53 protein-coding genes, 1 pseudogene and 1 riboswitch (1 of these 55 only partly in view) are annotated in these 56,322 nt (G+C 64.0%); of the genes and pseudogenes, 34 read left to right on the top strand and 20 right to left on the bottom strand.

Annotated elements, in window-relative coordinates; translation table 11 throughout:
• From cysS to AAG821_RS01710, 6 genes are all read right to left on the bottom strand, one after another.
• Positions 1-342 carry the start of a cysteine--tRNA ligase gene (cysS, locus tag AAG821_RS01735; protein ID WP_341916198.1) on the bottom strand. 1,038 nt of this gene lie to the left of the window's left edge, so 342 of the gene's 1,380 nt are visible here — the first part of the coding sequence; it begins with the start codon at positions 340-342; its stop codon lies beyond the left edge, outside the window.
• Between the two features lie 112 nt (positions 343-454).
• Positions 455-1,507: a flagellin gene (locus AAG821_RS01730; protein ID WP_341915462.1), complete on the bottom strand. Its 1,053-nt coding sequence runs from the start codon at positions 1,505-1,507 to the stop codon at positions 455-457.
• Between the two features lie 3 nt (positions 1,508-1,510).
• A complete protein-coding gene (gene flgK / locus AAG821_RS01725) occupies positions 1,511-2,938 on the bottom strand; it encodes a flagellar hook-associated protein FlgK (protein WP_341915461.1) in 1,428 nt (475 codons plus the stop codon).
• A 66-nt stretch (positions 2,939-3,004) separates the two neighbouring features.
• A complete protein-coding gene (locus AAG821_RS01720) occupies positions 3,005-4,366 on the bottom strand; it encodes a flagellar hook protein FlgE (RefSeq protein ID WP_341915459.1) in 1,362 nt (453 codons plus the stop codon).
• A gap of 203 nt (positions 4,367-4,569) precedes the next feature.
• Positions 4,570-5,148: a cob(I)yrinic acid a,c-diamide adenosyltransferase gene (locus tag AAG821_RS01715; protein ID WP_341915458.1), complete on the bottom strand. Its 579-nt coding sequence runs from the start codon at positions 5,146-5,148 to the stop codon at positions 4,570-4,572.
• A 12-nt stretch (positions 5,149-5,160) separates the two neighbouring features.
• On the bottom strand, positions 5,161-5,358 hold the full coding sequence (locus AAG821_RS01710) for a twin transmembrane helix small protein (protein ID WP_341894689.1): 198 nt from the start codon (positions 5,356-5,358) through the stop codon (positions 5,161-5,163).
• Between the two features lie 201 nt (positions 5,359-5,559).
• Here AAG821_RS01710 and AAG821_RS01705 point away from each other — a divergent pair, with 201 nt between their 5' ends.
• From AAG821_RS01705 to AAG821_RS01690, 4 genes are all read left to right on the top strand, one after another.
• Entirely contained in the window at positions 5,560-6,339 is a 780-nt protein-coding gene (locus tag AAG821_RS01705; protein ID WP_341915456.1) for an AraC family transcriptional regulator, read from the top strand.
• Between the two features lie 114 nt (positions 6,340-6,453).
• Positions 6,454-7,134, top strand: coding sequence for an alanyl-tRNA editing protein (locus AAG821_RS01700; protein WP_341915454.1), 681 nt, complete (start codon positions 6,454-6,456; stop codon positions 7,132-7,134).
• Positions 7,135-8,058 carry a DMT family transporter gene (locus tag AAG821_RS01695; protein WP_341915453.1) on the top strand — a complete coding sequence of 308 codons (924 nt, stop codon included), beginning with the start codon at positions 7,135-7,137 and terminating at the stop codon, positions 8,056-8,058.
• Complete coding sequence (locus AAG821_RS01690) at positions 8,055-8,486, top strand: MarR family transcriptional regulator (protein WP_341915452.1); 432 nt, start codon at positions 8,055-8,057, stop codon at positions 8,484-8,486. The genes AAG821_RS01695 and AAG821_RS01690 overlap by 4 nt, the downstream gene beginning before the upstream one ends.
• Here the strand turns inward: AAG821_RS01690 and AAG821_RS01685 are convergent.
• Positions 8,483-8,794: a winged helix-turn-helix domain-containing protein gene (locus AAG821_RS01685; protein WP_341916196.1), complete on the bottom strand. Its 312-nt coding sequence runs from the start codon at positions 8,792-8,794 to the stop codon at positions 8,483-8,485. The genes AAG821_RS01690 and AAG821_RS01685 overlap by 4 nt on opposite strands.
• 81 nt (positions 8,795-8,875) lie before the next feature.
• On the opposite strand from AAG821_RS01685, the gene AAG821_RS01680 reads away from it, so the two are divergent.
• Complete coding sequence (locus tag AAG821_RS01680) at positions 8,876-9,823, top strand: threonine/serine dehydratase (RefSeq protein WP_341914936.1); 948 nt, start codon at positions 8,876-8,878, stop codon at positions 9,821-9,823.
• Here the strand turns inward: AAG821_RS01680 and AAG821_RS01675 are convergent.
• Positions 9,820-11,520, bottom strand: coding sequence for an acyl-CoA dehydrogenase family protein (locus tag AAG821_RS01675; RefSeq protein WP_341914935.1), 1,701 nt, complete (start codon positions 11,518-11,520; stop codon positions 9,820-9,822). The genes AAG821_RS01680 and AAG821_RS01675 overlap by 4 nt on opposite strands.
• A 91-nt stretch (positions 11,521-11,611) precedes the next feature.
• Positions 11,612-12,952: a crotonyl-CoA carboxylase/reductase gene (ccrA, locus tag AAG821_RS01670; RefSeq protein ID WP_341914933.1), complete on the bottom strand. Its 1,341-nt coding sequence runs from the start codon at positions 12,950-12,952 to the stop codon at positions 11,612-11,614.
• Between the two features lie 254 nt (positions 12,953-13,206).
• Here ccrA and AAG821_RS01665 point away from each other — a divergent pair, with 254 nt between their 5' ends.
• Genes AAG821_RS01665 through AAG821_RS01650 form a run of 4 tightly spaced genes read left to right on the top strand, consistent with a single transcriptional unit; the run spans position 13,207 to position 18,927 of the window.
• Positions 13,207-15,240, top strand: a complete 2,034-nt coding sequence (locus tag AAG821_RS01665) for a methylmalonyl-CoA mutase family protein (protein WP_341914931.1) — start codon at positions 13,207-13,209, stop codon at positions 15,238-15,240.
• A gap of 20 nt (positions 15,241-15,260) precedes the next feature.
• Positions 15,261-15,854 carry a DUF2238 domain-containing protein gene (locus AAG821_RS01660; RefSeq protein ID WP_341914929.1) on the top strand — a complete coding sequence of 198 codons (594 nt, stop codon included), beginning with the start codon at positions 15,261-15,263 and terminating at the stop codon, positions 15,852-15,854.
• 60 nt (positions 15,855-15,914) lie between these two features.
• Positions 15,915-17,801: an AAA family ATPase gene (locus AAG821_RS01655; protein WP_341914927.1), complete on the top strand. Its 1,887-nt coding sequence runs from the start codon at positions 15,915-15,917 to the stop codon at positions 17,799-17,801.
• 43 nt (positions 17,802-17,844) lie between these two features.
• Positions 17,845-18,927, top strand: a complete 1,083-nt coding sequence (locus AAG821_RS01650; protein WP_341914925.1) for an ROK family protein — start codon at positions 17,845-17,847, stop codon at positions 18,925-18,927.
• A gap of 58 nt (positions 18,928-18,985) precedes the next feature.
• On the opposite strand, the gene AAG821_RS01645 is transcribed toward AAG821_RS01650, so the two are convergent.
• On the bottom strand, positions 18,986-19,549 hold the full coding sequence (locus tag AAG821_RS01645; RefSeq protein ID WP_341914923.1) for an EF-hand domain-containing protein: 564 nt from the start codon (positions 19,547-19,549) through the stop codon (positions 18,986-18,988).
• A 466-nt stretch (positions 19,550-20,015) separates the two neighbouring features.
• On the opposite strand from AAG821_RS01645, the gene AAG821_RS01640 reads away from it, so the two are divergent.
• Together AAG821_RS01640 and AAG821_RS01635 are read left to right on the top strand one after the other, a co-directional pair.
• A complete protein-coding gene (locus tag AAG821_RS01640) occupies positions 20,016-20,453 on the top strand; it encodes a DUF4112 domain-containing protein (RefSeq protein ID WP_341914921.1) in 438 nt (145 codons plus the stop codon).
• Complete coding sequence (locus AAG821_RS01635; RefSeq protein WP_341914919.1) at positions 20,450-20,773, top strand: hypothetical protein; 324 nt, start codon at positions 20,450-20,452, stop codon at positions 20,771-20,773. Before AAG821_RS01640 ends, AAG821_RS01635 begins: the two co-directional genes overlap by 4 nt.
• A gap of 24 nt (positions 20,774-20,797) precedes the next feature.
• Here AAG821_RS01635 and gcvPB read toward each other — a convergent pair whose 3' ends face one another.
• From gcvPB to gcvT, 4 genes are read right to left on the bottom strand one after another with little or no spacing between them, the layout of a single operon-like run.
• A complete protein-coding gene (gene gcvPB, locus AAG821_RS01630) occupies positions 20,798-22,366 on the bottom strand; it encodes an aminomethyl-transferring glycine dehydrogenase subunit GcvPB (protein WP_341914918.1) in 1,569 nt (522 codons plus the stop codon).
• A complete protein-coding gene (gcvPA, locus tag AAG821_RS01625) occupies positions 22,366-23,706 on the bottom strand; it encodes an aminomethyl-transferring glycine dehydrogenase subunit GcvPA (RefSeq protein ID WP_341914917.1) in 1,341 nt (446 codons plus the stop codon). Before gcvPA ends, gcvPB begins: the two co-directional genes overlap by 1 nt.
• Before the next feature lie 16 nt (positions 23,707-23,722).
• Positions 23,723-24,094, bottom strand: a complete 372-nt coding sequence (gene gcvH / locus AAG821_RS01620; protein ID WP_341914915.1) for a glycine cleavage system protein GcvH — start codon at positions 24,092-24,094, stop codon at positions 23,723-23,725.
• Between the two features lie 11 nt (positions 24,095-24,105).
• Positions 24,106-25,212 carry a glycine cleavage system aminomethyltransferase GcvT gene (gcvT, locus tag AAG821_RS01615; RefSeq protein ID WP_341914912.1) on the bottom strand — a complete coding sequence of 369 codons (1,107 nt, stop codon included), beginning with the start codon at positions 25,210-25,212 and terminating at the stop codon, positions 24,106-24,108.
• Positions 25,213-25,265: 53 nt separating this feature from the next.
• Positions 25,266-25,374: riboswitch (glycine riboswitch) on the bottom strand.
• A gap of 284 nt (positions 25,375-25,658) precedes the next feature.
• Between gcvT and AAG821_RS01610 the strand changes: the two genes are divergently transcribed.
• From AAG821_RS01610 to glcF, 11 genes are all read left to right on the top strand, one after another.
• Positions 25,659-26,201, top strand: a complete 543-nt coding sequence (locus tag AAG821_RS01610) for an Mpo1-like protein (RefSeq protein ID WP_341914910.1) — start codon at positions 25,659-25,661, stop codon at positions 26,199-26,201.
• Between the two features lie 131 nt (positions 26,202-26,332).
• Positions 26,333-27,376: a cyclase family protein gene (locus AAG821_RS01605; RefSeq protein ID WP_341914908.1), complete on the top strand. Its 1,044-nt coding sequence runs from the start codon at positions 26,333-26,335 to the stop codon at positions 27,374-27,376.
• A 24-nt stretch (positions 27,377-27,400) separates the two neighbouring features.
• A complete protein-coding gene (locus AAG821_RS01600; protein WP_341914907.1) occupies positions 27,401-28,954 on the top strand; it encodes an acetolactate synthase large subunit in 1,554 nt (517 codons plus the stop codon).
• A 336-nt stretch (positions 28,955-29,290) separates the two neighbouring features.
• A complete protein-coding gene (locus tag AAG821_RS01595) occupies positions 29,291-29,812 on the top strand; it encodes a chemotaxis protein CheW (RefSeq protein WP_341898896.1) in 522 nt (173 codons plus the stop codon).
• A gap of 206 nt (positions 29,813-30,018) precedes the next feature.
• Complete coding sequence (locus tag AAG821_RS01590) at positions 30,019-32,289, top strand: methyl-accepting chemotaxis protein (RefSeq protein WP_341914905.1); 2,271 nt, start codon at positions 30,019-30,021, stop codon at positions 32,287-32,289.
• A 220-nt stretch (positions 32,290-32,509) separates the two neighbouring features.
• Positions 32,510-34,606, top strand: a complete 2,097-nt coding sequence (locus tag AAG821_RS01585) for a methyl-accepting chemotaxis protein (protein WP_341914903.1) — start codon at positions 32,510-32,512, stop codon at positions 34,604-34,606.
• A gap of 144 nt (positions 34,607-34,750) precedes the next feature.
• Entirely contained in the window at positions 34,751-34,876 is a 126-nt protein-coding gene (gene ykgO / locus AAG821_RS01580) for a type B 50S ribosomal protein L36 (RefSeq protein ID WP_144066828.1), read from the top strand.
• Positions 34,877-35,010: 134 nt separating this feature from the next.
• On the top strand, positions 35,011-35,757 hold the full coding sequence (locus AAG821_RS01575; protein ID WP_341914901.1) for a FadR/GntR family transcriptional regulator: 747 nt from the start codon (positions 35,011-35,013) through the stop codon (positions 35,755-35,757).
• Between the two features lie 4 nt (positions 35,758-35,761).
• Positions 35,762-37,249, top strand: a complete 1,488-nt coding sequence (locus AAG821_RS01570) for an FAD-linked oxidase C-terminal domain-containing protein (protein ID WP_341914900.1) — start codon at positions 35,762-35,764, stop codon at positions 37,247-37,249.
• A gap of 6 nt (positions 37,250-37,255) precedes the next feature.
• A complete protein-coding gene (gene glcE / locus AAG821_RS01565) occupies positions 37,256-38,494 on the top strand; it encodes a glycolate oxidase subunit GlcE (RefSeq protein ID WP_341914897.1) in 1,239 nt (412 codons plus the stop codon).
• 3 nt (positions 38,495-38,497) lie between these two features.
• Entirely contained in the window at positions 38,498-39,796 is a 1,299-nt protein-coding gene (glcF, locus tag AAG821_RS01560; RefSeq protein WP_341914896.1) for a glycolate oxidase subunit GlcF, read from the top strand.
• 50 nt (positions 39,797-39,846) lie between these two features.
• Here glcF and AAG821_RS01555 read toward each other — a convergent pair whose 3' ends face one another.
• Complete coding sequence (locus AAG821_RS01555) at positions 39,847-40,071, bottom strand: hypothetical protein (protein WP_341914895.1); 225 nt, start codon at positions 40,069-40,071, stop codon at positions 39,847-39,849.
• 98 nt (positions 40,072-40,169) lie between these two features.
• The gene (locus AAG821_RS01550; protein ID WP_341914894.1) at positions 40,170-41,057 is read right to left on the bottom strand and encodes an AraC family transcriptional regulator; all 888 of its coding nucleotides are present in this window, start codon (positions 41,055-41,057) and stop codon (positions 40,170-40,172) included.
• Positions 41,058-41,157: 100 nt separating this feature from the next.
• Here AAG821_RS01550 and AAG821_RS01545 point away from each other — a divergent pair, with 100 nt between their 5' ends.
• Complete coding sequence (locus AAG821_RS01545; RefSeq protein ID WP_341914893.1) at positions 41,158-41,535, top strand: VOC family protein; 378 nt, start codon at positions 41,158-41,160, stop codon at positions 41,533-41,535.
• A 2-nt stretch (positions 41,536-41,537) separates the two neighbouring features.
• Positions 41,538-41,942, top strand: coding sequence for an SRPBCC family protein (locus AAG821_RS01540; RefSeq protein WP_341914891.1), 405 nt, complete (start codon positions 41,538-41,540; stop codon positions 41,940-41,942).
• A 4-nt stretch (positions 41,943-41,946) separates the two neighbouring features.
• On the opposite strand, the gene AAG821_RS01535 is transcribed toward AAG821_RS01540, so the two are convergent.
• Complete coding sequence (locus AAG821_RS01535) at positions 41,947-42,444, bottom strand: low molecular weight protein-tyrosine-phosphatase (protein WP_341914890.1); 498 nt, start codon at positions 42,442-42,444, stop codon at positions 41,947-41,949.
• Between the two features lie 77 nt (positions 42,445-42,521).
• Here AAG821_RS01535 and AAG821_RS01530 point away from each other — a divergent pair, with 77 nt between their 5' ends.
• Positions 42,522-43,007 carry a nuclear transport factor 2 family protein gene (locus AAG821_RS01530; RefSeq protein WP_341914888.1) on the top strand — a complete coding sequence of 162 codons (486 nt, stop codon included), beginning with the start codon at positions 42,522-42,524 and terminating at the stop codon, positions 43,005-43,007.
• On the opposite strand, the gene rlmJ is transcribed toward AAG821_RS01530, so the two are convergent.
• Positions 43,004-43,873 carry a 23S rRNA (adenine(2030)-N(6))-methyltransferase RlmJ gene (gene rlmJ, locus AAG821_RS01525; protein WP_341914886.1) on the bottom strand — a complete coding sequence of 290 codons (870 nt, stop codon included), beginning with the start codon at positions 43,871-43,873 and terminating at the stop codon, positions 43,004-43,006. The two genes, AAG821_RS01530 and rlmJ, sit on opposite strands and share 4 nt — an antisense overlap.
• A gap of 52 nt (positions 43,874-43,925) precedes the next feature.
• Positions 43,926-44,438, bottom strand: a complete 513-nt coding sequence (locus AAG821_RS01520) for a glutathione peroxidase (RefSeq protein ID WP_341914938.1) — start codon at positions 44,436-44,438, stop codon at positions 43,926-43,928.
• A 256-nt stretch (positions 44,439-44,694) separates the two neighbouring features.
• Here AAG821_RS01520 and AAG821_RS01515 point away from each other — a divergent pair, with 256 nt between their 5' ends.
• Positions 44,695-45,849, top strand: coding sequence for an EAL domain-containing protein (locus tag AAG821_RS01515; protein ID WP_341914884.1), 1,155 nt, complete (start codon positions 44,695-44,697; stop codon positions 45,847-45,849).
• Here AAG821_RS01515 and AAG821_RS01510 read toward each other — a convergent pair.
• On the bottom strand, positions 45,846-46,655 hold the full coding sequence (locus tag AAG821_RS01510; RefSeq protein WP_341914882.1) for an HAD-IIB family hydrolase: 810 nt from the start codon (positions 46,653-46,655) through the stop codon (positions 45,846-45,848). The two genes, AAG821_RS01515 and AAG821_RS01510, sit on opposite strands and share 4 nt — an antisense overlap.
• 131 nt (positions 46,656-46,786) lie before the next feature.
• Between AAG821_RS01510 and AAG821_RS01505 the strand changes: the two genes are divergently transcribed.
• The 8 genes and pseudogenes from AAG821_RS01505 to AAG821_RS01470 form a co-directional block, all read left to right on the top strand.
• Entirely contained in the window at positions 46,787-47,224 is a 438-nt protein-coding gene (locus AAG821_RS01505; protein ID WP_341914880.1) for a MaoC family dehydratase, read from the top strand.
• 34 nt (positions 47,225-47,258) lie between these two features.
• Positions 47,259-48,182, top strand: a complete 924-nt coding sequence (locus AAG821_RS01500; protein WP_341914878.1) for a bifunctional riboflavin kinase/FAD synthetase — start codon at positions 47,259-47,261, stop codon at positions 48,180-48,182.
• A gap of 197 nt (positions 48,183-48,379) precedes the next feature.
• The gene (ileS, locus tag AAG821_RS01495) at positions 48,380-51,217 is read left to right on the top strand and encodes an isoleucine--tRNA ligase (protein ID WP_341914876.1); all 2,838 of its coding nucleotides are present in this window, start codon (positions 48,380-48,382) and stop codon (positions 51,215-51,217) included.
• Entirely contained in the window at positions 51,214-51,696 is a 483-nt protein-coding gene (lspA, locus tag AAG821_RS01490) for a signal peptidase II (RefSeq protein WP_341914872.1), read from the top strand. Before ileS ends, lspA begins: the two co-directional genes overlap by 4 nt.
• A 263-nt stretch (positions 51,697-51,959) precedes the next feature.
• Complete coding sequence (locus AAG821_RS01485) at positions 51,960-53,921, top strand: ATP-binding protein (protein ID WP_341914870.1); 1,962 nt, start codon at positions 51,960-51,962, stop codon at positions 53,919-53,921.
• 131 nt (positions 53,922-54,052) lie between these two features.
• Positions 54,053-54,670, top strand: coding sequence for a DUF3035 domain-containing protein (locus AAG821_RS01480; protein ID WP_341914868.1), 618 nt, complete (start codon positions 54,053-54,055; stop codon positions 54,668-54,670).
• A 31-nt stretch (positions 54,671-54,701) separates the two neighbouring features.
• Positions 54,702-56,042 (top strand): pitrilysin family protein, encoded by a 1,341-nt coding sequence (locus tag AAG821_RS01475; RefSeq protein WP_341914866.1) that lies wholly within the window; start codon positions 54,702-54,704, stop codon positions 56,040-56,042.
• Positions 56,042-56,322, top strand: a pseudogene (locus AAG821_RS01470) (insulinase family protein); the annotation flags it as partial. The gene AAG821_RS01475 and the pseudogene AAG821_RS01470, both read left to right, overlap by 1 nt.

Here is a 56,322-nt window from a genome sequence, read left to right as displayed (position 1 = left end):
CTTCGGTTCGATGGTCGGCGGCAGCACGCCTAGCGCGCCCATGTCGGCATGATAGGCAGCCAGATAGCGATCGGTGATCACACTGATCGGCACGCCCTGGTCCTTGGCCGACTGGTTGATCCTGTCGTCCACGTCCGTGACGTTGCGGGCATAGACCACGGCCGGGAAGTTGCGCTGCATCAGGCGATACAGGGTGTCGAACACCACGGCCGGTCTGGCGTTGCCGATATGGGCATAGTTGTAGACCGTGGGGCCGCAGACATACATGGTCACCCGCTGCGGATCGAGCGGCCGGAAGACTTCCTTCTGGCGGGTGAGCGTATTGTAGAGGTGAATGTCCATGTTCCGGAGCCTGTGTTATGGTCCGGAATATAGGCAATAGTGGCGGAATCGCAACCGGCGGGCCGGCCCGCCACAGCGTCTGAACGCCGGAAAATCGCCCTGAAAGCGCGAACTAGCGCAGGTAGTTGACCAGCGAAAGCTGCAGGCTGTCGCGGGTGATCACGTAGCTGGCTTCCAGCGTGGTCTGCAGGTTTTTGATATTCACCGAGACCTCGCCGATATCGATATTCTCGATGCCGCCGATGCGCACCTTGACGACGTCCAGCGAACGGTCGTGGCGCTCCTGCACTTCCTGCAGTTGCTGCTGCTTGTAGCCGTTGCGCGAGGCAATCGTCTTAAGCTGGGTGATGGCGGTGTTCAACTGGTCGCGCGCATCATCGACGCGGGCCTGGTAGTTGTTCGGATCGGTCGCGATGTCCTGGGTGGCGTCGCGGAAACGGATGATCGAGTCGATCAGGGTCTGGAAGCCGTCTTCGGCGGCCGAGACACCATAGCTCAGCTGCTCGTTGTCATCCGAGTACAGGGTCGTGCCGGCGGCGTCATAATAGTCGTCATAGGTGCCGGGCGCCGTGGCGGTCGGATTAATGTAGAAGTCGGCAGCCGAAGCGTAGTTCGTGGTGCCCGGGAAAGCCGCCGGCACCGTGAAGGGAACGAAAGTGTTGAAGCCCACACCGGGAACCGCACCGGCCGGATAGACGGTGGCCAGGCCAGAGATCGAGCCGTTGATCGGGTTTTCGGTATAATTGGTGCCGGCGAACAGGAAGCGGTCGCCATCCTTGGTCTGCAGCAGGCCGCCGATGCGGTCGAGCAGCACATTGGCCTGCACATTCGGCGCCGCGGTTGAGGCGAAGAAGGGGTCGCGGTTCTTGATCATCGTATCCTGCGCCTCGGTGGCGATATCGATGATCTCTTCGATGGTCAGTGCGTAAAGGTCGGTACGGTTCTGCGCCGTCTGCACCGCGCTCTTGTAATTGTTGATCGTGCCGACTTCCGACTTCAGCGAGCCGAGCTCCTGGGCACGCTGCGACACGCCGATCAGGCCGTCGGCATAGCGGCCGTCGGCCAGCTGCTGGTTCTGCTTGCTCAGCTGCAGGTTCAGCAGCCGGATGTTGCGGGTGACATCGAGCTGGGTGGCGTACTGGGTGGTTCCTACGAGCGCAACCATGATTTACCTCCCGATGTTGACGAGGGTGTCAAACATCTGCGTGACCGTGTTCATCACATTGGCCAGCGCGGCATAATTGTTCTGCAGAACCTGAAGCTGCGCAAGCTCGTCGTCGATGTTGACGCCCGTCAAGTTGCGGTATTTCTGGTCCAGGGTGTTTTCCAGGCGTTCTGCCGAGTCACGCTGGATTTCGTTGTCGGCAGCGGCGCGGGCATGGTAGGCCAGAATGCTGTTGGCGACACCGAAAATATTGACATTGGCGATCACCAGGCCGTTCGGATCGGTCGTCCGATTGATCTGCGCATTGGTCCGCGTGGTGTTGCGCATGGCCTGCTGTACCGTACCGGCGACGCTGGCATCCAGAGTGCTCGGGTCGGCCATTACACCTGCTTCAACCATGATGCGGCCAGCTTCATCCGGCGGCGTCGCCACAGTGCCATTGTAGTCGAAGAATACGCCGCCGTAGGCAGTGTTGACCACATCAGAAAGGTTCGAGGCAAAAGCATCGAGCTGGTTGAAGAACTTCGCCAGCACAGCGACGTTGGGGTCGGTTGAGGCGAGGCCGGTTGTCGTGCTGTCGAGATAGTCGATCGAGGCGCGGGTCGTACCATTCAGGAAGCCGGCCGTTACGTCGGCACCCGAGCTTTGCAGGTAGATACCGGGCTGTGGATAGGTCGGAGGATTGGCGACGGAAATATAGTCGAACTGCTGGGAGACGGTTCCGACCAGCTGAACGCCGCCTTCGGTGTAAACGAACAGCTCGCCGCGATCGTTCTTGATGGTGCGGATGCCAACCTTGTCCGACAGTGCTGCAATTTCCGCGTCACGCAGATCTTCGAGATCGCCGATCGGCGCGCCGGCGGCAGCCTGAGAGGCGATCTTGCCATTCAGTTCGGCGATCTTGTTCGTCGATTCGTTAAGCGAGTCAATCTGGCTGCGCAGGTTCTCCTGCGCGCGGCTCTGCAATTCAGACTGCAGGCCGTTGAGACGTCGAATTTCCGTGGCCAGCTCGTTGCCGCGCTGCACGACCAGGTTTTTCAGATCGTTGTTTTCGGGCGTAGCTTCCAGCTGCTTCCAGGCATCCTCGAAGCGCGTCAGCATCGCCAGCATAGTGGGCTGGTCACCCGTGGTATTGGTAGCGTCCAGCGTTTCCGCCAGTTCCTTGGTATAGGTGAGCTGCTGCTGCAGACGGCCGAAATCGGCATTCGCCCTGTACAGATCCTGCTGGATTTCCGGCGCGGCAACGCGAGTGATGCTGGAGATCAGCGCGGCAGAGGGCAGACCTTCCGCAACCGGCGTAGTGAGGGTGGCAACCTTGCGGGTGTAATTCGGATTCTGCGCGTTGGAGACGTTGCCCGCCGCCAGGCGCGTCTGGCTCTGCAGGGTCTGCAGGCCGATCACGGCGGTGTTGAGGGCAGCGCTCAGAGACATGACGCAAAATCCTTTCTGGCGGGGTGGAGGATGACCGCCGGGCGGGTGCCCGGCGGTCAGTCAGCGTTAGCGGCGGATATTGATGGTTTCCTGCAGCAATTCGTCGGCGGCGGTAATCAGCCGGGCATTGGCCGAGTAGGTGCGCTGGGCGACGATCAGCTTGGAGAACTCTTCCGCGATGTCGACGTTCGAGCCTTCGATGGCGGCCGAGACATAGTCACCGGCACCGCTCGCACCGGACTGCGAGAGAACCGCGGCACCCGAGCTGGGGGTTTCCACGAAGGCGTTGCCGGCGACGCGGTCCAGTTCGGTTGGATCGCGGAATTTCGCCACCGGGATCTGGTAGAACTGTTTGACGTTGCCGTTGTCGAAGGTGACCGAGACGAAGCCGTCCTGGTCGATGGCGAGGTTCTTGAAGTTACCCTGCGGCACACCGTTCTGCTGGAAATTGTTCAGCGTCAGTGTATCGCCGGCATACTGCGTGGTGCCGATCGAGTTGCCATAGGAACCGAGGTCGAGACGGATCTGCTGGCCGCCCGAACCGTAGTCGAGGCTGAAGCTCAGCGAGGCATCGTCGTTGGTCGCGGTGGCATTCGAGCCGACCAGACCGCCGGAGGGCGTGGTGCCATCGGCGGCGCCCAGGCTGGAGATCGTGCCGGGGCCTGCCACAGTGGTGGTCGCGCCGATCGAGGCGCCGAACACCACCGTCACCGGACCAAAGGCCGACACGGTCGCGCCGGTCGCCGTCACGTCCAGCGTCCAGGTATTGTTGCCGGTGCGGGTCCAGGTCAGGTCGAGCGTGCGGGCATTGCCCAGCGCGTCGAAGATCTGGATTGAACTGGCCGGCAGGGTGGCGGGCAGGGCGCCCGAGGTGTTGAGTGCGTTGGACGGCAGGTTGGCGGCATATTCCACCACGCTGGTCGCAACCGGCGCGTCGAGCAGGTTGGACACGCGCACTTCCTCGGTGGCCGAGCTGTCGACCACGCCGGTGACCGGGTCGATTGGCCAGCCGCGAAGGTAGTAGCCCGACGAGTTCACGAGGAAGCCGTCGTTATTCTGGTTGAAGTCGCCGACGCGGGTGAAGTAGCTGGTGGTTTCGAAAGTCGGCAGGCCGGTCGTCTGATCCTGGCCGTTCTTTTTCGAGACCGGCATGAAGCCGCCGCCGACCAGGGCGATCGAGGTGGTGGATGACACCTGCTGGATCGCGCCTTGTGAATTGTTGGCGAAGAACGGCTGATTGATCACACCGCCCGGAGAATGCGTGTTTGCCTGGGCGCTGGACTGCGTCACCAGCGTCTGGAAGCGCGATTCCACCTTCTTGTAACCGATGGTGCTCGCGTTCGCGACGTTGTCCGAAATGAAGCCGATGGCGGATGACTGGCCATTCAGGCCGGTAATCGAAGTCTGTAAAGCGCCACTAATTGACATAACACTGCCTCCTGGCTGGAAACCGATTTGGCAGTACAGGAGCAAGCGGCGTGCCAGTTTTGGCGGGCCTGGCTAATGTCTTATTATTTCAGGGCTTTTTATAATATTTCGGGACTAGGTAAACGCGGCAGCTTCTGCCGTGTCACATCATTGCAGGGGGTGGTCCGGCAGAATTTGCCGGGCTCTTTCCGGCCCGGCCCGGGTCAGCCGCGGTTGAGGCCGGGCACCCAGAGCACATCCGCAGCGCCATCCCGGTTGGCGTGGCGGGCGGCTACAAACAGGTGGTCGGACAGCCGGTTGATATAGCTGAGTGCCGCCGGATTGACCCGTTCCGCATCCTGCAGGGCGGTGACCAGCCGCTCGGCGCGGCGGACCACGGTGCGGGCCAGATGCAGATAGGCCGCTGCCGGGCTGCCGCCGGGCAGTATAAAAGATGTCAGCGGGCTGAGCCGGCTGTTCATGGCGTCGATCTCGGCTTCCAGCCGGTCGACCTGCACCTGGTCGACCCGCAGGGCGGGGCGGCGGCGCGGATCGCTCTCTTCGTCTTCCGGGGTCGACAGGTCGGCGCCCAGGTCGAACAGGTCATTCTGGATGCGCGACAGCATGGCATCCAGATCGGTCTCTGCCGTATGCAGCCGCGCCATGCCGATGGTGGCATTGGCCTCGTCCACCGCGCCATAGGCCTCGACCCGCAGATCGTGCTTGGGGACGCGCTCGCCGTTCCCCAGCGAGGTCATGCCCTTGTCGCCGCCGCGCGTATAGATCCGGTCGAGTTTCACCATGGCGAAGCGGCCTTAGTTGCGGAAGGCAAAACTGGCAATGCCAATCAGGATAATGGCAATGAACTGCAGCAGGATGCGCCAGCGCATCAGCAGGTTGGAATAGGAGCGGTTGAAGCGGCCACCCCGGAACAGGGCAAAGATGCCCACGCACAGCACCAGGAAGGTGGCGACGGCAAAGGCCGGGATCAGCATGTTGACGACTGTCTGCATGACCGGAGGATATAGTGTCAGACGGGGGCAATCCAACGGCCTGATGGGGTCTGGCGGTGATCCGGGGCGCGGCGCAAGGCCGCAGGCAGGACACAATCCGGTGGCTCTGGGCCCGGCCGGCTTCTATTCTGTTTCCGGACTGGAGGCCATGCCGTGCAGGCAAGCGCGAAGAATTTGGTGCGATACTGGGAGAACCGGCATATGCCGGGGCTCAGTCTGCTGCATGCCGATTTCACCCGCCACGATTATGCCCCGCACAGTCATGACGCTCTGGTGGTGGCCGTCACCGAGGCCGGCGGGGCCGAATTCACGAGCCGCGGCCATACCGAGGAAGCCCGCGAGGATGTCCTCCTGGTCTTCAATCCCGATGAGCCGCATTCGGGCCGCATGGCCCGCAGCCTGCGCTGGCGCTACCGCTCTATATATCTGGACGGACAGGCCATCGCCGAGTCGGCCCGTTTGGCCGATCTGCCCCGGCCGGCCTATTTCACGGCCAACCTGTTTCGCGATCCGGAACTGGTGAGCCTGTTTCACAGCCTGCATTGCGTGCTTGAACAGGCCGATGATCCTCTGCACCAGCAGGAATTGCTGGCGCAGGGCTTTGCAATGCTCGCGGGCCGCTATGGCAGCCAGCAGCGCCCGGCCGCAGAAGCCGCCAGGGGGCGGCATCCGATGCGGCAACTGCTGGCAGTGATGGAGGAGCGCCATCCTGAGCGCCTGATGCTGGACGATCTCAGCGATCCGCTGGGTCTCAGTTCGTTTCAGCTGATCCGGCTGTTCCGCCAGGCCACCGGGCTGACCCCGCATGCCTACCTCACCCAGATCCGGCTGAAGGCCGCCCTGCGTCATCTGCGGGACGGCATGCCGATTGCCGAGGCGGCGCTGGCCGCCGGCTTTTTCGACCAGAGTGCCCTCAACCGGCATTTCCGCCGGGTCTACGGCATTACGCCCCGGCAGTTTGTCGCTGCCCAGGTTGCCTGACCGACCGCATCGCGCAATTTTTGCCAAGAAGCTGATCCTTCGCCTGCCTACCGTCCGCCTTTGGACGATGAGGAAGCGATGTCACGGTATTTCTGTCACCTGAATCCCGAAGTCATGACCCTGCGCAGTACGGTGCTGGCCAGCCGGCCCGGCCTGGTCCGCCTGGCCGAGATGCCTTTCTATCCGGGTGGTGGCGGTCAGTTGCCTGATCTGGGAGTACTGGCCTGGAGCGGCGGCACGGTTGCAGTGGAAGGCTTTGAGAGTATCGATTGCCAGCTCTGGATCAGGCTGCAGCACCCGGTTGAACTGACCGGAGAGGTGGAGGCGCAGGTCGATCCGGCATTTCGCCAGACCATGCGTGAACTGCACACCGATCTGCATATCCTCAATGCCCTGGTCTTCCAGGCCTTCGATGGGGCGCTGGTCACCGGCGTGCAGATGAATGCCGACGCCACGGCACGGATCGACTTCGATCTGCCCGATGCCGATAACGATCGCCTGCGGGCCCTGGAGCCGGCGATCAACGATGCGATCCGCCAGGATCTGCCGGTGAGGGAAACCTATCTTCCGCTCGACGATGCCTATGACGAGAAGGGTCTGTTGCGGTCACGCTCGGTGACGCCGCCGCCCACCACCGATGGCCTGATCCGCATCATCGAAATCGCCGGGCTTGACCGTCAGGCCTGTGGTGGCACCCACCTGGTCTCGACCGGCGCATCGCGACCGGTCCGCATTCTCAAGATCGATAACAAGGGTCGGCATAACCGGCGCATGCGCATCGGCCTTGCGGGCTGAATGATGGCCCACTGGCTGAATGCGATCTGGCAGCGGCCATATCTGCTGCTCTGGCTGCCTCCGGCTTTCTGGGCCGGTAACCTGGTGCTTGGACGCAGCCTGGCTGACACCATGCCGCCGGTGACGCTGGCAGTCGGGCGCTGGGTGGTGGCGCTGGCTGTGTTGCTGCCTTTCGTATTGCGAATGCTGTGGCGCCAGCGCGCGCTGCTGTGGCAGCAACGCTGGCTGATTCTGCTCTGCGGTACATTCGGGATCGCCGGCTACAACGCATTGGCCTATGTCGCCTTGCGTACGGTGCCGGCGGTGAATGTTGCTTTTCTCAATTCCACCTTGCCGCTGATGATTCCGGTCGCCGCCTTCGTGCTGACCCGTGAAACCGTGCCCTATCGCACGGCGCTCGGCATCGCGGTTTCCTTCCTGGGGATCAGCTGGATTGTCTCGCGCGGCGAGATGCAGGCATTGCTGACCCTGCGGTTTGAGCGTGCCGACCTGCTGGTGCTGTTGGCCATTCTGAATTATGCGCTCTATTCGGTTCTGCTACGGCGCCGGCCGGCAGCACTCGACCCTTTGGCGTTTCTGGCCGCCACCATGATAGCCGGCCTGCTGGTATTGTTGCCCTTCTGGCTCTGGGAACTGGCCGATGGTGCGGTGCTTCCCTTTGATGCGGCTTCGCTATCGGCTGTGCTCTATATCGGCATCTTTGCCTCCCTGCTGGCCTTCATCCTGTGGAACCGTTGTGTGGCCATGTTGGGGGCGGCGGTGACCGGCGTTTCGTTTCACCTTGTGGCCGTTTTCACAGCCATTCTCGCTTTTGCCCTGCTGGGTGAACCAGTGCATGGCTTCCATGCTGTCGGTATTGCGCTGATCCTCGCCGGCTTTGGCCTGGCCACCCTTCCGGCGCGGAAGATGCGCAGAGTGTCATGACCATCCGGGCGGCCGAACGCATCGCTGCGGTGCGGCGGTTCAACCGCTTCTACACGCAATATGTTGGCGCGCTGGACGACAGCCTGCTGCGCAGCGCCTTCTCGCTCACCGAGGTACGGGTGCTGTTCGAACTGGCCCATGGACCAGCCACCACGGCACGCGCGCTAGGCCATCGGCTAGGTCTGGATGCCGGTTACCTCAGTCGTATCCTGCAGCGTTTCCGTCGCGACGGCCTGCTGACACGTGACGCCAGTCCGCAAGACAGGCGCGAATACTGGCTGCGCCTGACACCGGCGGGCCGGGCGGCTTTTGCGCCGCTGGATCGTGCCGCCAGTCGTGAGGTCGCCCGGATGCTGAGATCGCTCAGCCAGGACAATCAGCACAGGCTGCTGGCTGCAATGCAGACCATCCAGCGTCTGCTGGATTAAAGCGCGCGCAGGGCCTGCTTCAGTTTGGCGATGGCCGCTTCATCGCGGCGATAGAAGGTCCACTGCCTGATGCGCTTGCCCTGCAGCAGACCGGCCTGCTGCAGGATCTTCAGGTGTTCGCTGGCGGTGGGTTGGCTGACCCCCAGCTTCTCGGCGATCAGCAGGCCGCAGACGCCATCCTTCACCAGGTCGCCATCCACCTGCGGACGGAAATGCGCCTTCGGATCGCGCAGCCAGTCCAGGATGGCGAGGCGTCGGTCGCTGGCCAGCGCCCGGAAGGCGGCGAGAGATGTTTCTTTGGAAGACATATTGCCAATTAGCCATTTTCCTAATTATAGTCAAGCTGGTTTCCACGCCTCTGTCCTTCACCTCACCATCCCCCGAGCCCCATGACCCAGCCTGTCGTTGATCGCGCCGCCATTGCCGCCAATTATCCGCGCATCGCGCCCTATATCCGGCGCACGCCTGTAATGGCAGTGAGTGGTGCCGATTTCGGCCTGCCGGTCCCGGATGTGAATCTCAAGCTGGAACTGCTGCAGCATTCCGGCTCATTCAAGCCGCGCGGCGCTTTCAGCAGCCTGCTGGCGCGAGAGGTGCCGAGGGCGGGTGTGGTGGCCGCATCCGGCGGCAACCACGGCGCGGCGGTCGCCTATGCTGCGATGATGCTGAAAGTGCCGGCCAAGATTTTCGTACCCAGCATCGCGGCGCCGATGAAGATCGCGCGTATTCGCGGCTATGGTGCCGACCTGGTGGTGGGCGGCGACCGCTATGCCGATGCGTTGGCGGCCAGCGAGGCCTGGCTGGCACAAAGCGGTGCCATGGCAATCCACGCCTATGACCAGCCGGAAACGCTGATCGGCCAAGGCAGCGTTGGACTGGAACTGGAGCAGCAGCTGCCGGAGATCGACACCCTTTTGGTCGCCGTCGGCGGCGGTGGCCTGATCGGGGGTATTGCCGCTTGGTATGTGGGCAAGGTGAAGGTTGTTGCCGTGGAACCCGAAGCGGCGCCGACCCTGCATATGGCACTCAAGGCGGGCCATCCGGTGGACGCGCCGGCCGGCGGCGTGGCGGCGGACTCGCTGGCACCGAAGCAGGTCGGCAGCCTGATGTTTCCGATTGCGCAGAAGGGTGTGGCAGAATCCGTGCTGGTGACCGACGACGCGATCCGCGACGCGCAGAAGGCATTGTGGGACAAACTGCGGCTGGTGGCCGAGCCGGGCGGTGCGGCGGCTTTCGCGGCGCTGCTGTCAGGCCGCTACGTGCCGAAGGCCGGTGAGAAAGTCGCCGTGCTGATCTGCGGCAGCAACCCGACCAGCATGGACTTTATCGGCGGCTAGCCGTTGCGGGTTTCCAGCAGGCGGCGGGCGATCACCTGCGCCTGAATCTCGGCGGCACCCTCGAAGATGTTGAGGATACGCGCGTCGCACAGCACGCGGCTTATCGGATATTCCTCGGCATAGCCGTTGCCGCCATGCACCTGCAGGGCATTGTCGGCATTGGCCCAGGCGATGCGGGCGGCCAGCAGCTTGGCCATGCCGGCTTCCAGGTCGCAGCGGCGGCCCTGGTCCTTTTCGCGCGCGGCGAAATAGCACAGCTGCCGCGCCAGCATGGTTTCGACCGCCATCCAGGCGATCTTGCCATGCACGCGCGGGAAGCTGTAGATCGGCTTGCCGAACTGGATGCGCTCATTGGCATATTTCAGGCCCAGCTCCATCGCGCATTGTGCCACACCAAGCGCGCGTGCACCGGTCTGGATGCGGGCTGATTCGAAAGTCTCCATCAGCTGCTTGAAGCCCTGACCTTCGCGCTGGCCCAGCAGATTCTCGGCTTTCACCTCGAAGCCGTCGAATCCGATCTCGTATTCCTTCATGCCGCGATAGCCCAGCACCTCGATCTCGCCGCCGGTCATACCTTCGGCGGGGAAGGGGTTGGCGTCGTCGCCGCGCGGCTTCTCGGCCAGGAACATGGACAGGCCGCGATAACCCTTTTCATTGGGGTCGGTGCGCGCCAGCAGGGTCATCAGGTCGGTGCGGGCAGCGTGGGTGATCCAGGTCTTGTTGCCGGTCACCTTGTAGACATCGCCATCTTTCACGGCGCGGGTGCGCAAGGAACCCAGATCGGAGCCGGTATTCGGTTCGGTGAAAACGGCGGTGGGCAGGATCTCGCCGGACGCCAGCTTGGGCAGCCACTGCTTGCGCTGGTCTTCCGTGCCACCGCGCAGGATCAGTTCAGCGGCGATCTCGGCGCGGGTACCGAGGCTGCCGACACCGATATAGCAGCGGCTCAGTTCTTCCGAGACGACGCACATCGCCGTCTTGCCCAGGCCATGACCGCCGTATTCTTCCGGAATGGTAAGGCCGAAGACGCCGAGTTCGGCCATCTCCTCCACCACGCTCATCGGAATGAATTCATCCTTGCGGTGCCAGTCATGCGCGAAGGGGATGACCTTGTCCTGGCCGAAGCGGCGGAACTGTTCACGCACCATGGCCATGGTCTCGTCGAGGCCCAGCTCGCCGAAATCGCCGGTATCGAGGCCGTCCTTGATCAGCTCGGCAATACGGCTGCGCACCGGCGGGATGTTGCCGCCGGCGATCAGGGCCTTCACCGCCGGCACCAGCAGGGCCTGCTGTGCTTCCGGAGCGACACCAAGATCGGAGAGGCGGCAGATTTCCACCTGGCTCATGCTGATACCGCCCAGCATCTGGGCCAGGTATTCACCAAAGCCCGCCTGCAGGATCAGTTGCTCCAGTTCGCGCAGTTTGCCATCGTCCCGCAAACGTTCGGCCCAGTGCAGGCTTTCCTTCAGCGTCGCCACATAGGTGGCCAGCCAGGCCAGCCCATGGGTGGCAAACTGCTCATCCTCCAGCTTGACGGCATCGATGCTGCCATCGGCACCGCGCACACGCTGCGCTACGGCCGCCGTGGCGTGACCCAGCAACTGCTCGGCCGCTTCCAGGGCCTTGGCGCAGGTCGGCAGCAGGTCGCTGATCAGCAGGGTATCGGCAACGGGAGCGGGTTTCAGTACGGCAGACATGCGGGGCTCGCTGGGAAATCGGAATAAGACATCAGATCGGGAAAGTCGGCTGGCGAGGTTGCCCCCGCCAGCCGGTCAGCATCGAGAGGGATTATGAATTCCCTGCTTCGATCGCATCCTCAATGGTACGCAGGCCCGGAATCTTGGCGCTGACCAGCACCGCCATGTTGCCGGGCTTGTGCTGGTTCTTCCACATCTTGGTATGGGCGCGTGGGATATCGGCCCAGCTGAACACTTCCGACATACAGGGATCGAGGCGGCGTTCGATCACCAGCTGGTTGGCCTGGCTGGCCTGCAGCAGGTTGGCGAAATGGCTGCCCTGGATGCGCTTCTGTCGCATCCACACGAAGCGTGCGTCGAAGGTGAGGTTGAAACCGGTCGTGCCGGCGCAGAACACCACCATGCCGCCGCGCTTCACCACGAAGCAGGAGACCGGGAAGGTCTGCTCGCCCGGATGTTCGAACACGAAGTCGACATCGTTGCCCTTGCCGGTGATTTCCCAGATGCCCTTACCGAACTCGCGGCACTTCTTCATGTAGGAGCCGTATTTTTCGGTATCCATGACCGGCGGCAGCTGCCCCCAGCAGTCGTAGCCATTGCGGTTGACCACGCCCTTGGCGCCCAGGCTCATGACGAAATCGCGTTTCGATTCATCGGAAATCACGCCGATGGCATTGGCACCGGAAATCGCGATCAGCTGGATCGCCATCGAGCCCAGCCCGCCGGCAGCGCCCCAGACCAGCACATTGTGGCCCGGCCGCAGGATATGCGGGCGATGGCCGAACAGCATGCGATAGGCGGTGGCGAGCGTCAGCGTGTAGCAGGCGCTTTCCTCCCAGGTCAGGTGCTTGGGACGCGGCATCAGCTGGCGCGATTGCACGCGGGCAAACTGCGCGAAGCTGCCGTCCGGCGTCTCATAGCCCCAGATGCGCTGGGTCGGCGAATTCATCGGATCGCCGCCATTGCACTCCTCGTCGTCGCCGTCATCCTGGTTGCAGTGGACGATGACCTCGTCGCCGACTTTCCAGCGCTTCACGCGGCGGCCGACGGCATAGACGATGCCCGAGGCATCGGAGCCGGCAATATGGAAGGGGGCCTTGTGCACATCGAAGGGCGAGATCGGCACGCCGAGCCCGGCCCAGACGCCGTTGTAATTCACGCCTGCAGCCATCACGAGGATCAGCACCTCGTCGGCATCGATCTCGGGCGTCGGCAGCACTTCCAGCTGCATCGACTGCTCCGGCGGGCCGTGGCGCTCGCGGCGGATTGCCCAGCCATACATCTGTTTCGGCACATGGCCGAGGGGGGGGATCTCGCCCACCTCATAAAGATCCTTCAGCGCGCCGGCTGCGCCCTGCGCCTTGGCGGCGGTTTGGGCTGCCTGGGCCTGGGCGGTCGGCAAAGCGACCACGGATCCACCCGCATTCGACATGGCGAAACTCCTCCTGTGCTATCCCTGTTACGGCACCCGTTAACGGGTGCAGGTTTCTGCTTGTTGGGCCGGTTCGGCCGGGATTAGCCTTACCGGGCCCGTGAGATGGTGCACTGCAAAGCGGCTACCATCTTTTTGCAGAAGCGAAAAAATGGCAAGATCGTTTTGCAATGCAGCAGACGTTATGATATTTCCCATCATCGGCGCAACGAGAAATTAAATGACCTTAGGTTAACTTGACACGGAATAAAATTATGTCCGCGACTCGTCCTGACAAAGATGGCCTTCGCACCCGCGAAAAGGGGCCTGACAGTAACCGGGAAAAGCCCTGGTTGTTCCGCACTTATTCAGGCCACAGCTCGGCCACGGCCTCAAATGAGCTGTACCGGACCAACCTGGGCCGCGGGCAGACCGGCCTGTCGGTGGCTTTCGATCTGCCGACCCAGACCGGCTATGACAGCGATCATGTGCTGGCGCGCGGCGAGGTGGGCAAGGTGGGCGTGCCGATCAGCCATCTGGGCGACATGCGGGTGCTGTTCGACCAGATCCCACTGGCGCAGATGAACACCTCGATGACCATCAATGCCCCCGCCGCCTGGCTGCTGGCGCTCTATATCGCCGTCGCCGAAGAGCAGGGCGCCAAGCGCGCCGACCTGAACGGCACGGTGCAGAACGATATCATCAAGGAATACCTCTCGCGCGGCACCTATATCTTTCCGCCGGCAGCGTCGATGCGGCTGATCACCGATGTGATCGCCTTCACCTATCGCGACCTGCCGAAATGGAATCCGACCAACGTTTGCAGCTATCACCTGCAGGAAGCCGGTGCCACGCCGGTGCAGGAACTGGCCTACGCATTGGCAACGGCCATCGCGGTTCTCGATGCCGTGCGCGACAGCGGCCAGGTGCCGCCGGAGGATTTTGCCCAGGCCTTTGGCCGCATCAGCTTCTTCGTCAATGCCGGCATCCGGTTCGTCACCGAAATCTGCAAGATGCGCGCTTTTGTCGATCTCTGGGAGGAGATCGGCCGCGAGCGGTATGGCGTCACTGACCCCAAGGCGCTGATGTTCCGCTACGGCGTGCAGGTCAATTCGCTCGGCCTCACCGAACCGCAGCCGGAAAACAACGTCTACCGTATCCTGCTGGAGATGCTGGCCGTGGTGCTGTCGAAAAAGGCGCGCGCCCGTGCCGTGCAGCTGCCGGCCTGGAACGAGGCGCTGGGCCTGCCACGGCCCTGGGACCAGCAATGGTCGCTGCGCCTGCAGCAGATCGTCGCCTATGAAACCGACCTGCTGGAATACGGCGACCTGTTCGATGGCAATCCGGCCATCGAGGCCAAGGTCGAGGAACTCAAGCAGGCGGCGCGTGCCGAACTGAAGCGCATTGCCGACATGGGCGGTGCCATCACGGCTGTGGAAAGCGGTTACCTTAAGCAGGCATTGGTGGAGAGCAACACCGCCCGCGTGCGCGGCATCGAAACCGGCAGCATCACCGTGGTTGGCGTCAACAAGTTCACCGAAAGCGCACCGTCGCCGCTGGTCGCCACCGAAGGCGGCGCGATCATGACGGTCGATCCGGCCGCTGAATCCGAGCAGATCGAACGGCTGAAATCCTGGCGTGCCAGCCGCGACCAGAAAGCTGTCGATGCGGCCCTGAAGGATATTGAGGCCGCCGCCCGCGATGGCCGCAACATCATGGAGCCCAGCATCGCTGCCGCCAAGGCCGGTGTCACCACCGGCGAATGGGCGGCCACGCTGCGCAAGGTGTTTGGCGAATACCGTGCGCCGACCGGGGTTTCGGCCGCCAGTGGCGCGCTCAGCAATGACGGCATGGACGAGCTGCGCGATGAGGTAAAGGCGGTGGCCAAGCGGCTCGGCCGGCCGCTGAAGCTGCTGGTCGGTAAACCGGGATTGGATGGTCATTCCAACGGTGCTGAGCAGATTGCCGTGAAGGCCCGCGATTGCGGCATGGAAGTGGTTTACGAAGGCATTCGTCTGACGCCGGAGCAGATCGTTGCCGCCGCCCTGGAAGAGGGCGTGCATCTGGTCGGCCTGTCGATCCTGTCAGGGAGCCATGTCGAACTGGCCACCGAGGTGATCCAGCGCATGCGCTCGGAAGGCATCGGGGGCGTGCCGGTGGTGGTCGGCGGCATCATTCCGCCCGATGACGAAGCGCGGCTGAAGGCCTCGGGCATCGCCGGGGTGTTCACGCCGAAGGATTACGATCTCACCGCGATCATGCGCGCCATCGTCGCGCTGGTTGACCGCACCTGGTCCAAGGCCGCATAACTCAATACATGCTTCCTGGCATGTTCTGGCTCCTGACGGCAGCCTGGGCCATTGGCCTGGTGCTCAGTGGTATTGCGCCTTACGACCGCGCCACCTGGCTGATGGAGGTTCTCCCCGCCATCATCGCCTGGCCCATCCTGTTTTTCACGCGGCAGCGCTTCCGGTTCAGCGATCTGGCCATGGCCCTGATCGCCCTGCATGGCCTGATCCTGATGCTGGGCGGTGCCTATACCTATGCCCGCACGCCGCTCGGTTTCTGGTTGCAGGACTGGCTGCAGCTGGAGCGCAATCCATACGACCGCATCGGGCATCTGGCGCAGGGGTTCGTGCCGGCGATTGTTGCACGCGAACTGCTGCTGCGGATTTTCCGGCTGAAGAATGACAAGCTGCTTGGTTTCCTGGTCGTGTGCATCTGTCTGGCGATCAGTGCCAGCTATGAACTGGTTGAATGGGCGGCGGCTCTGATCATGGGCGAGGGGGCCGACGAATTCCTCGGCACCCAGGGCGACCAGTGGGACACACAGTCCGATATGTTCATGGCCCTGATCGGCGCAATGGCGGCATTGCTGCTCAGCCGCTGGCATGACCGGCAGATGGCCCGTGTAAGCAGATAAATCGCCGCCGCTTTGAGCCTGGTCAAATTTTCGCCATCGCCGCTGCGCTAGACTGGCACTATGACCGAGCCCAATCCGGCCGATATCACGAATCTGTTTGCCACGCCGCCCGAGCGCGTGATCGAAACGCATATCTCGCGGGTGTTTCTCTGCGGCGACCGCGCCTGGAAACTGAAAAAGGCCGTCACGCTGCCCTATGTCGATTTCGGCAGCCTGCAGCAGCGTCGCATCGCCTGCGAACGCGAACTGGCGCTCAATCGCCGCACCGCGCCGGACCTCTATCTCGGCTGCCGCGCGGTCTATCGTGACGATGTGGGCGCCGTGAGCTTTTCCTGTCATGGCGAACCAGTGGAATGGCTGGTGGAAATGCGTCGTTTTCCCTCCGGCTCAACCCTCGATGAACTGGCGGCCAGGGATGGCCTGACGCCTTCGCTGATTGAGGCCCTGGCCGATGCGGTCGCGGATTTCCACAGCCGCGCCACGCGGGTGGATGTCGACCCTGTCGCTACTGTCACCCGCACGCTGCACCTGAACCGGGAAGCGGTAGCGCGGCTTGCGCCCGATGCCCTGCCGGCAGGGGCGTGGAGTGACTTTGAAGCCGCGTTGACTGCAGAGGTCGAGCGCCAGCGTGACGTGCTCTTGCAACGCAAGGCGGACGGACGCATGCGCCACGGCCATGGCGACCTGCATCTGCGCAATATCGCCCTGATCGATGGCCGGCCGGTGTTGTTCGACTGCCTGGAATTTGACGACGGACTGGCCGAGACCGATACGCTCTACGACTTCGCGTTCCTGCTGATGGATATGCTGCAGCATGGCTGCCACGATCTCGCCAACCGGGCGCTCAACCGCTATCTCGATCGGACCGGCGACTATGCCGGCCTCAGTCTGCTGCCGCTCTATGTCGCCCTGCGTGCGGCGATCCGCTGCCATATCGCCGCCATGACGCCGGCGGGCCAGGCCGAGGCGGGTCGTTACCTGGATCTCGCACGGCACTCTCTGCAAGGCGGAGACTTGCGACTGATGGCCGTGGGCGGATTCTCCGGCACCGGCAAGACCACGGTGGCGCGCTCGCTCGCGGCCGAACTCCGGCACCGCCCCTGGGGCGGGGTGCTGCTGCGCAGCGATGTACTGCGCAAGCAGATGCATGGCGTGGCGCTGACCCAGACATTGCCGCGCGAAAGCTACACGGCCGAGGACAGTCGCCGGGTCTATGCCGCGCTGCTGGAGTGGGGCCGGATTGTGCTGCAGGGCGGCAACACGGTGGTGCTCGATGCCGTGTTCGGCCGTGCCGATGAACGCGCGGCGGCTGGTGCGCTGGCCAAACACTGCAATGCGGCATTCACCGGCCTGTGGCTGACGGCGCCGCTTGCGGTTCTGGTCGATCGGGTCTCGGGGCGGCAGGGCGATGCATCGGATGCCACGGCTGCCGTGGTGGCCCGGCAATACCAGACACTGCAGCCGCCGCTGGGTGAACCGGGGTGGAGCAGCCTCGATGCAGGCGGCAGCGCCGAAAACACGATCGCCCTGGCGTGCGGCCGGATCGGCCCTGCCGCTGGCATCCCGGCGCCCGGCCTGCTATCGAAGGCCAACCAGACGGAAACAGCAGTTCTCGGGGAGACAGGTGTGCTGTCGCGTTTATCCAGCCTGATCCGGCCACGTAGCATGGCCGGCCGCATCATCACCAGCCTGATCGCCGGCCTCGGCCTGCCGGTCGTGCTGTATGCCGTTCTGATGCTGCGCACCCATGGCTACGAACCGATTGGCCTGTGTCATCCTACGCCGCATGGCGGCCTGATCCCGATCGACATGAGCCGGGGCAGCGGCATTCCCACCGGCTGCGGCGTCGACTGGGGCTTTGTCGCCAGCAACATCCTGCTGCCCGGCCTCGGCTTTGCGCTGCTGGCCTATATCCTGATGGCACTGCTGGCCCGCGCCGAACGTTGAATCGGACGGGTGCCCTCGGGCACCGCGGATTCACGAGGGCGATGTGACAGCAAAGACTGCAAGGAAGCCACGCACGCATAACGGTCACGATCCTGAGCCGGTTGCACTGCCGTATCACGGTGCTGCCGATCTGCCGGCCGTGCATGTCGACAGTTACAATCTCGAACTGCGTGATGCTGAAGGTTTTATTGGCGACAAGGCCAGTGGCCGGGCGTTTCGTGCTCTGCTCGACACATTACGGCAGGATGCCGGCGATCTGGCCGGCAGCGACCTGAGCCCCGGCCGTGATATTTCGAAGCAGGAAATGGACGCGATCCTCACCGGCGATGATCTGGGCGCTGCCGCTGTCCTGCATGGCGCCATCGAGGAGTTCGCGCAGAATCTCTCGGCCGTGGCCCAGCGTTTCCTGCGGCAGCAGGCCTGGAAGGGTGTGGAGCGCATCGTTGTCGGCGGCGGATTGCGGCGCAGCCGGGTGGGCGAGATCGCCATCCTCCGTGCCGCACTGCTGTTGCGGCAGGCGGAGATCGATATCGAGATGGTGCCCCTCAGCCATCACCCCGACGAGGCAGGCCTGCTCGGCGGCCTGCAACTGCTGGCACCCGATGTGATGCGCGATCATGATGGCTTCATCGCCATCGATATCGGCGGCACCAATCTGCGCTGCGGAATTGTTACCCTCAAGCCCAGGGACAGGCTGGGCAATACGGCCGAAGTTGTGCGCCTGCTGCATTGGCGCCATCGCGATGAACGGCCGGGGCGCGAGGAGGCGCTCGATCATCTTGGCGGCATGATGCGGGAACTGGCGGCGCGTGCCGCCCGGCGAAAATGGCAACTGGCGCCGGTGGTGGCGGTCGGTTGTCCCGGCCTGATCGCGGGTGATGGCTGGATCAAGCGCGGGGCGCAGAACCTGCCGGGAAACTGGGAGGGCGAGGACTTCAACCTGACCGAGGCCCTGCGCGAGCGCCTGCCCCGTATCGATGGCCAAAGCATCAGCATCGCCCTGCATAACGATGCCGTGGTGCAGGGTCTCAGCGAGGTGTGGCGTATGCGCGACGTCAGATGCTGGGCAGCCTTGACCATTGGCACGGGGCTTGGCAATGCCAGCTACACCAATATGGAGGCATAGCGAAACCGCCCAGGCCTTCTGTCCGGGCGGCTGAACGCTAATGCATTGTCGATGCCTTTCAGGCCGACAGGGAAACGCCGTTGCCGGACTGCGACTGGTAGCCCTGCGTTCTGGCATAGGTCTCCAGCTGGCTGAGGAAGGTCTGCAGCAGGCTATCCGTCGTGTTGGCCGCATTGCTCGACGCAGTCTCCTCGGTATCCTCGCTGCTGTAGCTTTGCAGTAGTTCCAGCAGATCCGATACGGTGGTGCTGTCGTCATCCTCGTCCTCATCGGAGGATGAACCTGCCATACTGGGCGGCGGGCCTGGCGGAGGGGAAGGCATCTGGCCGCTCTCCTGCAGGGCGATCATGGTGCTCTGCATGTCCTCGGCCAGCTTCTTGAAGCCGGCGTCGAATTCCGAACCGGAAACGGCGCCGTCACCATCGGCATCAAAAGTAGAAACAACACTGTCCGATGTCAGGCTGCTGTCAGACGAACTGGTCTGCAGCGTGTCGAGCAGCGAACTGATCTCGCTGGTCTCCAGCTTGCCGTCGGTATTGGCATCGCTTTTGGAAAACAGCTGGCGCATGGCCTGCTGTAGTGGGTTGTAGCCGGATGTACCGATACTCTCGATGCTACTCATGTGGATCTCCTTCGCAGTCGTTGTGGATCGGAAGGCGGCCCGCGGTCGATCACCGGGGCAGACTTCCGCTGAATCGCGCTTCACGCCGCATGCCATCGGGCCGCGGCACTAAGCTGCTGACTCTGCGAAGAGATGTTGTTTCAGGAGATTGCGGCGGCGGATGCTCCGGCCCGCCCGGCAAATCCGCATCGGCAGCTCTTGCCGGATTTGCGTCCGGCGGTTGCCTGTAACAGTCTGCAATGATGTTTCAGAAGGAGAATGCGTGTAATTCAGCCCGCAGCCGTGGCAGGGCATGGGCCTGCCGCAGGATGACTTTTCGCGCGCCCATGACCCCTTGAAATCGGATCGCCGTGTTCCGATCTAGCTGCTCTACGGGGTCCGGGCCCCTCTGGCAGCCTTCCCAGGCTGCGATGTCGGACTCTTCCACCTGACGAGCGGTCATGCGCTCTGATCTTGGGAGGCGTCCATGCCATTGTCTGCCGCATCATATTCTGCGGAATTCGATCCGCTTCATGGTTCATCTGGTCGCCGGATTGCCGACACCCGCCGTCGCCTTGAGGCGCTGGCCCGCCTGCTTGATAGTGCAGTTCGTGTGCCCGGCACTGATATCCATATCGGTCTTGATGCAGTTCTCAATCTTGTGCCGGGGATTGGCACCCTGACGGCCAAGGGCTTGGCGGGATATCTGATTTGGGAGGCCCGCGGCCTTGGCGCACCGCCGAGCGTGCTCCTGCGCATGGCCGGCAATGTCGGTGTCGATCTGCTGCTCAGTGTGATTCCAGTGGTCGGGTGGTTCGGCGATATCTTCTACCGCGCCAACCAGAGGAATATCTCCCTGTTGCATGCATATCTTGACGCCGCAGAGCATAACATTGCCCGGGCCTCGGCGGAGCGACAGTCATGACACGGCTGATATGGATCGTTGCGGGATGCGCACTGCTTGTGTGGTCAGGCTTTGCCTGGCTCGGTCACGGCCTGGTGGAATGGATTGCTGCCTTCGCCGGCAACAATGCCGGTGAATTGACCGTGGGGCCCGATCTGGCTGCGCTGCTGGTGTGGTTGGCGAATCTTCTCGCAGCGGCCGGCAGCGTCGTGGTTGTGTTGATCTGGCTGATCGGCTGCGCGGCCATCATGATATTGGCGGCTATCGCATCACGGCTGCTGGCCAGGCGTACACCTGGGTTAAAACGATCAGCATATCGTCTCCCGCCCGGTCGGCATTGACCGGGCGGGAGAGCGGCCTGCGGTTTACTCCGCCGCGGCCTTGTCGATCGGCGCTCCGTTGCTGCCCGGTTTCCAGCGCAGCACCGGCGCCCGGGCGGCGCGGGTTTCATCCAGGCGCCGGCGCGGTGTGAGGCGCGGTGCGCCCTGGAACCATTCGACCTGATCGCCCTGTTTCGCTTTTTCGGCCAGACCGCGCAGGGTGCTTACGAAGGCATCGACACTGTCCTTGCTCTCGCTTTCGGTCGGCTCGATCAGCATGGCGCCATGCACGACGAGCGGGAAATACACCGTCATCGGATGGTAGCCCTCGTCGATCATCGCCTTGGCGAAATCCAGCGTGGTGACGCCGGTATCCTTCAGGAAGCGGTCGTCGAACAGCGCCTCATGCATGCAGGGGCCCTCGAAGCTCGGGGTCATCACATCCTTGAGGCTGGCCATCACGTAGTTGGCCGACAGCACGCTGTCTTCCGCCACCCGCTTCAGGCCATCGGCGCCATGGCTCATCATGTAGGCCAGTGCGCGGATGAACATGCCCATCTGGCCGTTGAAGGCCTTCATGCGGCCAAAGCTTTTCGCATCGCCGCTTTCGACCAGCCTGTAGCCATTGCTGTCATGCACCACATAGGGCACCGGCACGAAATCCTTCAGGGCATCCGACAGCACCACGGGGCCCGAACCGGGGCCGCCGCCGCCATGGGGCGTGGAGAAGGTCTTGTGCAGGTTGATATGCATGGCGTCGATGCCGAGATCGCCCGGCCGCACCTTGCCGACGATGGCATTGAAGTTGGCGCCATCGCAGTAGAAGAAGGCGCCAGCGGCATGAACCATATCGGCGACCTTCTTGATGTCGCGTTCGAACAGGCCGCAGGTATTCGGATTGGTCAGCATGATGGCCGCCACATCCGGGCCCAGCTTGGCCTGCAGGGCATCGAGATCGACGCGGCCCTCGGCGGTGGCCGGGATCGGATCGACGGTATAGCCGCAGAGTGCCGCCGTTGCCGGGTTGGTGCCATGGGCGGATTCAGGCGCCAGGATGCGCTTACGCACATCGCCGCGGGCCTTCAATGCCGCGCGGATCGCCATAAGGCCGCAGAGTTCGCCATGGGCGCCGGCAGCAGGCGACATCGCCACCGCCGGCATGCCGGTCAGCGTCTTGAGCCAGCCGGCCAGCTGGTCGATCAGTTCCAATGCGCCCTGCACGGTGGAAGCCGGCTGCAGCGGATGGATATCGCCCAGGCCGGGCAGACGGGCCATCTTCTCATTGAGGCGCGGATTGTGCTTCATCGTGCAGGAGCCGAGCGGATACAGGCCAGCATCGATGGAATAGTTCTTCTGGCTCAGGCGCACGAAATGGCGCACCACCTGCGGCTCGCTCAGGCCCGGCAGGCCGATCTTGCCCTGGCGCTTCAGGCCGCCGAGACGGTCCTTCACCTTGGGCGCATCTGGCAGATCAACGCCGGTGCGGCCCTCTTCGCCGATCTCGAAGATCAGCGCCTCTTCCATCTGCAGGCCGCGATTGCCGGTGATGGTGCCGGTAACGGCGCTGTTGGCGGCCGCATGCGGCGTGGTCGGGCGTCCCTGACGGTTCAGCATCACAGCACCTCCTTCAGGGCGGCGGCAAGTTTGTCCATGTCGCCTTCGGTATTGGTTTCAGTCACGGCGATCAGCAGCACGTTGGCCAGGCTCTTGTCGCCCGGGAACAGGCGCGAGGCCGGCACGCCGCCGAGGATTTTCTTCTCCACCAGCTTCTCCACCACATCTGCCGCCGGCTTGGGCAGGGTGATGGCGAATTCGTTGTAGAAGGCCTGCGGCACGATGGCGACGCCCTTCATCTGGCTCAGCTTCTCGGCCAGTTGCACGGCCTTGCCATGGTTGATCTCGGCCAGGCGGGTAAGCCCGGCTTCGCCCAGCAGGCTCATATGGATGGTGAAAGCCAGCGCGCAGAGACCCGAATTGGTGCAGATATTCGAGGTCGCCTTCTCGCGGCGGATATGCTGCTCGCGGGCCGACAGCGTCAGCACGAAGCCGCGCCGGCCATCCTGGTCGACGGTCTCGCCGCACAGACGGCCCGGCATCTGGCGCACATATTTTTCGCGCGTGGCGAACAGGCCCACATACGGCCCGCCAAAGCTGAGCGGCACGCCGATGCTCTGGCCTTCCGCCACCACGATATCGGCGCCCATGGCACCCGGCGGGGTGACCAGGCCGAGCGAGGTGATCTCGGTAACGGCGACGATCAGCAAGGCGCCCTTGGCCTGACAGGCCTTGGCCAGGCCCGACAGGTCGCGCAGATGACCGAACACATTCGGATTCTGCACCACCACGCAGGCGGTCTGCTCGTCGATCAATGTTGCCAGGTCTTCATTGCCGGCCAGATCGACCGGGGCCGCCACATGCGGCTGGTCGGTCTGGTCCATCAGGGTGGCGACGGTGTCGCGGTAATGCGGATGCAGGCCGCCCGACAGCACCGCCTTGCTGCGCTTGGTGATGCGCTGGGCCATCAGCACGGCCTCGGCCGCCGAGGTGGCCCCGTCATACATCGAGGCATTGGCCACTTCCATGCCGGTGATCATGCTCACCTGGGTCTGGAATTCGAACAGATACTGCAGCGTGCCCTGGCTGATCTCCGGCTGGTAGGGCGTGTAGGAGGTGAGGAATTCCGAGCGCTGGATCAGATGATCCACCGATGCCGGGATGTGATGACGATAGGCGCCGGCGCCGAGGAAGAACGGCACCTCCATCGGCGAGACATTCTTCTTCGCCATGGCGGCAAAGGCACGTTCGACTTCCAGTTCACCTTGGTGCGGCGGCAGGTCGAGCTGCGGGTTCAATGCGCCGGCAGGCACATCCTTGAACAGGGCATCAATGCCGCCGGCACCGATGGTGTTCAGCATCTCGCCGCGATCGGCTTCGGTCAGACCGAGATAGCGCATGGGGAGGCGCTCCTGATTAGAGGGTCTTGAGATAGGCTTCGTAGGCGGCCTGATCCATCAGGGCGTCCAGTTCGGCCTTGTTGCTGAGCTTGAGCTTGACGAACCAGCCCTCGGTCTGCGCCGCGCGGTTCACCAGCGCGGGGTCATCGACGATGGCCTGGTTGCCTTCCACCACTTCGCCGCTGGCCGGGGCATAGACCTCGCTGGCAGCCTTCACCGATTCAACCACGGCAACTTCGGCGCCGGCATCCACCTTTTTGCCCGGAGCCGGCAGGTCGACGAACACAACGTCGCCAAGCTGGCTCTGGGCGTAATCGGAAATGCCGATGGTGGCGACATCGCCCTCGAGACGGATCCACTCATGGTCCTTGGTATAGCGGGTGGTCATGGATCGTCTCCTTACTTGGCGTAGCGTTTGGTGATGAAGGGAAGGGTGGCAACCTTGGCCGGCAAGGCCTTGCCGCGCACCATCAGCGTGAGCGGCGTGCCGGGCTTGGCATAGTCGGTGGCGACATAGCCCATGGCGACCGGCGCATCGACACTTGGGCCGAAACCGCCCGAGGTGATCACGCCGATCTTCTCGTTTTTCTCGTTGAAGACTTCGGTGCCTTCGCGGGCTGGCGCACGGCCTTCGGGCTGGATGCCGACACGCTTGCGCGTCACGCCGTCCTTGAGCTGTTTCTGCACAGTAGCCGCGCCCGGGAAACCACCTTCTTCGCGGCGGCGCTTGGAGATCGTCCAGTTCAGGCCGGCCTCGATGGGCGAGGTGGTGGTGTCGATGTCGTGGCCGTAGAGGCAGAGCCCGGCTTCCAGGCGCAAACTGTCGCGTGCACCCAGGCCGATCGGCTTCACTTCCGGCTGGCTCAGGAGCCAGCGGGCGAAGTCTTCCGCCTCATCGGCTTTCAGTGAAATCTCGAAGCCGTCCTCGCCGGTGTAGCCCGAGCGTGTGACGAAAGCCTCGTATTTGCCGAGCGCCAGCGTGGCACCCATGCCGAAGCTCATCGCCGGCATCACCGAATTCAGCCGCGACAGCACAGCGACGGCGGCCGGGCCCTGCAGGGCCAGCAATGCGCGGTCTTCCAGGTATTCGACCTCGACGTCCTTCAGATGGGCACGCATATGGGCGATATCCTGCTCCTTGCAGGCGGCATTGACGATCACGAACAGGTCGCGGTCGCGCTTGTTCACCATCAGGTCATCGAGGATGCCTGCGCTGTCGTTGGTGAAGACCGTGTAGCGCATCTTGCCGACATCGAGGGCGACGAGATCGCCGGGCACCAGAGCTTCCAGTGCCCTGGCCGGATCGGCGCCGGTCAGTCGCACCTGGCCCATATGCGAGACGTCGAACAGGCCGGCGGCGGCGCGGGTATGCTTGTGCTCGGTCAGGATGCCGGCCGGATACTGCACCGGCATTTCATAGCCGGCGAAGGGCACCATGCGGGCGCCCAGCTCTTTGTGCAGGGCATTGAGAGGCGTGATTTTGAGAGTTTCGGCCGTATCGCCCAAGCGAGGTTCCCTTGCAGACAGAGTCAGAGTCGAAGCGGCGGATGGTTTCGCCGTTCGCCCCCTCTGTCCGGGAACCTGAGAGATTCGGAAGGAAACGATCCTTCCTTACTCCTTCGGTGGGACCGGGGTTGGACTCCCGATCCGCTTTCCAGAGTGTCGCCAGTCCGGTCGGTCCGTTGGCCTGAGAGTTTCCGGGGCGGTTGCTCCTTCGGCGCGTCCTGCCCGTATGAAACCCGGGCTAGACGGCTCTCCCGCCAGACTGCTTGCGACGCCGCGAGAATAGGCGGCGCTATATATTAGTCAATGATATTCCCGGTGACCTTGCGGAAGCTCGAAAACACCACGATTGACAATGCTTTAGGGGTGGTTAGGGTTATCCACAGCAAAGGGGTTTTCCGGGCGCGGAGCGCGACTCGGCGACTCGATAAAAAATGGAGGAAACCGCCATGAACCCGTTCTTCGTCGAGCAGATGGCGATGTATTCGGCCTATCACCGCGATGCGCGCAATCGCGCCACGCATTTTGTCGGCATTCCTTCCATCGTGTTTGCCCTGTTCATTCCGCTGCACTGGGTGACGCTGTTCACGCTCTGGGGCGGTGAAACCGTGATCACGCTGGCGACTCTGCTGTGGTTCGGCACCGGCATGTTTTACATCTGGCTGGACCGTCGCATCGGCAGCCTGATGATGCTGCTGTCCTTCGGGCTGCTGCAGCTGGCTGAACAGGTCTCCATGATGGACGTCACCACCGGCTGGATTGCCTTCGCCGGCTTTTTTGTCGGCGGCTGGGTGTTCCAGCTGGTTGGCCATGTCTTCGAGGGCCGCCGCCCGGCGCTGGCCGACAATCTGCTGCAGGCGCTGATCGGTCCGATGTTCCTGGTGGCCGAAACCGTCTTCGCGCTGGGTCAGCAGAAAGACCTGCATGATGCGGTTGAAGCGCGCTGGAAGAATTACTCGGTCGGCGCAATGCGCGAGCGCGCGGCGGCATAAGCTGCTGCGGTCTTCGCCATGAAGACAGCGTGAAGCCGGCGATGACACTATCTTTTTGACGGCAATTTTCCTTCAATCATGGCCGGCTTGGATTCTGTCCTGGCCGGCCATCCACATTTAAGGGCCTTGGCATGACGCAACGCTGGAAGAACCGGCCCGAAGGGTCGAACTGGGGCGAGTTTGGCGCTGATGACCGCATCGGCCGCGTCAACTGGATCACGGCGGAGAAGGTGAAGCAGGGGATCGCCGAAGTGCGCGATGGCCGCACCTTCTGTCTATCGCTGCCGCTGGAATATCCCGGCGGCAATCTGCTCAATCCGCGCCGGTTCCCGCCCCAGCTGTTTGCCGTGGTGCGCGAGGGCAAGCCAAACATGGCGCTGCCCCTGTCGCTGTACGATCCGAAAGTGACTGATGTTTCGAGCGACGATGCCGCCCTGCTGTATCTGCAGTATTCCACGCAATGGGACAGTTTTGCCCATATCGGCTCGATGTTCGATGCCGATGGCGATGGCCAGCCCGAGCGTGTGTTCTACAACGGCTGGCGCGGCGGCAGCGATGTGCCGGATGTCGAGGATCGTGGTGTCGGCGAACCGCGGCTGGAGCGTTTCCCGTCGAAGGGCACTGAAGCGCTGGGCATCCATAATTTCGCCAAGCACGGCCTGCAGGGCCGTGGCGTGCTGGTCAACCTGAAGGACGAGGTTGGCGAGACGCGCACCTGGATCGGTTATGATCTGCTCATGACCGCAATGGAAAAGCAGAAGGTCAGTGTCGAGCAGGGCGACATGCTCTGCTTCTACACCGGCTTTGGCGATGTGCTGCTGTCCATGGGGCGCAAGCCCGATCATCACCGGCTGGAGAATTCCTGCGCCGTACTGGATGGCCGCGATGCAAGGTTACGCAACTGGATCACCGATTCAAAAGTCAGTTGTCTGATTGCGGACAACTATGCGGTCGAAGGCCTGCCGGCCAAAGCGGTGGAAGGCAGCCATGCCATGCTGCCACTGCATGAGCATTGTCTGTTCAAGCTCGGCGTGCCGCTAGGCGAACTGTGGTATCTCTCCGAACTCGCCGCCTATCTGAAGGAGCACAAGCGCAATCGCTTCCTGCTCACCGCGCCGCCGCTGCGCCTGACCGGTGCGGTCGGTTCGCCGGCCTCTCCCATCGCCACTGTTTAACCGCTTTATCCTCAGGAGTTTTCCATGAACGGCGCCGAAAGCCTGGTCCGAACGCTTGTCTCTTCCGGCGTTGATGTCTGTTTTGCCAATCCCGGCACCTCGGAAATGCATTTCGTCGCCGCCCTGGATCGCGTGCCGGGGGTGCGTTGTGTACTCGGCTTGTTTGAAGGCGTGGTGACCGGTGCCGCCGACGGCTACTGGCGCCTGTCGGGTAATCCGGCGGCGACATTGCTGCATCTTGGTCCCGGCCTCGCCAATGGCGTTGCCAATCTGCACAACGCGCGCAAGGCCAGCTCGGGCGTGGTCAACGTGATCGGCGAGCATGCCACCCATCACCTGCAATATGATGCACCGCTCACCGCCGATATCGAGGGCATCGCCCGTCCGGTCTCGCATTGGATCGGCCGCGCCAATACCGCCGGCGAGGTTGCCGGTCTCGGCGCCCAGGCCGTGGCCGCAGCGCGCAGCAACAATGGCCAGATCGCCAGCCTGATCCTGCCGGCCGATACCGCCTGGAACGATGCGCCGCAGGGCGAGGCCAAGCCGGTCGCAGTAGCGGCCCGGGCCAGAGCGGACGAGGCGCAGGTCAAGGCTGCGGCGGCAGCACTTAAAAAAGCCGGCCCGAAGGGGATGCTGATCCTGGGCGGTATCGCGTTGCACCGGCAGGGCCTGCAACTGGCGTCGCGCATTGCGGCTGCTACTGGCTGCCGCCTGTCGAATAACGGTTTCAGCGCCCGCATCGAGCGCGGTGGCGGGCTGCCCAGCGTGGGCCGCATTCCCTTCGTGGTCGATCTGGCACTCAAATATCTGGCCGATGTGCAGGAGATCGCGCTGGTGGGCGCCAAGCGGCCGGTGGCCTTCTTCGCCTATCCGGGCAAGCCCAGCATCCTGACGCCCGATGGCTGCAACATCACCTCCGTGCTCGATGTCGAAGGCGATCTGATCGATGCGCTGGAGCGGCTGGCCGATGCGGTCGGTGCGCCAAAAAGCGTGCTGGCCTACAATTCCGGCCTCGCGCGGCCCGCCCTGCCAGAGGGCGCGCCGAATTTCGAAAAGATTGCCGCCGCAGTTTCTGCCCTGCTGCCCGACAACGCTGTGGTGGTGGATGAGTCCGTCACTTCGGGCCGTGGCATCTTTGCTGCAGCCGAAGCCTGCGGGCCGCATGACTGGCTCAACAACATGGGTGGTTCAATCGGCTACAGCCTGCCGGTAGCGGTCGGCGCGGCGATTGCGGCACCCGATCGCAAGATCGTCGCCCTGACTGGTGATGGCAGCGCCTTCTATACCCTGCAGGCGCTGTGGACCATGGCGCGCGAGCAGCTCAACGTGACCATGGTGATCTTTGCCAACCGGTCTTATGCCATCCTGCGCAACGAGCTGGCCAATGTCGGTGCCGCCAATCCGGGCCCGCGGGCGATCGACATGCTGACGCTGGATCGCCCGGATCCGGATTGGGTCGCCCTGGCCAAGGGCCATGGCGTTCCGGCCGTTCGGGTCGATGAAATGGGCGACTTCAGCCGCGCTTTTGCCGCCGCGCTTGAGACTCGGGGGCCACAACTCGTTGAGCTGGTGTTCTGATTGCACCACTAGCTTTAGTAGAGGTACCCTGACCAAGTGCTAAAGTCTTGATAACACTTGGCGGTTTTTCGCGATTCCGTTTGCAGCTTAGCTGGAAATTTGACAATCATTATGTGCGATATCCCTGAAGCAGCGGGCGGGTCAGGTCCGCTGCCGGTCCCGATCACCGAAGGGATATGCCTTGCTTAAGCCCCCCCACCGGGCAGGCGCCGTCCTTTGTTACCGGGGACGGCGTTTTAACCAGATGAATTCAGCCGCTGCCGCAGAACGACAGCAGCCAAAGCACAGATTAGGTGTGACAGCCGAGTTCGTGCGACAACAGAAAGTGTGAGCGCCATGTCCATGCCAGCCACCGTTTCCGCGTCTTCCGTGCCCGCGACCACCGACAAGGCGGGCGCGATTGCCGGCGGTAGCCAGGAAGTGCTGACCTTCACCATCGGCGACCAGAATTACGGCCTCGATCTGCTCAGCGTGCGCGAAATCCGCGCCTGGACCGATGTGACGCCATTGCCCAATACGCCCCCCTTCGTGCGCGGCGTGATCAATCTGCGCGGTGCCGTGGTGCCGATCTTCGACCTGCGCGTTCGCCTCGGCGGCGGAGTCACCCAGCCGACCAGCGCCAATGTCGTGATCGTTGTCGAGATCGGCAGCGAGTCTGTGGGCCTGCTGGTCGATACCGTGTCGGATATTCTGGCTCTGGATGCCTCAGCGCTGCAGCCGGTGCCGGCTACGGCAGCCGATGAGGAGCATACCTTCCTCAGTGCGCTGGCCACCCATGAAGAGCGCATGGTAGCCCTGATCGACGTCAATCGATTGTTCAACCGCGGCGTACCCGCTCTGCCGGCTGCCGCGGCTTGATCGGCAGCTGAATTATCAGGTCATCGCACCCTTCGGAGGAAATGCCGAAGGGTGTTTTTGTTTTGGTGGAAACACAGTCGAAGGTTGATATCGCGATGTTTAAATCCTTGCGACTTCAAGGTCGCTTGATTGTTTGCGCTGCAGCTGTCGCAATTTTGGCCGTTATTGCATCGGTGGTTCCATCTCTACTTGTGATGGATGGCTTGGTGGACCGCGCTGAGAGACGCGAGTTGCAGAGCTATTATGAAAACGTCATGGCCTCGGTGCATGCGGAGGCTGCCAAGGCCACCGCGCTCAGCACGCTTGTGGCCAACATCCCCGATGCCCAGGCCGCCATGGCGCAAGGTGACCGCGACCGTCTGGCCAAGCTCTTTGTACCCGCCTTCCAGCCTCTCAAGGACCACCATGGCGCGGTGCAGATGCAGTTCCACACCCCGCCGGCAACGTCCTTCCTTCGCGTACATCGGCCGGATCGCTTCGGCGACGATCTCTCGTCTTTCCGCCACACTGTTGTTGCCACCAATAATGCTCGCAAGCCCACGCAGGGGCTCGAATTCGGCCTTGATGGCCTCGGCGTGCGCGGCATCGTGCCGGTGATGCATGAAGGCAAGCATATTGGCTCCTTCGAGCTAGGCATGTCGTTTGGTCAGTTCTTCTTCGACAGTTTCAAAAAGCGTTATGGTGCCGATGTCGCCCTGTTCGTGCAGGACAAGGACGGCATGAAACGCTTTGCCGGCACATTCGAGGACGCTGCGCTGACGCAGCCCGACGATCTCCAGGCTGCTCTGAAAGGCGAAACCGTGGTGCGACGCGCCAACACTGCTGCGGGGCCGCGCACGGTGCTGGTTGGCGCCGTACGGGATTATTCTGACAAGCCATTCGGTTCGGTCGTAATCGCCATAGACAGCAGCGACTATGTCTCGACGGTCAACCGTGCCCAGTTGATTGCCTTCGGCGCGGGTGTTGTTGCTCTGCTGATCGGCATTCTCATGGCATGGCTGATCGGTCGTAATATTTCACGTCCGATCGATACCATCACCGGCATGATGAACCGCCTGTCTGGTGGCGACCTGTCTGTGGCGTTGCCGTATCAGGAGCGGCATGATGAAGTCGGAGAGATGGCGCGTGCTGTTGCGGTGTTCAAGCGCAATGCCGAAGAGAAGATCGTCCTTGAGCGCCAGCAAGATGAGGAAAGGGCGCGCTTCGCCGTCGAGCGGGAAGCCCAGGAGCAGCGTTTCGAGCAGGCGATCGGCCAAGTCGTGGCTGCCGCAGCCGAAGGCGATCTGTCGCGCCGTGTTGAACTGAACGGGCTTAGCGGCGTGATGCAGCGCGTCGGTCAGTCCGTCAATGATATGATTGCCCGCACGAATGCCGTGACCGGCCAATTGGCTGAGGTGACCGGGGCATTGAGTGGCGGTGATCTGACCAAGCGGGTCGGCGGCGATTATCATGGTGTGTTCGGCCGTTTGAAGGATAGTGCCAACGGCATGGCCGAACGCCTGCGCGACTTCGCCATGCGACTGGCCGAGAATGCCGAAGCGGTGAAAACTGCTTCGGCCGAGATCTCCAGCGGCAGCCAGGATCTGGCCAGCCGCACGGAATCGCAGGCGGCTTCGATCGAGGAAACCGCAGCCTCGATGCATGAGATCACCACTACGGTGCGGCACAATGCCGACAATGCCCAGGCCGCCAACCAGCTGGCGACCGCTGCCAGGGACACGGCAGAGAAGGGCGGTGCCGTGGTGGGCGATGCCGTGGCCGCGGTCACCCAGATCGAGGAAAGCGCCCAGAAGATCAGCGACATTGTTGGCCTGATCGACGAGATCGCCTTCCAGACCAACCTGCTGGCCCTGAATGCCAGTGTCGAGGCTGCCCGGGCCGGCGATGCCGGCAAGGGCTTTGCGGTGGTGGCGCAGGAGGTGCGTGCGCTGGCGCAACGTTCGGCCAACGCTTCGAAGGATATCAAGGCGCTGATCAGTGCCTCCAATGCCCAGGTCAAAACCGGTGCGGCGCTGGTCAACCAGACCGGCGCCTCGCTCAGCGAGATCGTCAGTGCGATCAAGAAGGTGTCGGATATCGTCGCCGAGATCGCCGCCGCATCCCGTGAGCAGGCCACCGGGCTGGACCAGGTCAACACCGCCGTGGGCAGCATGGATGAAATGACCCAGCGCAATGGTGCGCTGGTGGAGCAGACATCTGCCTCGGCCCAGGCGCTCGCCAACCAGGCGTCGGAACTGGCCACGCTGGTGCGCTTCTTCAAGCTCGGCAACCAGCCGGCGGTGGCCGTAAAGCCTATGCCGGCAGTTCCAGTGGCCCCCAAACCCGCTGCCGCAGCGCCAACTGTTGTTGCGGCGCCAAAGCCTGTCAGGGCTGCCGCGCCCAAGCCGTCGGGGGTGAAACTGGAATCCAAGCCGGCGGCGCCCGCCCCCAAGCCTGCACCGGCTAAGCCGTCGGATGACGACTGGCAGGAGTTCTGACGTCGTCCGTATGCGGCGGGCCGCCGGAATCAGGCTTTGAACAGATTATCAGTATGCAATTAAACTAAAACGTGTACGACGCAAGTTGTACGCGGTGGTAAAATCGCTGCGTGCTGCCAGACTTCCCACAGGTGTATGATTGGTAACCTGAGCAAGATCAATCTGTTGTGTATGAATGCAACAGTTGGTCACGGCAAGCTTAGGTTCATGGGAGGGCAGAATGTCATTTGCATCCACTCTGAAAATCGGGCCGCGGGTACTCGCGGTCGTTGCACTGCTGGCCATCGCCGCCGCGGCGATCGGGACCATGGGCGTGGTCTCACTCGACCGCTTCGAACGCCAGACTGAAGTGATGGAGAACATCGCCAAGCAGACCCAGTATGGCGAGCGACTGAATGCACTGGTCTATGCCGTGGTGATGGACTCGCGCGGTGTCTACATGTCGGCCGACACCAACGCCGCAAAGCCCTTTGCCGCTGGCATCATGCGGTTCACCGCCGAAATTGAAACTGTGTTGAAGGACTGGACGGCGTTGATCGGGCCGCAGGCGGCCGCAGGCGACGAAGCCAAGCAGTTCATCGCCCAGGTCAACCAGTTCGTCCAGTTCCGTCGCGAGCTGGCGCGGCTTGGCAGTGATGTGGATACCAAGCAGGCGCGCGAATATGGCGATAACGACGCCAACCGCTCCAACCGCCAGGCGGTCAACCGTCTGATCGACGGCGTTACCAAGCGCAATGCCGAGCGCGTGATTGAGGTCAGCAACGGTCTGACCGAGTATTACAACGCCCAACGCCCCCTGCTGATCACCACCACGGTGGCAGCCATCACCATTTCGGTGCTGTTGGCGCTCTATATCGTCATCGCTACCCTGACCCGGCCGATCAGCCGCATCACCGGCGTGATGAACACGCTGGCCACCGGCAATACCGGCATCGCCATCACCGGCAGCGAACGCCGCGACGAGATCGGCGAGATGGCCAAGGCGGTGCAGGTCTTTAAGGACAGCATGATTGCCCGCGAAGAGGCGGAGGCCCAGATCGCCGAACAGCGTGAAGAGGCCGAACGGCGCCGGGCCGAACGCGAGATACGCGAAAAGGCGGCGGGCGAGGAAATCGCCGCCCTGGTCAACAAGGTCGCCGGTGGCGATCTGACGGGCCGCATCAACGAAAGCGGCAAGGATGGCTTCTTCCTCTCCACCAGCCAGGAACTGAACCGGCTGGCGGCAACGCTGCAGACCATGGCCGGTGAACTGGCTGAGGTGATGGGTGCCATGGCCGAAGGCGATGTGACCCGCAGTGTGCGCGGCGAATATCACGGCGTGTTCGGCCAGCTCAAATCCAGTGCCAATGGCATGGCCGAGCGGCTGCGCGAATTTGCCGGCCGACTGACCACGACCACCCTTTCGGTCAAGACAGCCGCTGGCGAGATCACCGACAGCAGTCAGGATCTGGCGCAGCGGACCGAAGCACAGGCGGCCGCCATCGAGGAGACTGCCGCCTCGATGCATGAAGTCACCACCACCGTGAAGCAGAATGCCGATAATGCCCAGGCCGCCAACCAGCTGGCCGTCGCGGCACGCGACACGGCGGAGAAGGGCGGCAGCGTCGTGGCCGATGCGGTGGCTGCGGTCAGCCGGATCGAAGGCAGCGCGCAGAAGATTTCCGACATCGTCGGCCTGATCGACGAGATTGCCTTCCAGACCAACCTGCTGGCCCTGAACGCGAGCGTCGAGGCCGCGAGAGCGGGCGAGGCTGGCAAGGGTTTCGCCGTGGTGGCGCAGGAAGTGCGTGCGCTGGCGCAGCGCTCGGCCAATGCCTCAAAAGACATCAAGGCGCTGATCACGGACTCGAATGCGCAGGTCAAGACCGGCGCGGCACTGGTGAACCAGACCGGTGGTTCACTCACCGAGATCGTCTCCGCGATCAAGAAGGTGAGCGATATCGTGGCCGAGATCGCGGCTGCCAGCCGCGAGCAGGCCACCGGCCTCGACCAGATCAACACCGCCGTCGGCAGCATGGACGAAATGACCCAGCGCAATGCCGCCCTGGTGGAAGAAAGCACGGCGGCGGCGCAGACCCTGAACAACCAGGCGGTCCAGCTCGCCGAACTGGTTGGCTTCTTCAAGGTCGAGGGCGGTTCGGTCTCGATGGCTGCAGCATCCTCGCCCGCTGCGGCACCGCGTCCGCAGGCGCCATCACGCCCGGCACCGGCTGCGGCGAAGGCCCCGCCACCCCGGCCCAAGGCCGCGGCTGCGCCGGCGCCCAAACCGGCGCCTGCTGCTGCGGCCTCGAACGATCAGGATTGGCAGGAATTCTAGAGGCTTAGGGCCTGCCACAAGGGCCGGATTTCCGGCGGGTTTTACGGTTGACAGGCCGCAGACCCGCCGGTATGGTCCGGCCCACTTTTCCGCCGGGCGGGTTAAGGCTGCGTCCGGTTTTTTATTGCTCCTGAGGTCAGTGTCATGAAGGTCGTGAATTCCCTGAAGTCGGCCAAGGGCCGTCATCGCGATTGCCGCGTCGTGCGCCGCAAGGGCCGCGTCTACGTGATCAACAAGACCAACCCGCGCTTCAAGGCGCGCCAGGGTTAAGCAGATCGAGGGCTAAGGCCTTCGCATTGCTAGGTTTTAAACGGCCCGGTTGCTCTGCAGCCGGGCCGTTTTCTTTGATCTTGACGACGACGGCGATTTGCGGGATTTGTCAGACAAGCTGACAAATAAGAGCCATGCCGAGTCCCATCCCGCCCCTCGATCCCACCCTGACCGAACTGCCGCGCGCCACCGGCCTCAGCGCCATGCTGGCCGGCCGCCTCGCAGCTTCGATTCGGGCCGGTGAGTTCCAGCCCGGCGACCGGCTGCCGACCGAGAAGCAGCTGGTCGAACGCTACGCCGTCAGCCGCGCCGTGGTGCGCGAGGCGATTGCCCGGCTCAAGACCGATGGCTTCGTCGAGACCCGCCAGGGCGCCGGCGCCTTCGTGGCGCTGAAGCCCGGCCTCGCCAATTTCCGCATCGCTGAGCCCGGCCTGCTGGATGCTGCCGATCTGGCCCATGTCTTCGAGCTGCGCGGCGTGGTCGAGGTCGGCATGGCCGAACTGGCGGCGGAGCGGCGTTCGGCGGCTGACCTCGCCGCGCTGAACGCTGCCTTCGCCCGCATGGAGCAGGCGCTGCAGAGCGATGAGAACGGTGCCGCCGCCGATGACAGCTTCCATGCCGCGGTGGCGACGGCGGCGCATAATCCCTATCTGGCGCAATTCGCCGCGTTCCTCGCGCAGCATTTCTCCGCCACCCGTGCGCTGACCTGGCAGCCGGCGGCGCGCCGCAGCGGCGGAACGGCAGCCGCCCAGGCCGAACACCGCGCCCTGCTGGATGCCATCACCCGCGGCGATGCCCAGGCCGCCGGCGCTGCCGCGCGCCGCCATATTGCCCAGGCCGCCGGCCGCTATCGCGCCGCCGACTGCAAACCCAAAGGATGACGCCATGCTGATGCCGGCGCCGGAACAGGACATCATCGCCCAGCGGCTCGACCTGATCGCCGCCCTGCGTGCCATCGTGCCGGGCGAGGGCGTGATCGCCGACGAGACCAGCTTGCGCGCGTTTGAATGCGACGGCCTCACGGCCTATCGCCAGCTGCCGCTGGTCGCCGTGCTGCCCAGCACCGTGCAGCAGGTGTCAGACGTCATGAAGCTGTGCAACGAACGCGGCGTGAAGATCGTGCCGCGCGGCGCCGGAACTTCGCTGTCGGGTGGCGCATTGCCGCTGGCCGACGGCGTGCTGCTGGGGCTGGGGAAGTTCAACAAGGTGCTCGACATCGACTGGGACAACCGCTGCGCCGTGGTGCAGCCCGGTGTCACCAATCTCGGCATCACCCGCGCGGTCGAGCATCGCGGCTTCTACTATGCGCCTGATCCTTCCAGCCAGATCGCCTGCACCATCGGCGGCAATGTGGCGGAGAATTCCGGCGGCGTGCATTGCCTGAAATACGGCCTCACCACCAACAACATTCTCGGCGTCGAGATGGTGCTAATGAACGGCGATGTTGTGCGGCTCGGCGGCAAGCATCTGGATGCCGAGGGCTATGACCTGATGGGCATCATCTGCGGTTCGGAAGGTCTGCTCGGCGTCATCACCGAAGTCACCGTGCGCATCCTGCCCAAACCGACCACCCAGCGCGCTGTGCTGGCCGGCTTCCCAACCTCTGAATCAGCCGGCGACTGCGTGGCGAAAATCATCGCCGCCGGCATCATTCCGGGCGGCATGGAAATGATGGACCGGCCGGCGATCCATGCGGCGGAAGACTTCGTCCATGCCGGCTATCCGCGCGACGTCGAGGCGCTGCTCATCATCGAGCTGGATGGTCCGCCGGCCGAGGTTGACGATCTGCTCGCCCGGGTGAAGGTGATCGCGGAGCAGTGTGGATCGGTATCGCTGCGCGTGTCGCAGAGTGAAGACGAGCGCCTCAGCTTCTGGGCCGGGCGCAAGGCGGCGTTTCCCGCCGTTGGCCGCATCTCGCCGGATTACCTCTGCATGGACGGCACCATTCCGCGCAAGACCCTGCCGCTGGTGCTCACCCGCATGGGCCAGCTATCGGAAAAATACGGCCTGCGCGTCGCCAATGTTTTCCATGCCGGTGATGGCAACCTGCATCCGCTGATCCTCTACGATGCCAACAATCCGGGAGAGCTGGAGCGTGCCGAGGAATTCGGCGCCGATATCCTGCGGCTCTGCGTCGAGGTCGGCGGCGTGCTGACCGGCGAGCATGGCGTCGGCGTCGAAAAACGCGACCTGATGCCGGCGATGTTCACCGAGGCCGACCTGGCGCAGCAGATGCGCGTCAAATGCGCCTTCGACCCCAATCACCGCCTCAACCCGGGCAAGGTGTTCCCCGTGCTGCATCGCTGCGCCGAACTCGGCCGCATGCATGTGCACAAGGGCCAGCTCGCTTTCCCCGACCTGCCGCGATTCTGAGACACCATGCCTGAGACCTTCATCCCATCCGGCACCACCGATGTGGCCGACCTGATCAAATGGGCGGCGGCCGAGACCCGGCCGCTCAGCCTGCATGGCCACCGCAGTAAGGCGGGCCTTGGGCGCCCGGCGCAGACCGAATACGCGCTGGACATGAGCCGGCTCAGCGGCATCCTCGATTACGAACCGGCCGAGCTGGTGCTGACCTTGCGGCCCGGCACGCTGGTCAGCGATGTGGAAAAGCTGCTCGGCGCGCGCAATCAGATGCTGGCCTTTGAGCCGCCGGATTACGGCCCGCTCTGGGGCCATGCGGCGGCGCGCGGCACCATCGGTGGCGCCATTGGTTGCAATCTCGCCGGGCCGCGCCGCTTCAAGGCCGGTGCGGTGCGCGATCATCTGCTCGGCTTCACGGCGGTGTCGGGTCGTGGCGAAATCTTCAAGGCCGGCGCCAAGGTGGTGAAGAATGTCACCGGCTACGACCTGCCCAAGCTGGTCTGCGGCGCCTATGGCACGCTGGCGGCGCTCACCGAGGTGACGCTGAAAGTCCTGCCGGCGCCGGAAAAGACCCGCACCGTGCTGGTTTTCGGCCTGGATGATGCCCGCGCCATCCAGGCGCTTGCTGCCGCGGCTGCCTCGCCGCATGAAGTGGCGGGCCTGGCGCATCTGCCGGCGGCTGTCGCGGCGCTGTCCGGCGTGGCCTATGTCGCCAAGGCCGGCACCGGCGTCACCGCTGTGCGCATCGAGGGCACGGATATTTCCGTGAAGGCGCGTTGCGAGGCGCTGCGCGATCTGCTCGGCAGCTTTGGGGCGCCGCTGGAGGAACTGCATTCGATGAATTCGGCCTGGCTGTGGCGCGAGATCCGCGATGCCGCTGCCTTTGCCCTGCCGCAGGACCGCGTGCTGTGGCGCCTCTCGACGGCGCCCTTGAGCGGCCCGGCGGTGACGGCGGCGATTGTCGCCGCCCAGCCCGAGGCACGCTTCTTCTACGACTGGGCCGGCGGCCTGGTCTGGCTGACCTTGCCGCCGGCGCAGGATGCCCATGCGGCCCTGGTGCGCGGTGCGATTGCCGCATATGGCGGCGGCCATGCCACCCTGATCCGCGCTGATCTCGCCACCCGCGCTGCCGTGCCGGTGTTCCAGCCGCAGCCGGAAGCACTGGCGGCCCTGTCGCGCCGGGTGAAAGACAGCTTCGATCCGATCAATATCCTCAATCCGGGCCGCATGGCGCCCAGCGCAGGAAACTGAGCCATGCAGACCTCTTTCACCCTCGCACAGCTCGCCGATCCGGGCATCGCCGCGTCCAACGATATCCTGCGCAAATGCGTGCATTGCGGCTTCTGCACCGCCACCTGCCCAACCTATGTGCTGCTCGGCGATGAGCGCGACTCACCGCGCGGGCGCATATATCTGATCAAACAGATGCTGGAAGGCGGCCAGGCTGCCACGGAAGAAACCGTGCGCCATGTCGATCGCTGCCTCAGTTGCCTGAGCTGCATGACCACCTGCCCGAGCAGCGTGCATTACATGCATCTGGTCGATCATGCCCGCGCCCATATCGAAGACACCTATCAGCGCCCACTGATGGATCGCCTGCTGCGCAATGTGCTGGCGCGCGTGCTGCCCAATCCGGGCCTGTTCCGCTTCAGCCTGCGGCTGGCAAGGATTGGCAAGCTGTTCCGTTTCCTGCTGCCGGCCAAACTCAAGGCGATGGTGGCGCTGGCGCCGCGCCATCTGCCGCCGGCCTCCGATCTCGACCGGCCGCAGGTGTTCCGCGCCGAGGGCGAGCGCCGCATGCGGGTGGCGATGCTCACCGGCTGCGCCCAGCGCGTGCTTGATCCCGACATCAATGCCGCCACCATCCGGCTGCTGACGCGGCATGGCTGCGAGGTTGTGGTGGCCCAAGGTGCGGGTTGCTGCGGCGCGCTGACCCATCATATGGGCAAGGAAGCCGATGCCCATGCCAAGGCGAAGGCCAATATTGCCGCCTGGCATGCTGAGCTGGCCGGCGAGGGGCTGGATGCGGTGGTGATCAATGCCTCGGGCTGCGGCACCACGGTGAAGGATTATGGTTTCATGCTGCGCAGCGATGCGGCCTGGGCGGAAAAGGCCGCGCAGGTCAGCGCACTGGCGAAAGACATCACGGAGGTGATGCGTGATCTCGGGCTGCGGCCTGTCGCCGGCCATGCCGACGCGATCAGTGTCGCCTATCACAGCGCCTGTTCGCTGCAGCATGGCCAGAAGATCACGGCTTTGCCCAAGCAGCTGCTGAGCCAGGCCGGTTTCGCGGTGAAGGATGTGCCCGATGCCCATCTATGCTGTGGCTCGGCCGGCACCTACAATCTGTTGCAGCCTGAATTATCCGCGCAGTTGCGCGACCGGAAGGTGACGGCGATTGCCTCCACCAATGCTGATGCGGTGGCGGCAGGCAATATCGGTTGTCTGGTCCAGATCAGCAGTGGGATGGATAAACCGGTGCTGCATACGGTGCAGCTGCTCGACTGGGCGACCGGCGGGCCGCGACCAAAGGGGCTGGGGCCGGCGCGATAAAGCTGTCAGGCGCCGGGCATCAACGAAGCCCTGCCGCCTGATGCGTTGCATTACTTCCGGGGGGCGCTCGCGTCGGCGCGGGCGCGGCACTGTTCCTCGGCCACCATGCGCTGCTGTTCGGTCAGCTTCTGGCCGGCCTTCAGGGCGCTGCGGATTTCCTTCATGCAGGCTTCGATGGCGGCGGCATTGCTGCTCTGTGCCCGGACGGCTGCGGCCGGCAGCATGATGCTGGCGGCGGTGAGCAGCAGGGCGAAAGTGTATACGAGGCGACGCATGGCGGTGATCCTGAGCGGGTCGATAACAGGGCAGACATGTACGGGAAAATGCCCCTGAAAAGAAAGTAACTTTTCGATCACGGCACGGATCGCTGGGCTCAGGCCACCATCAATTTACTGTGGGCGCGGCGGAAACTACCCGGGCTGGTACCGAACTGGGCCCGAAAGTTCGCGTTGAAGGTGGAAAGGTCGCCGAAGCCGGTGTCGAAGGCGATGCTGCTGACCGGCTCCGTTGAGCTGAGCAGGCGACGGGCGGCCAGCCGCAGGCGCAGGCCGAGCAGATACTGGTGCGGCGTCACGCCGACACTCCGGCGGAAGCTGCGCAGAAAGTGGTATTTGCTCATGCAGGCGATCCCGGCCAGTTGGGCGAGATCGAGCGGCTCGGTGGCATGGGCCGCAATATGGTGCAGCACGCGGCTGATCCGTCGCGCATCGGCGTGTGAGGGCGCCTGCGACATGCCGCTGCCCCCGGCGACGGCATCGATCACGGTTTCTGCCACCTGGAAGGCGAGTTCCTCCACCGCGCTGCCGCCTTCGGCCGCCATGGCTTCGAGCCGCGCCACCGGCGGGATCAACGGTTTCAGGGCTGGCAGCATGGCGCTGGTGAAGCGGAAGCGATGCGAGCCGGCGGCGCTGGCCGCGATCTCCTCGAACAGCGCCGGCGTGAACTGCAGGCTGACGCAGCGGTCGCCGGTGCTGTGGTCATGGCCGCATTCGAAACAGCCGCCGGGATTGCCCAGCAGGAAAGCGCCGGGATAGAGCAGGGCCCTGCCGCTGTCGCAGCGATACTGGAACGATCCCTCCACCACGGCGGCGATGGCGGCGAAGTCATGCTGCTCCTCGAAGGGGCGATCCTGCGGCCCGGAGCGACAGACGAACTCGCTGAGCGTCCAGTCGGCGCCGCGCGCAATGACGCGGGCGGTCGGCAGCCGGGCGGCCGGGTCGTCCGGCACCTGATTGGCCGGGTTCGGAGCAGTTTGTGCCATGGCCCCAGAATAGCAATTTTCCCCAAGCGCGAAAACCGGCGCGGGCGGCATGGTGCGGCTGTCGGCGCGGGATGCTGCCGGAAATTTGCAGGAGAAGACGATGCTGAATCACGTATCCATTGGCGTTCGCGACGTGGCGAAGACCAAGACATTCTACGATGCCGCGCTCAAGCCGCTGGGTTATACCTGCCTGAGTGCCAGCGAAGGCTCGCTCGGCTATGGCGACACGGCGGTGGTGCTGTGGATCAGCCAGACCGACAAGCCGGTGCCGGCCGACAAGGCTTCGGGCCTGCATTTCTGCTTCGATGCACCCAGCCGCAAGAGCGTCGATGATTTCCATGCCGCGGCACTCGCGCAGGGTGGCAAGGATAACGGCAAGCCCGGCCTGCGACCCGATTACGATGCCAACTACTATGCCGCCTTCGCCATCGACCCCGATGGCTATCGCATCGAGGCCTATTGCGGCAAGGCAGGCTGACCATGGCGACCATCCGCAAGGAAATGGCCGTTGCCACCAGCCCGGAAGCCGCCTGGGCCGCCTTCCGCGATGTCGGTGCCGTGCATCGGCTGGCGCCGGGCTTTGTCACCGACTGCCATCTGGTGGAGGATGGTGCGGCCCGCATCGTCACCTTCGCCAATGGCATGGTGGCGCGCGAGGTGATTGTCGATGTCGATGATGCCGGGCGGCGGCTCGCCTATGCCGTGGTCGGCGGCCGCCTGACCCATCACAATGCTTCCTTCGAGGTGATTGCGGACGGGCCTGGCCGCTGCCGCGTGGTCTGGCGCGCCGATCTGCTGCCGGCGGAACTGAAACCGGCCATCGACGGCATGATGGCGCAGGGCATGCTGGCGATGCAGCGCCGGCTGGAAAGCCGCGCGGCCTGAAGCGTTAGCCGAGGCGGCTGCGGATCTCGGCCACCAGCGCTTCGGTCACCGTCTCGCACATGCGCCAGACCTCGTCGAAGCCATCGGTGCCGCCATAATAGGGGTCGGGCACGTCGCGGCCGAATTGTGGCGCATAGGAAAGGTACATTTTCAGCCGGTCGCGATGGACGGGCGGGCAGAGTCGCTGCAGCTGGCGGAAATGGCCGTCATCCATTGCCAGCACTAGGTCGAAACGGGTGAAGTCCTTGGCCGTCACTTGGCGCGCCCGCAGGGGGCTGAGATCGACGCCATGGCGCCGCGCGGTGGCGATGCTGCGTCGGTCGGGCGGGTCGCCGATATGGTAATCCTGCGTGCCGGCGGAATCGACCTCCACCCGGTCGGTCAGGCCGTGGCGCTGCAGCGCATGGCGCAGCAGGCCGTCGGCGGTGGGCGAGCGGCAGATGTTGCCGGTGCAGACCATCAGCACGGCGAAAGCGGGTTTGGCGGCGGCAGGTGCGGGCATGGCCGGCAGGGAAGCATTGCGGCTTCCGTGGCGCAAGGCACTACACAGGGGCCGCGACGCATTCTACAGTGGTGGCGATGCCAACGCCGCCACCCGATGACGAAACCGCCCTGCTGGACGCCAATGCGGCCTTCTACCGGGCTTTTGCCAATCGCGACATCGACGCGATGAGAGAACTCTGGGCCAAGCAGGCGCCCGTGGTCTGCATCCATCCCGGCTGGCCGCCGCTGATGGGGCGCGACGCGGTGCTGGAGGGCTGGCGTCGCATCCTGGCCAATCCGTCGCAGCCGATGCTGCAGATGATGGCGCCGCGCGTCACGCTGTGGGGCGATGTGGCGCTGGTGCTGTGCTTCGAAAAGGTCGAGGACCAGTATCTGATCGCGTCAAATCTCTTTGTGCGCGAGGGCAAGGCCTGGCGGCTCAGCCATCACCAGGCCGGGCCGGTGGCCACGCCGCCGCCGGGCAGCGCCAGCAATGACGACCCGGAACCCGACGACGATGAGGATGACGACGAGGATGATGATGACGACGATTTCGATCCGTCGTCGGGCACCATCCACTAGCCGGCTTTCACCAGTGTGGTGATGCGGGTGCCGCCGCCGGTCTCGCGGATCAGCCGGCTTTTCAGGAACTCCAGCATCGGTGTCAGGGCTTCCTTCAGCTGCCAGGGCGGATTGATCACCAGCAGGCCGCTGCCGCTCATCTGCCTAGCATCCTTGGCCGGCCGCACCGTCAGTTCGATGCACAGCGTCTCGGATTTCAGCGTCTTCGCCAGGCCTGACTTCCAGCCTTCGATGCTTTTCTGATCCTTGATCGGATACCACACCGCCAGCTGGCCGGTGGCCCAGCGCTGCTGTGCGGCCAGCACCGCCTTGCTCAAGATTTCGAATTCATCCTTGGCCTCGAAGGCCGGATCGATCAGGGCGAGGCCACGGCGCGGCGTCGGCGGCATCAGCGCCTTGATCGCCTCGAAGCCGTCGCGGTGATGGATCGCCATGGCGGAATCGCGGCCGAACTCGGCGGCCAGATTGCGTTTCAGCGCCTCGGCATCCTGCGGGTGCAGCTCGCAGAGCGTCAGCCGGTCATCGGGACGCAGGCTGTCGGCCAGCAGCCAGGGCGAGCCGGGATAGCGCCGCAGCCCGCTGCCGCCCGGCTTCAGCTCGGGGTTCAGCCGTTTCAGCGCGGCGACATAGCGCGGCAGCTGTTTCTCGGCGGCCATGTCGGCCAGCACGGCGCCGACGCCAAAGCGGTATTCGCCGCTGCGCTGCGCCTCGTCGCCGGCCAGGTCGTAAAGCCCGATGCCGGCATGGGTATCGAGCAGATGCACCGGGCTCGGCTTGCGATGCAGGGCATCCAGCAGTTCAAGCAGTACGACATGCTTCAGCACGTCGCCGAAATTGCCGGCATGGAAGGCGTGACGGTAGTTCATGCCGCAAGGTTTACGGCATTGCCGGCGGCGGCGTAAGCATCGCGCCCAGGATTCAGGCCTTGGCCTTCAGCAGCGCCATCTCGATGGCGCGGGTCACCTTGCCGTCGGTCGGCTTCACCGGGGTGGCGAAACCCTCGATCAGCCGGCCATCGGCGCCGATCAGGTATTTGTGGAAATTCCATTTCGGCAGCGCGTCCTCGCCCAGCTCGGCGGCGATCCAGCGATACAGCGGATGGGCCTTGGCGCCGGTCACCACCTGCTTGTCGGCGAGCGGGAAGTCGATGTCGAAATTCACCTCGCAGAATTCCTTGATCTGCGCCGCGGTGCCCGGCTCCTGGCCACCAAAGTCGTTCGACGGCACGCCCAGCACCACCAGCCCCTTGTCGCGATACTGGCGCCAGACCTTCTGCAGATCGGCATATTGCGGGGTGAAGCCGCATTGCGAGGCGGTGTTGACCAGCAGCACCACCTTGCCCTGGAACTGTTTCAGCGGCATCGGCGTGCCGTCGATGGCGGTGAGTTCGAACTGATGGGCGGTCATGCCGGTGCTTCCTCTCTTGCTCATCTGCTGGGCCTGCACATTGCTGCCAAACGGTCCGAGCGCGATCAGGCCGGCGGCAATCAGCGGCAGGGAGGCGATGGCGCCCACCAGCCGGCGCCGCAGCGAGGGCATGGGCAGCGGCGTAACCGCTTGATTCGGTGAGTTCTTATCCTGGCCGGCCATCGATTCAGGCTCCATTAACACTACCCGGACTTAACTATAGCGTTGTCATCCCGGCGGACCAGCCTGATCTGGCCGCCTTCTGCCGAGGCGCTTGCCCATGCCGACCTTGCCCGGACTGCTCACCTTTGCCGCTCTGTCGCTGATCGCGCTGGTGGCGGGTGTCTCGCTGACCCGCCTGGTGCCGGGACTCGCGCTGCAGCATCCCGGCCTCCTGGCGCTGGGCCTGCTGATGATGTTTTGGGCTTTGCGCGAGATGCTGCTACGCCGCCGCGTGCAGAACCGCCTGATCGCCGAGATCGAACAGCTGGCCGAGGAAGTGCTGCGTCTGCGCGGCGCGGAGCCGGCTGCCGGCAGCGCCGCCATCGATGTGCCGGCCGAGGAGATCGTGACGACACGCGCCACCCGTCCGCATCTGAGCCGCCCGCATCTGGTGATGCCCGAGGCGCCGCATATTGCAAATGAACCCCGCCTGATCGTGCCGGACCCGATGCGCACGCCCGAGCCGCAGGATGACGGCACCCTGCTGGATGCTGTGCGCGATGCGCTCAACAACAACCGCGTCGAACTGCATGTGCAGCCGATTGTCAGCCTGCCGCAGCGCCGCATCCGCTTCTTCGAGCTGCTGGCGCGTCCGCGCGATGCCGACGGCAAGGCCTATGCCGCCGCGCCCTGCCTGGTGGCGCTGGATGCCGCCGGCCTGCGCGCTGAATTCGATGCGCTGATGCTGCTGCGCGGCGTGCAGATGGTGCGCAAGCTGGAGCAGCGCGCCAAGGAGGTCGGCTTCTTTCTCAACCTGACGCCGGCGATGCTGGCTCAGGTCGAGACCTTCAATCCGCTCTATGATTTCCTCACCCGCGAGCGCGAGCATGCCGCCAATATCGTGCTGGAATTCAGCTACGAGGGTGTGCGCCAGCTCGACCGCAATGGGCTGTACCGCATGAGCCAGCTGGCAGCGCTCGGTTTCGCGCTGTCGATCGACGGCATCGACCGCTTCGATCTCGATTTCGCGACGCTCGCCCGCAATGGCGTGCGCTTCCTCAAATTCAACGCGGCAACCTTCAGCGATGTCAGCGCGATTGCCAGATCGCCGGTCGACCTGGCCGACCTGAACGAGATCTGCAAGCGGCATGACCTGCTGCCGATCCTTACCAAGGTGGAGGCGGAAGCCGACCTGCTCAAGCTGGCCGACCTGAACTTCCCGCTCGGCCAGGGCCTGCTGTTCGGCCCGCCGAAGCTGGCCAAGGCGGCTTAAGACTTTTTCGCTGCGATCAGCGCGTCAGCCAGTTCGACAAAGCCGCTGCCGCCTTCGCCCTCTGTGACAAAGGCGGGTCTGGCCGCAATGCGGTCGAGAAACGGCCGCACATTGGCCACACCGACGCTGTAGGGAAAATAGCCGAACATCGGCGCGTCGTTCGGGCTGTCGCCGGCGAACACCACCTGGTCACGCACGGCATCGAGATTCAGGCCGTACACCTCGTCAAACAGCACGCGTGTCATGGAGAGCTTGTCCCAATGGCCGAACCAGCCGTTGACATGAATCGAACTGACCTTCGCGGTGGCCCCGGCCGCTTCGAACAGCGCAACGATTTTATCAACGGCGGCCTGCGGCAGGGGTGGCACATCCTCGCAGAAGTCGATCGCCAGATCACATTCACGGTATTGCTGGTCGGATGCCAGCGCGCAGCCCGGCACCTCGCGCAGGATGGTCTGGCTGAGCGCCGTCAGCTTGCCGCGCGCCGCGGCGCGCTCGACCTCGCTCTGGAAAAACCGCCGCTGCATCTTTTTCGCTGCCCGGTCGTAGCGCATGAACAGCGCGCCATTCTCACCGACAATGGCATCGACCGGCCAGAATCGGGCGATCAGGTCGCACCAGCCGGCCGGGCGCCCGGTGATCGGAATGACCCTGAAACCGGCCGCCGCCAGCCGTTCCAGCGCCGTATACGCTGCCGCCGGCAGGCGGCCATGGGTGGTCAGCGTGTCGTCGATATCGGTCAGCACATAGCGGATTCCGCTGCGGTTTTGCGGCGTGAAAGCGGTCAGTGCACGGATATCGGCCATCGATCTGCTATACAAATGTCTATGCTGCAGGTGCGAACGGGCGGGTTGCCCGGCGCGCAGGCGGGCGGCTATAGTCGCCGCCACAAAAAAGTCCGTCAACCGCTCGCCCGTCGCCCACAAAAGGACCAGCCATGACCTATCAGGCCTTGCACGGCTATTACCTGGAAGACCTCCAGGTCGGCATGTCCGCGGTCTTTGAGAAGACGGTGACCGAGGCCGATATCGTCATGTTCGCCGATGTATCGGGCGACACCAACCCGGTGCATCTGAACGAGGCTTTCGCTGCGGCAACGCCGTTCAAGGGCCGCATTGCCCATGGCATGCTCGGCGCCAGCCTGCTCAGCACGGTGTTCGGCACCAAGCTGCCGGGGCCGGGCTGCATCTATGTCTCGCAGGATCTGCGTTTCAAGGCCCCGGTGCGCATCGACGACACCGTGGTGGCCCGGGTGACGATCAGCGAAATCGTGCCTGAGAAGCGCCGCGTGACCTTTGCCTGCGAATGCCGGGTCGGTGATACTGTGGTGATCGATGGCGCCGCCACCCTGATGGTCAGCCGCAAGGCCAGGTAACGGCGCCCCTTTCTCCAGGGGTTTATCCGGTAACATGCGTCTTCTGCGTTCCAGCGCCAGTTTCCCGCCGGCACTTCGCGGCGCCGTGGCGGCCATCGGCAATTTCGACGGCGTGCATCTGGGGCATCGCGCCCTGATCGCCGCTGTGCATGCGGAGGCGGACAAGGCGGTAAAGCCGCGCGCCGTCATCACCTTCGAGCCGCATCCGCGCCGCTTCTTCGTGCCGTCATCGGCCCCCTTCCGGCTCGATGCGCTGGAGACCAAGGCGCGCATCCTCAATGGCCTGGGCATCAATGCCACGCTGGCGCTGCCTTTCGATGCCACGCTGGCGGCGCAGTCGCCGCAGGATTTCGTCGACCATATCCTGGCCCGCGACCTGGGCCTCGGCCATGTCGTGGTCGGCTACGATTTCACCTTCGGCAAGGCGCGCGCCGGCAATACCGATATGCTGCGTGAGCTGGGCGCCCGGCATGGCATCGGCGTCACGGTGGTTGCTGCGCAGGGTGACGGCGAAGCCTATTCATCCTCGCGCGTGCGCGGCCTGCTGGAGGCCGGCGACGTGGCGGCGGCCAACCGCCAGCTCGGCCGGCCCTGGGAAATCCTCGGGGTGGTGGAGCATGGCGACAAGCGTGGCCGCGAGCTGGGCTTTCCGACGGCCAATGTGGCATTGACCGATTTCCAGATCCCGAAATTCGGCATCTATGCCGTGCGCGCCGTGCTCGACGGCGAAGTGCATGACGGCGTCGCCAGTCTCGGCATCCGGCCGACGTTTGATCAGACCGACGTGAAGCTGGAGGTCTATCTCTTCGATTTCAGCGGCGACCTCTACGGCCGCGCCATGCGGGTCGAATTCCACGCCTTCCTGCGGCCGGAGCTGAAATACGAAGGCCCCGAGCCGCTGAAGATCCAGATCGCTGCCGATGTGGTGGCGGCGAAGGCGGCGATGGCGGGTCGCTAGACCGCGTAGCACCCGCCTCGACAGCCCGGGGCGGGGATGCTAAATCATCGCCATGCTTGGGCAATTCGCCATATCGGTCGGCCTGCGGGCGCCGCGAATTAGCGGCCCGGTCCTTTTCTAAGGCCCGGGATTTCCTCGACTTTTTTCCAGATCATCGCGCCGGCGCAAGCCCAGAGGCGTGTCACCCGAGTTGAGCCATGACCACCGACTACCGCCCCACCGTTTTCCTGCCCACCACCGATTTCCCGATGAAGGCCGGCCTGCCGGCCAAGGAGCCGGAAATCCTCGCCCGCTGGGAGAAGATCGGCCTCTACGAAAAGCTGCGCGCCGACAGCAAAGGTCGCGAGCAGTATGTGCTGCATGACGGCCCGCCCTATGCCAACGGCCATCTGCATATCGGACACGCACTGAACAAGATCCTCAAGGATGTGATCAACCGTTCGCGGCAGATGATGGGCTTCGACGCCAATTATGTGCCGGGCTGGGACTGCCACGGCCTGCCGATCGAATGGAAGATCGAGGAAAAATATCGCGCGGCCGGCAAGAACAAGGACGAAGTGCCGATCGACGAGTTCCGCAAGGAGTGCCGCGATTTCGCCGAACACTGGATCGGCGTCCAGCGCGAGGAATTCAAGCGCCTTGGCGTGATCGGCGACTGGAAGAATCCCTACACCACGATGAGCTTCGCCGCCGAAGCCCAGATCGTGCGCGAGATCCAGAAATTCCTGATGAATGGCGGCCTGTTCAAGGGCTCCAAGCCGGTGATGTGGTCAATCGTCGAACGCACCGCGCTGGCCGAGGCCGAAGTCGAGTATCACGAGCACGCCTCTTCCACGGTGTTCGTGAAATTCCCGGTGGTAACGGCGAGCGTGAAGGCGCTGGAAGGCGCCAGCATCGTGATCTGGACCACCACGCCCTGGACCCTGCCGGGCAACCGTGCCATCGCGCTGTCGAAAGACGCCGAGTATCTGCGCCTGCGCATCGATACCGTGGGCGAGAAGACGCTGGCGAAAGTGGGCGATGAAATCATCGTCGCCAAGGACCTGGCCGAAACGGTGGCCAAGGCCTGCGCCATCGAAAGCTATACGCCCGTCGCCACGTTCAAGGGTGCCGATCTTGTCGGCACTGTCTGTGCCCATCCGCTGCGCGGCCAGGGCTATGAATTCGCCGTGCCGGTGCTGGCCGGCGATTTCGTCACCATGGATGCCGGCACCGGCTTTGTGCATATCGCGCCGGGCCATGGCGCGGATGACTACAATCTCGGCACCGCCAATGGCATCGAGGTGCCGCATACCGTCGATGCCGATGGCAGCTACTTCCGCCATGTGCCGATCTTCGGCGGCGACAAGCCGGCCCGCGTGCTGGACGATGCCGGCAAGGAAGGCGATGCCAATGGCCGCGTGATCGCCACCATGATCGAGGCCGGTGCGCTGGTCGGCAAGGGTCGGCTGCGCCACCAGTATCCGCATTCCTGGCGCTCCAAGGCGCCGCTGATCTTCCGCAACACGCCGCAGTGGTTCATCTCGATGACCACCAATGAGCTGCGCAAGAAGGCGCTGGCCGCCATCGACGCCACCGAATTCTATCCGGCCTCGGGCCGCAACCGCCTCTATGCGATGATCGAGCAGCGCCCGGACTGGGTGATCAGCCGCCAGCGCGCCTGGGGCGTGCCGATCGCGGTATTCGAGAACAAGGAAACCGGCGAGCTTCTGCGCGACGAGGAAGTGAACGAGCGCATCGTCGAGGCCTGCCTCAAAGGCGGTGCCGATGCCTGGTTCACCGCCCAGCCGTCGGATTTCCTTGGCAACAAGTACAATCCGTCCGACTGGAAGATGGTGACCGACATTCTCGATGTCTGGTTCGATTCCGGCTCGACCCACAGCTTTGTGCTGGAACAGCGCCCCGACCTGAAATGGCCGGCCTCGCTGTATCTCGAAGGTTCCGACCAGCATCGTGGCTGGTTCCACTCATCCCTGCTGGAAAGCTGCGGCACGCGCGGCCGCGCGCCGTATGACGCCGTGCTGACGCATGGCTTCACGCTGGACGAGAAGGGCCGCAAGATGTCCAAGTCGCTCGGCAATACCACCGAGCCGCAGGATGTCATCAAGCAGTCGGGCGCGGATATCCTGCGCCTGTGGGTGGTGTCGTCGGATTACTCGGAAGACCTCAGCGTCGGCAAGACCATCATCCAGGCGCAGTCCGATGCCTATCGTCGCCTGCGCAACACGCTGCGCTACCTGCTCGGCAATCTCGCCGGCTTCCAGGAAAGCGAACGCCTGCCGCATGCGCAGATGCCGGAACTGGAGCGCTGGGTGCTGCATCGCCTGGCCGAACTGGGCCAGGTGGTGCGCGAAAGCTGTGAGGCCTACGATTTCCACCGCATGTATGTGGCGATCTATAACTTCTGTGCCGTCGATCTGTCGGGCTTCTATTTCGACATTCGCAAGGATGCGCTGTATTGCGACGCGCCCACCAGCATCCGCCGCCGTGCCGCGCGTACCGTGCTGGATCATCTGTTCGACTGCCTGGTGAAATGGCTGGCGCCCTTCATCAGCTTCACGGCGGAAGAAGCCTGGCTGACCCGCTATCCGTCGGAAGATGGCAGCGTGCACCGTGAGCTGTTCCCGACCATTCCGGCAGAATGGCTGGATGCGGCGCTGGGTGCCAAGTGGGAGAAGGTGCGGCGCGTGCGCCGTGCCGTCACCGGCGCACTGGAAATCGAACGCGCGGAGAAGCGCATCGGCGCCAGCCTGCAGGCGCATCCGGTGGTCTATGCCACGCCTGAGGACATTGCCGCCCTGGAGGGGATCGATTTTGCCGAGACCTGCATCACCTCGGGCATCACCGTGCGCGAGGGCGAGGGGCCGGCCGAGGCCTTCCGTAGCGAGGATGTGAAGGGCGTTGCCGTCGTGCCGCAGCAGGCCTCGGGCCTCAAATGCGAACGCTGCTGGCAGGTGCTGCCTGATGTGGGCCATGTCCCGGGCCATGACGACCTGTGCCGGCGGTGTGCTGAAGCAGTCGGGTCCGCGGCATGACCCAGCGGCTGCGTCTGTTCGGTCTGCTGCTTGCGGTTGCCATCCTGGTGGCCGACCAGGTCAGCAAGCTGTTTTTCCTCGACCTGATGCAGCAGCATCCCGCCGGCATCGTGGTGACGCCGTTCTTCAATCTGGTCATGGTCTGGAATACCGGCGTCAGCTTCGGCCTGTTCCAGGAGGACAGCGATTTTCGCAGCTGGACGCTGATCGGGGTGGCCCTGGGTGTGCTGGTCTGGCTCGGGCTCTGGCTCTGGCGCTGCCAGTCCAGGCTGGTCGCCGCCGCCCTTGGCCTGATCATCGGCGGGGCGATCGGCAATGTGATCGACCGGCTGCGCTTTGGCGCGGTGTTCGATTTCCTGGATTTCCATGCCTTCGGCCAGCATTGGCCGGCCTTCAACCTGGCTGACAGCGCCATCGTGGTTGGCGTTCTGCTGCTGTTGCTCGACGGCTTCAGGTCCCCCCCAAAAACAGCATCATAGTCAATGTCCTAAGCTGCTGGTGCGCCGTGGCTACCACTTTTGGTAGATGTTCTGGCGATTCGTTGCGCCCGGACGCGAATGGTGGCAGCATCATCTTCGTAGGTGAGGGTGCGGACGAGAGGCAGGATGCTTCGGTCGGGGTGGACCGGACGGCAAGGCCGTCCCGGAAAAGGGGTGGCGACAGGCTTCGATAGCCCGTTGCCCGTCGCACAAAGGGTCGCCCGGCAAGTCATTGCCGGCGCGGCTGCAATCGCAGGACACGCATGACGTTGCCCGCGCCCGCACGCCATTCCGCGCGCCATCAGCTCTCCGCCCGTCAGGTCAAGGTGACGGTGATTGCGGCGCTGTTGCTGGGCTTCTTCTCCAGCCTGTTCCAGATCGCCCTCGATATCCGCAACGAGGTCAACCAGCGTGAAGCCACCGTCACCCAGGTGATGGATATGCTGAACGATGCAGCCTCGCAGGCGGCCTATGCGCTCGATGAACAGTTGGCCGCGCGCGTGGTCAGCGGTCTGTTGCTGTATCAGCCGATCTGGCGCGCCGAAATCTATGACAACTATGGCCGCCGCATGGCGATGCAGGAACGCGGCCAGACCCCGACGCCGCCAAAGGACGAGGATGCCTGGGGACTGGCCGAGACATTCGCCCTTCTGCTGCCATCCACCGATGAAACGCTGATCCGCCCGCTCTATGGCCCGCGCGATCGCGATCTGGTCGGCGAGATGCGTGTCGATGTCGATGGTACCTTGCTGGCGCGCAGTATCCTTGGCCGCACCTGGGTGGTGGTCGGCACCGGTTTCGTGCGCAATTTTGTGCTCGCGCTGATTCTGGCCGTGCTCTTCTATTTCACCTTGACCCGGCCGCTGCTCAATCTGGTTGCGCAGATCGAACGTGCCGATCCACGCCGGCCGCAGGAAACCGGTATCACGGTGCCCAAAGGCCATGAGCAGGACGAGTTCGGCATGCTCACCGAACGTGTCAATGCCATCCTGGGTGCCGGCGGCGAGTATCTGGCCGAGGTGGAGCGCAATCGCGAAATGCTGCGTGTCGTGCTGGATGCGATTCCGGCGCCGATCACGCTGAAGGATGCCGATGGCCGCTACATGCTGGTCAACAGCCGCTGTTCCGATGTGTTTGGCTTGCCGGCCGACCAGATTATCGGCCGCCATCTGCACGAGTTGCCGCTGCCCGGCATTCACCCGGACAAGCGCGACGACTTTATCCGTTTCAGCGACGACAACGAAGCCGCGATGATTGCGGCCGGAGCTCCGGTGCTGAATGTGGAGCGTACTTACTACATGGTTGATGCGCCGCATCTGACCATGCTGGAAAGCAAGGTTCCGCTGTTCGATGCCGGTGGGGTAGTGACGGGCGTGATTTCGATCGCGCTCGACATTTCCGAACGCAAGCTGGCGGAGAAGGCGCTGGATGAAGCCAACAGCCGCCTGCGTGCCCAGGCCGAGGATCTTGAGCGGCTGGCCTCGTCCTATGCCCGTGAGCGCGAGCATGCCATCGCGGCCAATCGTGCGAAATCCGAATTCCTCGCCAATATGAGCCATGAGCTGCGCACGCCGCTCAATGCCATCATCGGTTTTGCCGAGGTGATCACCCTGCGCATGTGGGGCGCCAACTCCGACCGCTATTTCGATTATGCCGAAGACATCGTGATGAGCGCGCGGCATCTGCTGCATGTCATCAACGACATTCTCGACATGTCGAAGATCGAAGCCGGCCGCTACGAGCTGTCGCTTGAGGATGTCGACCTGCCCACGGTGATCAGCGACTGCCTCACCATTGTGAAAGGGCGCGCCCAGGAAGCCGATATCGACCTGATCGACGAATTCCCCTCCGCGCTGCCGCCGGCGCGCATCGATGCCCGCGCCATCAAGCAGGTGCTGCTCAACCTGCTGTCCAATGCGATCAAGTTCACCCCATCGGGCGGCGCCGTGCGCGTGACCGGCAGCAGCGGGTCCGATGGCAGCCTGACGATCGCGGTGCGGGATACCGGGGTGGGCATCCGGGCCGAGGATCTGGCGCGGATTTTCGAGCCGTTCTGGCAGGGCGACCCCAATATTCGCCGCCGTAGCGAGGGCACCGGTCTGGGACTGGCGATCAGCCGCAAATTCGTCGAACTGCATGGCGGCACCCTGTCGATCGCCAGCGGCGAATCGGGCGGCACGGTGGCCATCATCCGCTTGCCCGGACGAACCCCGGCTGCGGCCTGACGCGGCAAAGCGCGGGGGCGGAAATCCGCACTATTTCCGCGATGTGGAAGGCCGCGGGCGCCCTTGTGCCGGCACCGGCCGCGGGGCTAAAATCCCCCCCCGCCTCGCGTTCAACAAGGGATCGTTTTGCCATGGGTCGACCGAACATTGCCGGCCGACATCTGCCCCTGCCGTCTGTCGGCGGCCTCGCGCTGCTGGCTTGTGCCGTGCTGCTGACCGGCTGCGACTCCACCAAGGAGGCGCTTGGCCTGACCAAGAAGTCGCCGGATGAATTCGTCGTCGTCACCAAGGCGCCGCTGGTGCTGCCGCCGGAATTCGGCCTGCGCCCGCCGGATCCGGGTGCGCCGCGTCCGCAGGAAGTGCCGGCCCGTGATCGCGCGGCTGCCGCCTTCGGCGGCAACAGCACCGATGCGGCCGGCCAGATCACTCCGCTGAGCCGTGGCGCCGTTGCCAACCAGCCGCGCTCGGCCGGCGAGCAGGCGCTGCTGCAGCAGGCGCGTGCGGGCAATGCCGATCCTGATATCCGTCGCAAGGTGAATGACGAATTCACCCAGCTCGCCGAGCGCGACCGCCGCTTTGTTGACCGCCTGATGTTCTGGCAGAAGCCTGAAGATCCGGGTCTCGCAGTCGACCCGGCCAAGGAAGCCCAGCGCCTGCGCGAGAATGCCGCCACCGGCAAGCCGGCCACCACCGGCACCGTGCCAACCATCAAGCGCCGCGAACGCGGCCCGCTTGAGGGTGTTTTCTGACGGAGCTTTCCCCCAGTCCACGGAGCTGCCTGTGCGCAACCGCCTGATCGCCGTCCTGTCCGCAGCTGGTCTCTGGCTCGCGGGCGCCCCCGGCGACAGCCGGGCCCAGGTTTTCAATCCGACGCAGTTCATGCTGGGCAATGGCATGCAGGTGGTCCTGATCGAGGATCACCGCGCGCCGATTGTGCATCACATGGTGTGGTATCGAGTCGGCGCTGCCGACGAGGCGCCCGGCGTGTCCGGCGTGGCGCACTACCTGGAACATCTGATGTTCAAGGGCACGCCCAGCGTGCCGCCGGGTGAGTTTTCGAAGATCGTGTCGCGCGAAGGCGGCCGCGACAATGCCTTCACCTCCTCGGATTACACCGGCTATTTCCAGACCATCGCGCGCGACCGGCTTGAACTGGTGATGCGCATGGAAGCCGAGCGCATGAATCAGCTCAACCCCAGGGCCGCGGATGCCAAGCCGGAGCTGCAGGTGGTGCTGGAAGAGCGGCTCAGCCGCACCGACAACAATCCCGGCGCCCTGTTTGGCGAACAGCTCGATGCCGCGCAGTATCTCAGCCATCCTTACGGCCGCCCGGTGATCGGCTGGCCGGCGGAAATCCAGCGTCTGACGCTCGATGATGCGATGGCCTTCTATCGCACCCATTATGCGCCCAACAATGCCATCCTGATCGTGGCCGGCGATGTGCGCCCGGCAGACCTGAAGGCGCTGGCCGAGAAATACTACAGCATGATCCCGATGCGGCCGATACCGCCGCGCTTCCGCCCGCAGGAGCCCAATCAGCTGGCGGCACGCCGGCTCAGCATGACCGACGGTCGCGTCACCCAGCCATCGATGCGGCGCACCTATCTGGCGCCGAGCCGCTCGGCCGGCGAGAAGCAGCATGCCGTGCCGCTCGCCGTGCTGGCCGAGATCCTGAATGCGCCGACCGGCCGTCTGCACAAGGCGCTGGTCAAGGGTGACGGCCCGGCAGTGTCGGCCGGCACCTGGTATTCCTCGCTGTCGCTCGATCCCGGCACCTTCGGCTTCAGCGCCTCGCCCAAGCGCGGTCGCAAGCTGGAAGAGGTTGAAGCGACACTCGACCGGGTAATCGCCGAGCTGCTGACCGATGGCGTCGGCGACGACGAGATGCGCCGTGCCCGCACCGGCATGCAGGCCGAAACCGTGTTCGCCCGCGACGGCCTCTCGGGTGCCGCCCGCATCTTCGGCGTTGCGCTCACCACCGGGCTGACGGTGGAGGATGTCGAGGCCTGGCCACGGCTGGTCGATGCGGTGACGCGCGATCAGGTGCTGGCTGCGGCGCGCTATGTGTTCGACCTGCGCCGGTCTGTCACCGGCTATCTGTTGCCCAAGGAGCAGAGCTGATGCGTCGCATCCTTCTTGCCGTTCTGCTGCTGTGTGCTGCCGTTTCGGCTGAAGCCGCCCCGAAGATCGAGCGAATCAAAACCCCGCTCGGCCTCGAGGTCTGGTTCGTGCGCGAACCCGCGATCCCCATGGTGGCGCTGCAGGCGACCTGGCGCGGCGGCTCGTCCAGCGACCCGGTGGGGCAGGAGGGCCTGGCCCAGCTTGCCACCGGCCTGCTGACCGAAGGCGCCGGTGATCTCTCTGACGACGATTACCAGACCGCGCTGCAGGAAGCGGCGAT

The sequence above is a fragment of the Ferrovibrio terrae genome, from assembly GCF_943372915.1.
GTDB lineage: Bacteria > Pseudomonadota > Alphaproteobacteria > Ferrovibrionales > Ferrovibrionaceae > Ferrovibrio > Ferrovibrio terrae_A.
Note: the sequence above shows the minus strand (reverse complement) of the source record. Positions and strands in the feature narration are given on the sequence as shown.

Bases quoted from the DNA above. Each gene is read 5' to 3' on its own strand.
- AAG821_RS01730 (WP_341915462.1), bottom strand. From the start codon at position 1,507: ATGGTTGCGCTCGTAGGAACCACCCAGTACGCCACCCAGCTCGATGTC.
- flgK (WP_341915461.1), bottom strand. From the start codon at position 2,938: ATGTCTCTGAGCGCTGCCCTCAACACCGCCGTGATCGGCCTGCAGACC.
- AAG821_RS01720 (WP_341915459.1), bottom strand. From the start codon at position 4,366: ATGTCAATTAGTGGCGCTTTACAGACTTCGATTACCGGCCTGAATGGC.
- AAG821_RS01715 (WP_341915458.1), bottom strand. From the start codon at position 5,148: ATGGTGAAACTCGACCGGATCTATACGCGCGGCGGCGACAAGGGCATG.
- AAG821_RS01710 (WP_341894689.1), bottom strand. From the start codon at position 5,358: ATGCAGACAGTCGTCAACATGCTGATCCCGGCCTTTGCCGTCGCCACC.
- AAG821_RS01705 (WP_341915456.1), top strand. From the start codon at position 5,560: ATGCCGGGGCTCAGTCTGCTGCATGCCGATTTCACCCGCCACGATTAT.
- AAG821_RS01700 (WP_341915454.1), top strand. From the start codon at position 6,454: ATGACCCTGCGCAGTACGGTGCTGGCCAGCCGGCCCGGCCTGGTCCGC.
- AAG821_RS01695 (WP_341915453.1), top strand. From the start codon at position 7,135: ATGATGGCCCACTGGCTGAATGCGATCTGGCAGCGGCCATATCTGCTG.
- AAG821_RS01690 (WP_341915452.1), top strand. From the start codon at position 8,055: ATGACCATCCGGGCGGCCGAACGCATCGCTGCGGTGCGGCGGTTCAAC.
- AAG821_RS01685 (WP_341916196.1), bottom strand. From the start codon at position 8,794: ATGTCTTCCAAAGAAACATCTCTCGCCGCCTTCCGGGCGCTGGCCAGC.
- AAG821_RS01680 (WP_341914936.1), top strand. From the start codon at position 8,876: ATGACCCAGCCTGTCGTTGATCGCGCCGCCATTGCCGCCAATTATCCG.
- AAG821_RS01675 (WP_341914935.1), bottom strand. From the start codon at position 11,520: ATGTCTGCCGTACTGAAACCCGCTCCCGTTGCCGATACCCTGCTGATC.
- ccrA (WP_341914933.1), bottom strand. From the start codon at position 12,952: ATGTCGAATGCGGGTGGATCCGTGGTCGCTTTGCCGACCGCCCAGGCC.
- AAG821_RS01665 (WP_341914931.1), top strand. From the start codon at position 13,207: ATGTCCGCGACTCGTCCTGACAAAGATGGCCTTCGCACCCGCGAAAAG.
- AAG821_RS01660 (WP_341914929.1), top strand. From the start codon at position 15,261: ATGTTCTGGCTCCTGACGGCAGCCTGGGCCATTGGCCTGGTGCTCAGT.
- AAG821_RS01655 (WP_341914927.1), top strand. From the start codon at position 15,915: ATGACCGAGCCCAATCCGGCCGATATCACGAATCTGTTTGCCACGCCG.
- AAG821_RS01645 (WP_341914923.1), bottom strand. From the start codon at position 19,549: ATGAGTAGCATCGAGAGTATCGGTACATCCGGCTACAACCCACTACAG.
- AAG821_RS01640 (WP_341914921.1), top strand. From the start codon at position 20,016: ATGCCATTGTCTGCCGCATCATATTCTGCGGAATTCGATCCGCTTCAT.
- AAG821_RS01635 (WP_341914919.1), top strand. From the start codon at position 20,450: ATGACACGGCTGATATGGATCGTTGCGGGATGCGCACTGCTTGTGTGG.
- gcvPB (WP_341914918.1), bottom strand. From the start codon at position 22,366: ATGCTGAACCGTCAGGGACGCCCGACCACGCCGCATGCGGCCGCCAAC.
- gcvPA (WP_341914917.1), bottom strand. From the start codon at position 23,706: ATGCGCTATCTCGGTCTGACCGAAGCCGATCGCGGCGAGATGCTGAAC.
- gcvH (WP_341914915.1), bottom strand. From the start codon at position 24,094: ATGACCACCCGCTATACCAAGGACCATGAGTGGATCCGTCTCGAGGGC.
- AAG821_RS01610 (WP_341914910.1), top strand. From the start codon at position 25,659: ATGAACCCGTTCTTCGTCGAGCAGATGGCGATGTATTCGGCCTATCAC.
- AAG821_RS01605 (WP_341914908.1), top strand. From the start codon at position 26,333: ATGACGCAACGCTGGAAGAACCGGCCCGAAGGGTCGAACTGGGGCGAG.
- AAG821_RS01600 (WP_341914907.1), top strand. From the start codon at position 27,401: ATGAACGGCGCCGAAAGCCTGGTCCGAACGCTTGTCTCTTCCGGCGTT.
- AAG821_RS01595 (WP_341898896.1), top strand. From the start codon at position 29,291: ATGTCCATGCCAGCCACCGTTTCCGCGTCTTCCGTGCCCGCGACCACC.
- AAG821_RS01585 (WP_341914903.1), top strand. From the start codon at position 32,510: ATGTCATTTGCATCCACTCTGAAAATCGGGCCGCGGGTACTCGCGGTC.
- ykgO (WP_144066828.1), top strand. From the start codon at position 34,751: ATGAAGGTCGTGAATTCCCTGAAGTCGGCCAAGGGCCGTCATCGCGAT.
- AAG821_RS01575 (WP_341914901.1), top strand. From the start codon at position 35,011: ATGCCGAGTCCCATCCCGCCCCTCGATCCCACCCTGACCGAACTGCCG.
- AAG821_RS01570 (WP_341914900.1), top strand. From the start codon at position 35,762: ATGCTGATGCCGGCGCCGGAACAGGACATCATCGCCCAGCGGCTCGAC.
- glcE (WP_341914897.1), top strand. From the start codon at position 37,256: ATGCCTGAGACCTTCATCCCATCCGGCACCACCGATGTGGCCGACCTG.
- glcF (WP_341914896.1), top strand. From the start codon at position 38,498: ATGCAGACCTCTTTCACCCTCGCACAGCTCGCCGATCCGGGCATCGCC.
- AAG821_RS01555 (WP_341914895.1), bottom strand. From the start codon at position 40,071: ATGCGTCGCCTCGTATACACTTTCGCCCTGCTGCTCACCGCCGCCAGC.
- AAG821_RS01550 (WP_341914894.1), bottom strand. From the start codon at position 41,057: ATGGCACAAACTGCTCCGAACCCGGCCAATCAGGTGCCGGACGACCCG.
- AAG821_RS01545 (WP_341914893.1), top strand. From the start codon at position 41,158: ATGCTGAATCACGTATCCATTGGCGTTCGCGACGTGGCGAAGACCAAG.
- AAG821_RS01540 (WP_341914891.1), top strand. From the start codon at position 41,538: ATGGCGACCATCCGCAAGGAAATGGCCGTTGCCACCAGCCCGGAAGCC.
- AAG821_RS01535 (WP_341914890.1), bottom strand. From the start codon at position 42,444: ATGCCCGCACCTGCCGCCGCCAAACCCGCTTTCGCCGTGCTGATGGTC.
- AAG821_RS01530 (WP_341914888.1), top strand. From the start codon at position 42,522: ATGCCAACGCCGCCACCCGATGACGAAACCGCCCTGCTGGACGCCAAT.
- rlmJ (WP_341914886.1), bottom strand. From the start codon at position 43,873: ATGAACTACCGTCACGCCTTCCATGCCGGCAATTTCGGCGACGTGCTG.
- AAG821_RS01520 (WP_341914938.1), bottom strand. From the start codon at position 44,438: ATGAGCAAGAGAGGAAGCACCGGCATGACCGCCCATCAGTTCGAACTC.
- AAG821_RS01515 (WP_341914884.1), top strand. From the start codon at position 44,695: ATGCCGACCTTGCCCGGACTGCTCACCTTTGCCGCTCTGTCGCTGATC.
- AAG821_RS01510 (WP_341914882.1), bottom strand. From the start codon at position 46,655: ATGGCCGATATCCGTGCACTGACCGCTTTCACGCCGCAAAACCGCAGC.
- AAG821_RS01505 (WP_341914880.1), top strand. From the start codon at position 46,787: ATGACCTATCAGGCCTTGCACGGCTATTACCTGGAAGACCTCCAGGTC.
- AAG821_RS01500 (WP_341914878.1), top strand. From the start codon at position 47,259: ATGCGTCTTCTGCGTTCCAGCGCCAGTTTCCCGCCGGCACTTCGCGGC.
- ileS (WP_341914876.1), top strand. From the start codon at position 48,380: ATGACCACCGACTACCGCCCCACCGTTTTCCTGCCCACCACCGATTTC.
- lspA (WP_341914872.1), top strand. From the start codon at position 51,214: ATGACCCAGCGGCTGCGTCTGTTCGGTCTGCTGCTTGCGGTTGCCATC.
- AAG821_RS01485 (WP_341914870.1), top strand. From the start codon at position 51,960: ATGACGTTGCCCGCGCCCGCACGCCATTCCGCGCGCCATCAGCTCTCC.
- AAG821_RS01480 (WP_341914868.1), top strand. From the start codon at position 54,053: ATGGGTCGACCGAACATTGCCGGCCGACATCTGCCCCTGCCGTCTGTC.